This window comes from Metabacillus sediminilitoris (genome assembly GCF_009720625.1).
GTDB classification, from domain to species: Bacteria; Bacillota; Bacilli; order Bacillales; family Bacillaceae; genus Metabacillus; species Metabacillus sediminilitoris.
Genome location: NZ_CP046266.1, coordinates 5,487,918 through 5,545,588, shown reverse-complemented (window position 1 = coordinate 5,545,588; position 57,671 = coordinate 5,487,918). Strand labels below are relative to the sequence as shown.

Sequence of the window (57,671 nt, the reverse complement as noted above, 5' to 3'; positions counted from 1 at the left end):
AGGTGTGAAATAATATGATTTCTAAGGAGTCTGAACAGTTTTTGATTGAACTTCGTCTATATTTATTCTCCAAAGGAAAAAATGATAAAGAATAATGAGATAACGGAGGAGCTTGAAGTCCAATTAGCAGAAGCTGAGAGTGAGGGGAAGGATGTCACAAAAATTATTGGGGAAAGTCCTAGCAATATATGAAGAGTATCAGTGAATCAAGAAAACTGATTATCGTCAAATTACAGGCTTAGTACCTATAATGATTCTACTTTTGGCTGCTTATTTTAGCATCGGACCCGCAATTGCAGGGGAATTTTCCTTATCAAAAGGTATGATCTGGATTGCATTCATAGCAGGATTCCTTGGAATGTTGATATATAGTTTGCTGTTATTCAAAGTATTACCTAAATTTCTTCAATGAAAATGGGTATCTTTTTACGTTCGGAACAAGTTTTTTCGTTACTGGATTAGGTATTGTTCCTTTACTTTGGTATAAAGAACAAGGTTTTGAGTCTATTTATGTAGCAAACCTTTTCAAAATAACCTGATTGTCGTATTTTGTATAGTTATTTTTATTGCTTCTGCCATTTACACCAAAACATGGAATACAATTTTAATACCATTGTTTATCTCACTAGGACCTCTTGCAAGTAGTTTTATTCCTGAGGATATTAATAAAAATCCAACATATATTTTTTATACTTTGCTACTATTATTAGTGGTTGCAGCATTTATTATTTTCATGGTTATTAAAAAAAGAAAAAAGTAGCTTTTTAAAGGAACTAGGGTTTCCAAAGTAGATTCTTTTCGGAAACCCTGTTTTTTATTTTTTTACGTAATCGTTCTCTTTTTTCTACTAACTTAAAAGGGACATACATAACTAATTAACCTAATCTTTTTACGATGTTTTCTAATTCATTTGTTAAAGTACCATTTTTGTATTTTTTAATAAAACGACTATACATAGATTGTATGAGATCATTTACATTGAATGTTATTTCTGGATATATGTTGGCTAAATCACTTAGTATGATTTCAAGCCTTAGTGCCTTTTTCCTCTTGATTGTACAGACGATCTCCTTTTTTCTTTGTATCCCATTATTCATTTGTACTATTTCATGGTCTCCACTGTAATGGAAGATTTCGATAGGTTGTGGAATCTCTGCCTGTAATTCTCTATATAAGTCATCAAGGTATTTTCTATGCTTAGCTTGATAGAGAAAATCATCTAAAAGAATACTGATTAAATTTGTTTGTGTAAATGGTTTCTCAATCACTTCAGAAACATCCTCACAAAAAAGTTCTCCCCGGAGAAAATCGGAAACAGGGACTGCAATTGTATATTTAAGGTCAATGGTTGGAGAAAACTTTCGAGAAATATGATGAAGTATTCTGTCAATAAGTCCTGTAGGATGATAGGTTAGGTCATTAAGTTCTTCTTCATATATGGTATAAAAATTTTGATTACTATAGGTTTTACTCACAATATATCCCTCTTTCTAAACTATCAATTTGTTATATTGCTAGTCTATTCGAGAGAGAGAAGTGGTAGAACGTTTAAAACAGTAAGTTTTTGTATAAACTAATAGGAATAAAAGACCAAGCAGGATAGGAGAGAGAACAGATGAATGCTAAAAAGAAAGAAAAGAAAAATAGTCTTGAGGGAATCGATAGAAAATTGATAAAAAAATTTGCAAATGCAGCTAAAAAATCCAAAACAGTTACTTCTTTTAAAGCAAGATAGATATGATCTGATATAAAGAATAAAAAGGTGTGAATGGTAAAGAGAATGTAGGAAGAATTATAATCTTAATTGTAGAAGAGAATTATGTTATAAACTCTTTGAGAATTAGAATGGTCTCAAATGTTAAGGAATTAAACTTCGAGGTTTTGCTTACTAATAATATATTTTTATACATATTACACCCATCGTCTTTTACAAATTTCTGGAGATGGGGGACTACTACTTTTGCATTTGGATTTGTAACAATACATGGAATTAATAGAGTAAGAGCGATTAATAATTTAGCTAACCTGACTATAAATGATCGTCTGTTTGGAGATCGTTTTTAGTGGGTTATTTTCTTTTGAGTAGGATTATTGTAATTGTGGTCCAAACAAAGAAGAAGGATAGAGCGTATTGATTAAACGAAAAAAACGTGGTAGATTAAAATAGATCATATGTAATTTCGTCATTAAGGTCATAATAATCCCTATTATAATTTTATAACATAATCACTCTTCAGTCAACCCTCATTTTCAATTTTTTAAAGGAGTGCATGATATGGACAAAGGACTTCGTCAGGAGCAAGAACATTTAGACAGCATTTTGGAAACAATTACAGAACAGATCAGTAAGTTGGAAGGAGAAACTGACCAGCATCGGAAAGAAGTGGTCAATATCCGCAAAAACTTTTGGGATGAGGTCAAGGTTAATACAGATAGTTTCGATGATTATCTCGAGACGATTATAAGCTTGAGACAACAGGCCCAAGAATTGTCTGTAAGCCAAAGTAGTCATAAGCAAGCCTCCAAACGGCTGTCCACTCTGCAAAGAATGCAGGAAATACCCTATTTCGGCCGAATTGACTTCACTGAGGAAGGAACATCCGAGGTTGAACGTTTTTATATCGGTGTCTCCACCCTAACGGATGCAAGCGGTGAGAACTTCCTAATTTATGACTGGCGAGCACCAATTTCAAGCGTCTATTATGATTATCCGCCAGGTCCGGCTGAGTACGATACACCAGGAGGAGTAGTTGGCGGTGTGTTGGATCGAAAGTGGCAATATATTATCCGTGATGGAGTCATTGAATCGATGTTTGATACAAGTATTACAATTGGAGACGAGATTTTACAGCATGTGCTCGGAAAAGGGACAGACAAACATTTACACAGTATCGTGTCTAGCATACAACAGGAGCAAAACCAAATTATCAGGTATGACAAAGGACGTCTACTTATTGTTCAAGGCGCCGCTGGCAGTGGAAAGACATCGGCAGCCCTGCAGAGGATCGCTTACTTGCTCTATAAGTATCGAGAATGGCTAAAAGCCGATCAAATTATTCTTTTTTCGCCTAACGCTATGTTTAACAGCTATGTATCTAGAGTGTTGCCAGAGCTTGGCGAAGAAAATATGCAGCAGGTGACATTTCAGGAATATTTGAGTCATCGGTTAGGCGATTCATTTCAACTTGAGGATACTTATGGACAATTGGAATATGTTTTGACTGCAAAGGATGAACCTTCTTATCAGACTAGGACGGCAAATATCCGTTTCAAGGCATCGCTCCGCTATTTTGAGATAATTAAGGCGTACAGACAGTCTCTGGAATCATCTGGGATGATATTTAAAGGAATGAAATTCAGAGGGAAACCGATTGTTACCGCCAAACAAATAACGGAGAGATTTTATAGCAGCAATTCTTCACTTCGCTTTTACAACAGGTTAGAAAAGCTGACAGAGTGGCTAAATGAGCGTATTGATGAAACGGAAAAGGTTGAACTGACAAAGCCATGGGTACAGGAAGAAATCGAGTTGCTTAGTAAAGATGATTATCAAAAGGCCTATACGTATTTACAGAAAAAACACGGCTATACAGAAGAATCATTTGATGATTATGAGAGAGAGAGCAAATTGCTAAGCAGAATGCTCGTTCGGAAAAAGTTGAAGCCGCTTCGCGAATCAATCAAAATGCTTCGTTTCATAGACATGAAAGGGATATACAAGCAACTGTTTGCTAATCCACTACAGATCAATATGTGGATAGATGGTAACAGACCCAAGAAGTGGGAAGATATTTGTCTGTTAACGGTAAAAATGCTTGATGAAGGCAAACTATTTTACGAAGATGCTACACCGTTTTTACTTTTGAAAGAGTTGATTCAGGGATTTCAGACGAATGTTTCAATTAAACACGTTCTTGTAGACGAAGCACAAGATTATTCTCCGTTTCAATTCGAGTTTTTGAAACGCTTGTTTCCTTCAGCAAGGATGACGGTGCTCGGTGACTTTAACCAGGCAATATTCGCTCATGCCAGTGAAATGGCTGATTTTCATACACTTAAAGGATTATACGGAGCAGATGAAACACATACGATAAACTTAACCCGCAGCTACAGATCAACTAAACCAATTGTAGATTTTACACGTGGACTCGTCAGTGGTGGTGAACAGATAACTGCTTTTGAGCGTGATGGTGTGGTGCCTGTATTAACGCAAGTATCTAATCGTGACGAACTGCATCACTGTATAACTTCTAAAATCGCCGAACTAAAGGGGCGTCAGTATAATACGATTGCAGTTATCTGCAAATCCGCTGCGGAAAGCTCAATTGCATATGACGCTTTGAGAGGCATTGATGAAATGAAACTCGTGAAGAGCGGTTCAATTGAATACGAGCAAGGCGTTGTCATCATACCGGCATATCTAGCCAAAGGGATTGAATTCGATGCAGTTATTATTTATGACGCATCAGTTGAAGTATATGGAAATGAGAGTCTGCGCCGATTGTTCTATACAGCCTGCACGCGGGCTATGCACCACCTGCAGCTTTACAGTATTGGTAAACCGAGCTCTTTTTTACTCAATGCTGCAACAGGAAGCTTTATTCAAAACTAGATTTTGTATCTTGAACAACAAATCTACTTTTTTCATCTGCTAGACGGAAGGCTAGTTCCCAAGCTGGTGGGCACGGCCTTCCGTTTTCATAGCTATCAATAGCTTTAAAGTAAAAGCCAGCGAAACTGACTAAAACACGTTCCATCCAAACAGGATCCCGGAAAAAATCTGAAGATAGACGTGCTGCATCTCCTTCGTCATCAAGAGGTAGTCTCGTTGAAATACTGCTCTATGATCCCCAGACTTCAGAAGAACTTGAAGCCGTTTCTCCATGAAATCAATCACTTGTTTCATTGAATGGAATTGATCCAATTGTTTATATTCAAATCCCATCATATACCTCTAACACCTGTTCTTTAATTGGGTATGAGTATTGTACTGTACTAATCTTATTCCAGGATGGAACCTTTTTGTTGATGTTGGAAAAAATATCCATTAAAAAAAGCACTAAAATCATTTTGATTTTAGTGCTTTTTTCTACATGTCAAATGGTGACAAAATGGGTGATTTTATCAATTTTATCCATTATTATTGCAACGTTAGCTAAGTTCTTAATAACAGCCACTTACCGATTTCATGACAAAATTCTAATTCATAGCAAAATTATATGTTAATATAAGTAAAGGCAAATTAAACCATATTATTATTTCTTATTTGGTTTTGAAATCAAATAAAAGGAGTATGTATGAAGGGATTTTATACTCAATTAGATAATAAAATATATTATAGTACAGTACTAATTGTCATAGTTATTATGATTATTGGTTTGTTGATGGATAATCCGAATATTGGTGAAGATAGGATAGGTAATATCTTACACAGTTCACTTATTTTCATTCTATCTGTGTGTTTATTGCTTTATCCAAAGTATGTAACTCGTGTTTTTAGAATGATCATTATTATCGTAGCGTCATTCTACTTTTATACCCTTTTTTTATTATATCCAGAAACATGGTCTACCTTTATTTTTCTATGTTTTATTCCGGCCATTTCTATTTTGTTTTTTGATTCAAAACTCTTTTATTTTTCATTACTATTAAACAGTGTATCTATCATTGGTTTATTCGGCTATATTGTATTCAGTGGCAAAGGATATCTCTACCCTTATATTCAACAGGATCTAATCGGAAATGTTATTAACTTTATTGGTAGTCAAGTAATTATCTATTTTATATTTTATTTGTCGTCAGGACGAATAAAAAAACAGCAATTATATTATGAGCAAATTCAGCAGACAGAGCGTTTGAAGACTACTGGACAACTTGCAGCTGCTGTTGCACATGAAATTAGAAATCCATTGACAGTTGTAAAAGGATTTTTGCAGTTATACGAAAAGGACACTTCGTTTAGTGATGAAACAAAAAGACATTTTACGTTGATGGTGGATGAATTGAATACAGCTGAGCAGGTGATTTCTCAATTTTTGTCGATTGCAAAGCCAAATAAAGAGACAGAAACAGAAACAGTTAATGTAAAGGAAGTTCTTCAGAGTGTAACAGATTTACTCCATTCATATGGACTTTTACATGATAATAAAATTGAATTAAATGTAGTAGAGGATTGTTATATTGTTGCAAACAATATAGAGTTTAAACAATTATTGATAAACATTATTAAAAACGCAATTGAGGCCTCTAAAATTGGTGATTCTGTCATTGTCACTGCTAGTAGAAAGGGAGAGTTTGTTGAGATTAAAGTAGTTGATTATGGACATGGGATGTCAGAGGCAGAAGTAAAGTCCCTTGGTACTCCATTTTATTCTTTAAAAAGCAAAGGGACTGGATTAGGTATGATGATTTGCTTTAATATAGCTGAGAAATATAAAGGGAAAATTGATATTCAAAGCTCTCAAGGTGAAGGAACGATGATCTCTATTAGCTTTCCAGCAACCATTTCATGAGTGTTGTAAAAGTCTCGGTTACTATATCAAAAGTAAATGTGTTTTTCTTAATTGTTCGTTAATGATTAAAGCAGTCATAATAATAAATTAAACTGTTATGACTGCTTTTTAATACATGGATTTAAATATTTCTTTAGGGAAACCAGAGAATTTCCAAGTTGCAAAAGCTAATATATCAAATGGATTAGTAGCGACTAAAAAGATACCGTTAAATCCAGAATCCATTATGCTGTTCACAATTGTTTTAAAAATCTTCAGTTTTTACTTACAAGATCAAGTCTTGTTTCTCCAGGTTTTTGCTGTACCAGCATAAATCACAACAATAGCAGCATCTTTGTGCAGTCTTCATAAGATATTCCACTAATATGGTAAGTATTAGCTGCTCCGATCTTGTAAAATATCATTAATTAATAAGATAACTTTTGTATTTAAAAGGCATAAATTTTCTAAGCATTGAGTTCATTAAGCCTCTTTTGAAAAAATACTCTAAGCCCCATCCTCCTTCAATTTAAAATTATTAATTTCAAGCCAAAAATATATTATTATTAAAGTAGTAAAATGGATACTTTTAGTATGTTTTTTAAAATAATAAACTGAGGGAATTATCATGATACAGATAAAAGATAGATATATTAATCATTCACATCAGAGATGTTTAATAGAATATAAAATGAGCCCTGATGATATTCCGGTTCCTAAATCATGTTTGACCAAAAGTAGGCTGCAGCAAAAGAAAGAACATTTAGATGATGTTATAAGTGTAGCAAGAAAGTTTATGACAAAATTAATTTCTGACTTGAATGGAATGGCGGTTTTAATTGTCATAACAGATGTTGAAGGCTGCATTTTAGAAATGTACGGAGATGAGATGATAAAAGGGCAAGTACAGTCTTTAGGACTGTCCAGCGGGATCACATTTACGGAATCAGAGTTGGGTACAAATTGTATATCAATGGCTTTGGATTTGGAACAGCCAGTTCAAATGATTGGTACTGATCATTTCCACCGATGTTTATACCAAAGTGCTTGTTTTTCTGCTCCCTTTCAGCATTCGGGGAAAATAAGCGGTACAATTTCAGTCATGATGACCGCTCAAGATGCAAGTTCATTTCATTTAGGATTATTACAATCAGCAGTAGGTTCGATAGAACGTGAAGTAAAAGTTAATAAACAGAATAAAAAATTATTAATTCTAAACCAAGTACTAATTAAAAACAGTCGAAACGGAATCATTATTACAAATGAAGTAGGAAATATAATTGAAGTAAATCCATTCGCAGAGAGAGTTTTGTCCTGTAAAAAAGAAGCGATTATAAACAGCCCAATAAAGAAGATTCCTATCATTGGGGAGTATATGGAAAATGTTTTAAGAGGTCATAAAAAATATGAAGATATCGAAATAACGATTTCCGATAAGATTTTCTTATTTGACTCTTTTCCAATATATAATGAGACCAATCAAGTAAATGGAGCATTTGGTCAATTTAGGGATATTACGGATAGATTAATGTTAGAAAAACAAGTTATGGCAAGTGAAAAATTGTCTGCAATTGGAAAGATAAGCGCTGGTCTTGCCCATGAAATTCGTAACCCGCTTACATCAATCATAGGATTATTACAACTATTAAAAAAACAATTAAAGACAAATGAGCGTAAACAGGTTGAATATTTTAGGATTATTTTTAGCGAGTTAGAAAGAATAAAGAATCTTGTAAATCAATTTGTTCTAATGGCAAAACCTGATCAAAATGAAATTGCAAAATCTTTTATAGAAATGAATGATCTTATTGAAGATATCATTACTTTAATGGAAAGCCAGGTGACAAATAAAGATATAAAGATAGAATATAATGTCTCGCTAACTGAAAAGGTAAATATTGATAGGGATAAAATAAAACAGGTCTTAATAAATATCATCCAAAATTCTTTAGATGCAATCTCACATAATGGAAAAATAAAAATTTCTGTAAATCCTAATTTACATGATGACGGGATTGAAATAATCATTAAAGACAATGGTATGGGGATGGATAAAAGTACATTGAAAAAGGTATCTACACCTTTCTTTACGACAAAAGAAAACGGGTTAGGTCTCGGATTATCGATGAGTTATAATATTATTGAGCTGCACAAAGGCAAAGTGAGAGTAGAAAGTGAGAAGGGAACAGGCACAACTTTCACAATTTGGTTACCAAGATCTTCGAAAAATAGTAATTGAGTTTTTTTGTTTCACACGTCTCTATGAATTCCATTCCCACCTATTTTTTAAAAGATGATATGTATCGGGAAGAATCAGTAAAAACTTATTTGTAAATTAATTTAATTTACTATGTTATAATGATGGTAAGACAGCCAAAATGGAGGACTTCTTCGTGCAACGCGGAACATTTCAATTAATGAAATCTGTTAATAAATCGATTATTCTAAATAAGATTCGAACGTCAGAACCTATCTCAAGGGCACAAATAGCCAAGGAAACAAGTCTTACACCGCCAACAGTCTCAAGCATTGTAAAAGAGTTGATTGAGCAGGGTTTAGTAAGAGAAAGCATGCTAGGTGAGTCAAGTGGCGGGCGAAAACCAACGATGCTGCATATTAACAGCAATGCTTTTTATGTCATTGGTGTTGATGCAGGACCTGAAACAGTGGATTGTGTGCTAACGGACTTAACGGGGGAGATCTTCCACCGGACATCTAGTTTGCTGAACAAACCGTTAACAAATGAACAATTTCTTGCCATTCTAAAGGAAAATATCCATACAATTATCGAGGCTAACTCTATCCATGTAGACAAGATCATAGGAATAGGTATTGCGATGCATGGTGTAGTTGATGTTGAATCGGGAACGTCGCTTGTCGCTCCTAATTTGAACTTACGAAATATTCCTATAAAAGATGTGTTGGAACGGGAATTCAATATCACAATAAAAATTGAAAATGATGCCAGAGCCATGGCGTTAGGTGAATCTTGGTTTGGTGGACACGGTGACGTAGAGAGCATGGTTGCCGTTAATATTGGCCGCGGAGTTGGAGCCGGCGTTGTGATAAACGGTAAATTATATCATGGAGCACAGGGGATTGCCGGGGAATTTGGCCATATGACTCTTGATCTAAATGGGGAAATTTGTGAATGTGGGAATCGCGGCTGCCTGCAAACGTTTGTAAGTGGTGCTGCAATTGCCGGCAGGGCTGAAAAGCAAGTAGAAGAGGCAGGCTCCTTAACTGGGAGAGATGTATTTGAGCTTGCACAACATGGAAATCCAGTCTATATTGACCATCTTCATGAAACCGGAAAGATTATTGGGATTGGTTTAACTAACTTAATTCATCTTATCAACCCTAGTAAAATTGTTTTAGGTGGCGGGGTCATGAAGAGTGAAAAGTTTATGATGCCAGCAATTATGGAAACAATTCAGCAAAGAGCGTTAACAACGGAAGCAAAACAGACCAAGGTGATTGTCACTGAACTTGGGGATGATGCAACCTTATTAGGTGCTGTATCACTGTTATTGATCGAATTATTTGATCCAATTTAATTATAAAAGCTGAACCTTCATAGAGAAAGTTCAGCTTATTTTTATGCTTCTATGCCAAATGTAAACACAGTTTGTTTATGATAATTTTCACCTGGTTTTAAAATCGCATTTGGAAAACCCTCATGATGTAATGATGCTGGCGATTCCTGAGTTTCAAAGCAAACGCCAAGGTATTTCCGTGAGGAACCTTCCGCTAATTCCAAACCTTCATTCAAACTATTTGAGGTATACATCACCATTCCTGGATGATTCGTATTGATTGATAAAACGCGGCCGCTGCCAGGCTCTCGAACGATGGCGTTATACTCCCTGGAATTGTCAAAAATAAAGTAGTGATCATATCCATTCTCAGCTATTTTGTTTTGGATGAACTCATTGTTAAATCCGTCTCCAAGGGTATGCCCAGTACGGAAATCAAAAGAGGTTCCTTCAACATGAAGTAATTTCCCTGTTGGGATAAGATATTCGTCTAGTTCAACAAAAGAACTGCTATCAATTGTGACATGATGATCTTGGACAATATTTTTTGTATTGCCGCTTAAGTTGAAGTAAGTATGGTTTGTTAAGGTAAATGGCGTTGTTTTATCACTCGATGCTTTATAATCAATAATAATCTGATTTTCGTTATTTAGTGTATAGGAAACCACAATCTCAACGTTTCCAGGATAGCCGCTTTCTCCATCAACACTTTTATAAGAAAGATTTAAGCCTATCTCTTTCTTAGCTTGGATAGGGGTAACCTCCCATATTACTTGATGAAATCCATTAGAGCCGCCATGCAGATGGTTTTCCCCGTTATTTGCCTCTAAAGGATATGTCTTATTGTCAATTTCAAAAGAAGCACCTTGAATTCTGCCAGCAACGCGGCCAATGATGGCGCCAAAGTAATGAGGATTTGATTCATACTCATTATAATCCTTATAGCCAAGAACAACATTTTCACTATTTCCATCTCGATCTGGAACAATGATTTTTGTGATGATGCCACCAAAGTTCAGGACACTAACAGCCATACCTCTGTCATTCGTTAACGTATATTCCTTCCACTTTCCCAGAATTTCTCTAGTATCAATCTTCATATCTCTTCCCACCTATTTGTTTAGTGTATAAATGAATCTATGAAATGCTTCCTGCTCTTTCATTACACCTGCATCTTGTAGGACCCTGACAAATTTCTTGCCAAGCTCTGTGTGTAAAATAGATTCTGCCTCTTCTGAATTAGTAAGTGTCCCATACTCATTTCTAATTTGTTCGGCCCAATCCTGATGGTATGCTGCTACTTGACTTGATTGTCCTAGTATGAATCTCTTAATCTCAGTTAATTCATCCTTTAGTCTAGGTGGTAAAACAGCGAGCCCCATCACTTCAATTAATCCAATGTTTTCTTTTTTAATATGATGGACATCAGCATGTGGATGGAAAATTCCAAGTGGATGTTCATCAGTTGTGCGATTATTTCTTAAAACGAGATCAAGCTCATAGATGCCATCTCGATTTCGGGCAATAGGAGTAACCGTGTTGTGCGGCGTATTTTCTGTAAATGCCACTATATTTGCCATTTCATCAGAATAGCCTCTCCATGTCTGTAAAATATGATCTGCTGCATCGACAAGCTGGTCACTATCTGTTCCTCGCAAGCGGATTACTGACATCGGCCATTTTAAAATAGAAGCATTGATTTCTGGATAAGCATGTAACAGAAACGAAAAAGCATCTTCCGCGTTAGTCATGGCAAATTCATATCTACCAGCTTGATAATGATCATGACTTAAAATCGAACCGCCCACAATTGGCAAATCAGCATTTGACCCGATAAAATAATGAGGGAATTTAGCTGTGAAAGTAAGCAATCGATCAAATGCCTTACGGTTAATTTTCATTTCACGATGTTCTTCAGAGAGCAAAATGCTGTGTTCATTATAGTAGACATATGGTGAATATTGTAAATACCAATTTTCATCTAAGAGAGGAACGTTAATAATTCTATGATTTGCACGCGCTGGATACCCAGTTCTTCCTGCATATCCTTCATTTTCTTTGCACAAGAGACATTTTGGATAGTTTCCAGTTTGCTTTATTTCACGTTCTCGCTTAATTTGCTCTGGATCCTTTTCGGGCTTTGATAAATTAATAGTAATATCCATTTGACCATATAGAGTATCAACTTTATAGGATATATTTTTCTGAATTCGGTTCAACTGAATATAATTATTGTTTTTACTTAGGTTATAGAAATAATCAGTAGCTTCTATCGGTGATACTTCATATTTATTATAGAAAGTCGAATTGACAACAGATGGTCTTGGAACAAAGCAATTCATAATATTTGCAGCCAGTATTTCCTTGTCATCAAACACATTACTTATCACGTTATGCTCAACCGCATATGAGATTATTTTTTCAAGGATGTCTGGGATATGATCAATGCTTTTTTGATCTTCTATTTCCGGAAATGAATCTAATCCCAATAAATACATCACTTGATTCTGAACATAAATCGTATCTGCTGGTTCAATTAATTCTACTTCTAACGCTTTATGAATCAGATCAGCTATATATTGATAGATCATGTTCACACTTCCTTTCTATAGCCTTTAGGATGAGTAGAATGCCAATTCCATGCATCTTTAATGATTTTTGTAACGGAAGTTTGGGTTGGATTCCAGCCTAATACTTGTTTTGCCTTTTCAGAGCTGGCAATTAATATGCTCGGATCACCTGCTCTGCGTGCACCTATTTTAGCTGGAATATCTCTGCCAGTTACAAGTTTAGCCTCATCAATCATTTCTTTTACTGAAAAGCCTTTATTGCTTCCAAGGTTGAACACATTGCTTTTACCGCCATTTCGTAGATATTTCAATGCTAGCAAATGTGCGCTGATTAAATCTTCCACATGAACATAGTCGCGGATACATGTACCATCAGGTGTATTGTAATCATCGCCAAAAATGGTAATATGGGAACGCTGCCCAAGAGCTGTCTGTAAAATAATTGGAACAAGATGTGTTTCAGGCTGATGATCTTCACCAATTTCAGCCGTTTCTCTTGCACCTGCCACATTGAAATAACGTAAGGAAACATATTTTATGCCGTGTGCTTGTTCTGTCCATTTCATTAATTTTTCCATGGTAAGTTTTGTTTCCCCATACGTACTAGTTGGGATTGTTGGCATGGTTTCAAGAATGGGTACCGATTCAGGCTCTCCATAGGTTGCTGCTGTTGAAGAGAAAACAATTTTTTTTACATTATGTTCAATCATTGCTTGAAGTAAAACCTGTGTTCCGTAAACATTATTATCAAAGTATTTAAGAGGATTTTCCATCGATTCACCGACAAGTGAATTTGCTGCAAAATGAATTACTGCATCGATCGACTCTTTTTCAAAGATAGAGTTGAGAAAATCGCCATTGCGAATATCGCCCTCATAAAAAGCTGCCTTAGGATGTAGCGCATCTCTGTGGCCTGTTTCAAGATTATCAACGATTACAACCTTTTCACCTTGATCGATTAATTGATAGACTGCATGTGATCCGATATAACCTGCTCCACCTAAAACGAGAACACTCATATTAACACTCCTCAGAAATTTCTTTTGCTCCATCACCAATGGATGCTTGATAAAAAGTGGCATCATATCCAACAACTTCTCGGTAGATAGCGTTTATATTTTCTTCGAATTCTGTTACATTTTCTTTTGCTACAATGGCAATAGCACATCCGCCAAATCCAGCACCAGTCATCCGTGCCCCTAAAACACCCTCAATTTCCCATGCTGTTTTTACGACAGTGTCAAGCTCAAGGCAGCTTACCTCATAATCATCCCTTAATGATAAATGTGATGCATTCATTAATTTTCCAAAGTGTATGAGATCACCCTGCTGCAGCCTTTCCAACGCTTCCAATGTACGAGCATTTTCGTAGACAGCATGCTTGGCGCGTTTTTGATTGATTTCATCAGTGATCAGATGTTTATATTCCTCAAATTGATCTGTTGTTAATTCTCCTAAACTATGAATCGATAGCTCTTTTTGTAACTGTCTTAGTGCCTCTTCGCATTGAGCACGCCTTTCATTGTATTTAGATCCCGCCAATGTCCGTTGTTTATTTGTATTTATAATCATAATTACATAATCGTTCAATGAAAGTGGGGCATACTCGTATTCTAGAGTTTGGCAGTTTAATAGGATCGCATGATCCTTTTTCCCCATACCGATTGCAAACTGGTCCATAATCCCGCTATTCACACCAATGTATTCGTTTTCAACTTTCTGCCCGAGTTGGATCATTTGGATACGGCCAATGTTTAACCCAAATAATCCTTCAAATAAAACTCCTGTAGCCAGCTCAATTGATGCAGAAGAAGAGAGACCGGCGCCATTTGGGATATTTCCATAAAATAAAATATCAGCTCCATGAAGGATCTCATGACCAGATTCTATTAAATAAAGCAATATTCCTTTTGGATAATTCGCCCAGTTGTGTCCTTCTTCAAATGCTAAATCTGATAAATCACATTCTACCATTCCGATTTCAGGGAAATTCAGTGAATAAAAGCGTAATTTTTGATCTTCCCGTTTTAAGCCAAGAGCATATGTTCCAAATGAAAGGGAAGCAGGGAACACATGTCCTCCGTTATAATCAGTATGTTCGCCAATTAAGTTAATTCTCCCAGGTGCGAAAAAGGTCCTAGGTGTTTTATTTGTATCGAAAATCGACCGAAATTTATTTGTTAAATTCTCAATTGTATTCATAATTCCTCCTGTTTTAACTTGTTAACTTATAATAAGAACAACACTTAGTTAATTAATTTAATTAAGTTGAGTTAAGTTTACTATGATTTTTATATGGATGCAATAACTGTTTGTTTGAAATTTAGCGATTTTCAGAAAAAAGAATCGTTTATAAAGGGCAAAATTAGACTATGCATCGAGGAAAACGTCCTTCAACAGAGCGATGAAGCAAATAAATAAAAAAAGCTGGAGTAAGGTGTTATCTTACATCCAGCGCTTCTTATTTAATGAGGAATATTAGGCATATTCCCTTGTATAGGTACCTTTGCATAGCTAGAAAGCATGAGGTTCATATCTTGATCCATCAATTGTGGAACCTGATAATAACCATGCTTGTTTTGATAAAGAAAGATTTCATAGCTTAATTCAATTAAATTCGGTACACTATCTGCAATGACACGGCGTAAGACTGGGTTGGTCATTTCAAGTGCTGCCATCGTTAATAGGGGCGCTAACGATTTAGTGTTTCCTAACATAAAAGTAGAAATGCATTGATCGGAAAGCTCGTTAATTGACTGAACAGGCTTTTTAGGTTGACTTGGTTTTATACCATATACAACATTATTGTTTTGCTCCATTTTATATTGTTGGGTAGGAACAGCAGGATCTTGTCCGGTTTGAAAGCTTTCTACAACTGTGTTGTACATTTGTGTTACAAATGAAGATTGTCGCTGTAAAATAGACTTTAATTCTGGATCCTTAATATATTGGTCATACATTTGATATTGATCTAGCATGCTTATTAGACCAGTTATGACTTCGTGTGCATCAAATACTTCATGACCACCATGGTTTTTCGACATTGTTTGATTAATAGGCATATTTGTTGGTAATTGATTTCCCATTTGGTTTTGGTTCATATTTTGCATGTTGAATTCCCTCCTGTTTAAGTCAAGTACATATCTATATTCTCCTTATTAAAAACATTTATGAGGTGTTTTATTATTTTCCAAATCCCTTTTTGTAAAAGTCTTTACAAGTATTGTTCTCATTATAGTTTGCTCACATATTCCCTTTGTAAATGGTAACGATAAAAAACAGATAGAAAGAGGGAAGGGCTGGGGAACAAATGTTATCATTTCAACCTAATTGTTGGTCTGAGCATGAAGAGCTTGAGGTTGTTATGCTTTGTGCACCAGCTAAGTTAGATGTTCCTGATTTGAAAACAGCTGAGTATGTTCAATGGAGCTCTCCTATAAATCAAGCAATCGCACAAGAAAATTTTTATGAGCTTAGAGAGGCTTTTGAAAATGCAGGAATTAAAGTAATTGATTATTCGAAGGAACTATTAAAGGAAGATCAGATCCTTAGTGACCAGTTGATTAATCGTTTCTTTGTACGTGACCTTGCTTGTGTATTTGGAAATGTGATTTTACCTGGAGAACCAGGAATCTCGATGAGGCGTCCTGAGTATGTACAAGCACATTTATTAATGAAAAAATGGTTTTCTGATACGTTTTTAATAAATGAAAATAATAAGGTAAAAGCATTAGAGTTTGGAGATGTTCTTATCCTTAATAAAGATGTTGTCTTTATAAATAGTGGCATCCGAACAAGTATCGAAAGTATTGAGCAAGTAAAGGGCAAAATATTCAATGCCGGTTTTTCTGAAATAGGAATAATCGATTTACCGCGAAGATCAGATACCCTTCATTTAGATATGAATTGTAATGTAGCAAACAAGGATTTAGTGATATCAAAAAGCTATTTGCGTTATTTTCCTGTAAACGTCATAACGGAGAATACATCTCGGTATGAAATGCCGGAGCAATTTTTAAATCGACATGGATTTGAAGTTTACTGGTTAATGGAATATGATACGGTTCCTGATCTCAACTTTCTTAATCTAGATCCAGAGACATTATTAATCAGCAAGAAAGCACATAAGCAAATGATGAAAGATCATCCTAAATTGAAAAAAAAGAAATTTATCGAAATAGAAGTGACTGAGCTAGAGAAATCAGGTGGTGGGATTCGTTGTATGACACTGCCGTTCCGCCGAAAAACGCTGCAATAAACGATCCCTTGAATATCGATCCTAAAGGCAAAGGAAAACAGACTCAGATAGTTGTGAGCCTGCTCTATATATTCCATATAACCGCTTTTACTTTAGTAAACCAGAAAGTTTGTTTTTCATTCTCATAAAGGGACATTTAGAAGGACTGCTGTTATCATCGCTTAAAAAATATTGTTTCCATTCAAAATTGTCTTCTTGCCCGTACCATTTTAAATCAGGGTGACCTGGAATTCCATCATAATTAACAAGGCGCCTACGTATTACCTTTTTCATTTTGCGTCCATATGCTGTAGAGTCGTTCATTTCTTCAAACACCCAACGTGGCTGAAATGCCATGAATAGGGAGGGGAAATAACGACTTTTACGAATTTTATGAGCAGGCGTAGCACAGAAGATAAAATACGGCTCTCCATTAAAACAAAATTCCCATTTGTTGTTTGAGGGGTCTGTTGGAATATAATCTGGCCATTCCTTTTCATCAAATGTTGTAACCTTATTTAAAACAGACCAAAATAATTCACGATAGTTTTCAACATCATGATCTTTAAGCATATCTTCGGGTGTTTCAAAGAAAACCGCTAAAGAGGAATATTTACCTGTATGACGTGAACATTTTCTATATTCCCTTAAAGCATCAGCAAGTTCCTTTATTGAACTCTCTTCTCGTGGATCGCCGACAAAACTAAACCTCAAATTGTTTGATAAAAACCCATATTTTGCAGGAATACATGGATACATATTTTCATCATCAGCTATCATGGAAGAAAAGGATCTATAGGCTGTTTGTTGCCATAAGGGCAATGTTTCCAACTGTTCGTCAATCCATATCTTTTCTAAAAGTGTTCCCACTCCGATATCCTCCTTCTTTACACAATTACACTATTAATGAAGGTTCGAATGGGTGACTGTCTATTTGTTTATTACTTGAAAATAAGAGCAAATGCACGTTTTTCATTAGGAAATTGATAAGGGGACATTCTTAAGATTAATCGTAGTCCTGTAATAAACTATTTGTGTGATTTCAATTAATAAAGTGGTTAATCCAGCTACTTATAAAATCTAAAAGATAGCTTGTTTATATGATACAACTATGCCAGTATATAAGAAAATATATAAAAGAAGGGGAATAAAATGATGTCTAATTTGCCAAATTGTCCAAAATGTCATTCAGAATATACATATGAAGATGGAAGTCTTTATGTTTGTCCAGAATGTGCCCATGAATGGACGGTAGAGGAATCCGAGAGCAATGAAGATCAAAAGGTTTTCAAGGATGCAAACGGAAATGTGTTAAATGATGGTGATGCTGTTTCAGTAATTAAAGACCTGAAAGTAAAAGGAACTTCCTCTGTTATAAAAGTAGGTACAAAAGTCAAAAATATCCGCTTAGTTGATGGAGATCATGATATTGATTGCAAAATAGATGGTTTTGGTGCTATGAAATTAAAATCTGAATTTGTTAAAAAAATATAAAGCATTTAATAAAAACGGCTGCTAAAAAGTGAACTGAAAATATGTCTTAGAAATAAATCTCTCCTTGCCATACGTATATGGAAATTTGCTTTTTAGTAACCATCAAAAGCCCCCGCTAAAGCGGAGGCTTGCAAATGATAAACAATCTATCAGGTAACCGTTAAATACCTGGGAACCAGCCTGGGGAATGGATAATAGCCTTCCATAATGGATCAGGTACGACCAATTGTTCCTGCTTATCTTTATCAATCTTGGTCACAATTTCGTCTTCTCTTCCTTCTGCTACTTTTTGAACCCAATCTGGGTCAATAATAAGCTCTCTTCCTATTGCAAGTAAAGGGACTCCGGTCGCAAATGCTTTGCGGGCATCCTCAGCCGTGTAAATAGATCCTACGCCTATAAGAGGAACACGATTATTAATTGTTTCAAGTAAGTAGTCGATTCGGGATTTATTTACATCATCTACACCTCTTCTAGGTTTTGAAAAGAACTCAGATAATGAAACATGTAGATAATCCAAGCCTTTATTTGCTAAAGCATCTACTAAAGTTAATGTATCTGCCATCGTAATTCCAGGTGTTTCAGGCTCTTCAGGTGAAAAACGATAACCTACAATAAATGGAGTTTTAGCATGTTCTTTCACGACGCTCATGACTGTATCTACTATTGCTAAAGGGAAAGTCATTCGTTTTTCAATACTGCCTCCAAATCGATCTTCACGGCGATTGGAATGTGGTGAAAAGAATTGTTGGATTAAATATCCGTTTGCACCATGGATTTCAACTCCATCGTAGCCCGCTTCAATCGCACGTCGTGTTGTTTCTCCAAAGGCTTGAATAATCTCTTCAGCCTCTACTTCTGTTAATGCTCTAGGTTTTACATCCTGGTTTTCTGCAGGTATATCACTTGCACTTACAATTTCACCATTTGGTACTAATTCTGGTGGACACATTCTTCCGCCATGAAATATTTGTAGAACTGCTTTAGCTCCTTGGTCCTTAATTCCCTTTGCCAATTGTCTTAAGCTTGGGATCATTTCATCTCGATCTCCAGCAAATTCACCATGGAAACCTTTTCCGTTTGGCGTGACATATGTACAAGCGGTAATTACCATGCTGACACCTTTAGAGCGGCGAGCGTAATAATTTACTTCAGCCTCAGTTACTGTTCCATCAGGATGAGATGAGAAGTTTGTCATTGGTGCCATAACAATTCGATTTTTTAATTGGACTCCATTTGCAAACGTAAATGGAGATAGTAAATTTGCTTCATTATTAATCATGTTGTATTTCCTCCTTTTATCGATATCGTATTAAATTCAGATAAGCTTTGTACACTTTTATGCTTATCAGAGAGGATGAACTTTATTAACAAATTACTGTCGGTAGAAAAAATGGACAATTTACAGAAAGGAATAAACAGGATTATAGTTGAAGAAGACGAAAAAAAGCTCCAATTCTTTTGGAGCTTTTGCTTTATTATAGTGCTTCTTTAATGACTTTTTTATAATACAGAACAGAAAGGAAACCGAATATGGAGTAGAGTGCAGTGTAAAGTACCATAACAATGACCATTGGTGTCCAAACCTCTGTTCCGAATAAAAACCAGCCTGATTGAACGGCAAAATAGCTATGAAGGAGACCGACAACTAATGGAATACCGAAGCTATAGAGCTGTTTTAACTGAATGCCTTTTAGAAGGTCGCCGCGTGTGAAGCCAAGTTTCCTTAAAATTGTATAATTTGCTTTTTCATCTTCGCTCTCATCCATTTGTTTGAAATAGAGAATACATCCCGAAGTGATGAGAAACGTTAGTCCTAAGAATCCAACGATGAACATGATAAGTCCCATATTCATTTTTTGGTTGTTACTCATGTCAAGGCGGGAGTTATGGTTATTGGTGAATTTTCCGTCATGAAAAAGGTCATTTGCTGCAGTTACCTTTTCTTCGTCCTGAATGTTTATCCCAATATAAATAGTAGATCCCTTTTGAATTTCCGGATTAATATCCTTCTTTAAACGGTTAAATATACTTTCGTCAACAATAGCAGTCGGAAGCCCGCCGCTTGTAAAATCATAGGAAATGAGGTGATCTTTTCTTAGACCTAGATAAATCAGCGGAATCACTTCATTTTTGCCTTTTACTTCAATCGTTCCAGAGTCCTTTAAGGTCATAAATTTTTGAAGCAGATCATCGTACCCCGTAAAAACACTCTCATCTTTCGAAAGATCAATGTTTTCAACAGCTTTATCACTAATAACCGGCATCGTCATCATATGAGGATCCACGTTTAACTCATTGAGGTTTGCATCCAATATTTGTTCGACATCAATATCAGCTTGAATGACTTCAATCACTTTCTTCTCATAGTTAATAGAATGATCTTCTAATGTCTTTGTGAATGCTTCTGCATCGCCTGGATTTGTCATCGCAAAATGAGCTGGTACATTATTTTCGGCAGATTTTTCTGCTGAGTAATAGGAGATATAGCTTAACGATAATAAACCAATGGCAAGGGCAGATACGGTTGTAATAATCGTTAATAGCAAGGCATTCGATTTCATACGAAACATAATCGAAGAAAGGGATAATACCTCATTAATCGTTAAATATCCGTCTTTACTTTTTCGAATCATATTTGCTAGAAAACTGACAGATCCCTTGTAAAACAGATATGTCCCAATGATGACAGAGCCAAGAATAAAGATCATGGCAGCGAATAGTTCGGTCATTGAAGTAAAGTCTCCATCAAATAGTTTTGATGAAACATAGTAGCCGGAAATAATGAATATCATTCCAACTATGCCGATTATCATTTGAAAGATCGACATTTTCTTTACATTTCCTTCTGTTGAAGAAGTCACTCGAAACAGCGATAAAATACTCTGTCTTTTAATAAATAGATAATTCATCATCATGATAAAAAGGTAGATGATGAAAAAAACAATAAGTGTTTGGATAAGCGCTTGATTTGAAAACTGCAAGGTCGCAATTGCCTTGACGCCAGTCGTCTTAAATAAGATCATAATGATGATTTTTGACACAGAAAACCCAACAAATATTCCAATCAATAAAGAACCAAAATAGAGAATTAAATTCTCAGCACTTAAGATGCGAAAGATTTTATTTTTTGTCATCCCTATTAATTGAAATAAGCCAATTTCTTTACTGCGTCTTTTAATAAAAATGGTATTTGCATATAAAAGGAAGATCGAAACAATCGCAACTAGTAAAACTGATGCCGTTCGAATGGCAGCAGCTCCTTTTATTGATCCTTCTGCTGCGTCCATTGATGGGTCGTATTGCAATGTGACAAAGGCGAAATATAGGGCAACACTAAAGATTAAGGCAAAGACGTAAAGGTAATAATTTTTTAGATTCTTTTTCAGGTTGCGGATGATGAGCTGGTTAATGTTCATATTGCACGCCGCCTAACACGCCTTGAGTTTTCATAATGTCTTTAAAGAAGTTTTGTCTTTCTTGATCACCTTTATTTAGCTGTGAATAGATTTGCCCATCTTTTATAAAAATGACTCTGCTGCAATAGCTTGCAGCGACAGGATCGTGAGTAACCATAATAATGGTTGCTTTTCGTTTTTCGTTTAAGTCGCTTAATTTATTTAATAGATCGGAAGCCGATTTTGAATCAAGTGCACCAGTTGGTTCGTCAGCAAAAATAATACTTGGCTCATGAATAAATGCTCTCGCAGCGGATGTCCGCTGTTTTTGACCGCCGGAAATTTCATTTGGATACTTATCTTTTAATTCATATATTCCAAGTTCAGTTGCCACTTCCTGAAATTTTTCATTTGCTTCTTTTCTAGGTGTTTTCGTAATGGATAGTGGTAAAAGAATGTTTTCTTTCACTGTTAACGTGTCTAATAAATTATATTCTTGAAAGATAAATCCTAAATGTTCTTTACGGAATTCAGCAAGCTGCTTCTCCTTCATTTTTGTCATTTCATTTTCATTTATTTTAATTGTTCCATGGCTGACCTTATCAATAGATGATAAAACATTGAGAAGCGTTGTTTTACCTGAACCAGATGCTCCCATGATGCTAACAAATTCACCTTTATGAATTCGAATGTCAATTCCTTTTAATACCTCTTGTTTATTGAATTTATTCCCATAGCTTTTATGAATTTTAGTTGCTTCTAATATAAGCATGCAGATAACTCCCTTCATTTGGTAGTTTCATTATAAAAAATCAATGTCATGCTTTCCTTTGATTGTTCGAACAAAAAAGAAAAGCATGTGACATTCATGTCACATGCCGATTATATTCACGAAATCATTTCTTTTTGGAAAGAGCAAAGCAAAGGTTGTACCTTCACCGATTATGGAGTAAACATTTATCGATATTAATAATGGTTTTGCCGCTTTTTTTGATAAATATAAGCCCATACCTGTAGACGCATTGTCATCATGTTTCGTTGTGGATGTAAAGCCTTTTTCAAAAATTCGCGGTAAATCCTTAGAATCAATGCCCCTGCCAAAGTCTTGAATTTCTAAAATCGTTTGATCATCATGCTTATAGCTTCGAATGATGATATCGCCTGAATCACTATATTTTACCGCATTAGATAATAGCTGTCTTATAATAAAAGCCAGCCATTTTGCATCACTAAGTACCTCGGTTACCTCAAGCTGTATATCAAAGCCAACCCCTTTTTGAATACACCATGTTTGTAACGTTTTAAGCTCTTTTGTGATGATGGCTTTAATAGGAAGCATCTCTAAATATAAGTCATTTTCAATAAAGGTAATCCGTTTTTGATGGAGGTGCTGATCTAATAGCAGGTGGATACGCAGCCATTCATAGGTTAGTTGTGATTTTAATGCATAGTCATCTAATCTTTCTATCATTAAATGCATCGCTGTCAAAGGTGTCTTTACCTCATGAATCCAAGATAAAAGTTCATCTTTTTCATGCTCAACAATCATTCGATTTTGTGAAACAATAAGTTTCAATTGTTTTGTTTGGTCAGTGATCCGTTTTTCAATTATCTTTTCAAAGGGACTATCCGATTCATTTAAGCTTGTTAAATCTAGATGATCTTCCCATTCTTCTAATCTTTTATAAAACTTAGTTTCTTTGTTGTAACGGATAAACAAAAAAAGACTAAACACGATCATGCATATGAAAATCAAATAGACTACAGACTGGAATGGGATCGTTGTATCTATATAAGCGATAAAGAGGATAATCAACTGCTGGAATAAAAAGAAAAGAATCCAGCTTCGCCTTTCCATTAAGAATGTTTTAACCATTTGCATCTTCCTCTTCAATTGCAATATAACCCTGTCCAATTTTTGTTTCAATATAACGCCCCAACCCGAGTTCTTCTAGTTTTTTCCGCAATCGATTAACATTGACGGTTAAGGTATTATCACTTACAAACCGTTCGTCATCCCATAAGCTTCTTATTAATTCTTCACGGCTTACGATCTTATTTTTATGTTCGATTAGTATTTTTAATATGAAAACTTCATTTTTTGTTAATTCGATTGAGCCTGCGTCATTAGTTACCACATTTTTTTCATAATCAACCGTTGCCCCGCTCCATGTTTTGAGGGATATAGGTTCAGTGTTGTAATTGTATACTCGCCGAAGAATAGCTTGTATTTTTGCAATGAGTACATCAAAATGGAATGGCTTTTGGATAAAATCATCAGCTCCAAGCTGCATAGACATCACCATATCAGTCGGATGATCACGCGAGGATAAGAAAATAATTGGAACGTTTGAGTGTGTTCGAATCATTCGGCACCAATGAAATCCATCAAATTTCGGCAATTGAATATCTATAATGACTAGATCTGGCTTTATGGCAGTAAACTCTTGAATTACTTTACTAAAATCGTTAATTCCATAAACATCATAAGACCACCCAGTCAATCGATCCTTAATTTCTTGAAATAGTGTTTCATCATCTTCAATTAGCAATAGTTTAAACAATCGATTCACCACACTTTACTTGTATGTCTTATTTAAAGAGTATAGCAAAAAGATTCTATGTTCTATAGGTAATTTTGTAAATATAAGGAAGGTTAGTGACTCTTTATGAAAACCATATACTAAAATTTACCTATTTAAAGCTGTGTTGACAGATTGCATATGTTATTGTAGGATAATAGACATATAATTTAATAGTAACCTCACTTTTTACAGTGAGGTAGAGGCGCGGTATTTAACAGTCTGTAGTGGAGTTTAGAGAAAACGATGATGCTATGGAGAAGGAAATGTCGCCGAAGCGGGTAATATTCTCAGTATTACTAGCTGGGTCTGTAGTTAAGAGCTGCAGGACTGTCTCAATAAACATCCCGGTTTATTGAGTTGTGCTATCTCATTTGGGGAAAGAAGAGGACTTTAAGGTGACTATACATACGGCCTGAGTTTATCTCAGGCCGTTTTTTATTTAGTTAAAACCAGAAAACAGGGGGAGAAGATAATGATGAGAAGAAAATTACCATTTTTTATCGTCACATTACTTTCAGCTATTATCCTATTAGCAGGATGTGGCACAAGCAGCAGTCCAGAATCTTCATCTAAAGACGATAATACATTCAAGGTTGGTCTTGAGGCTGGATATGCACCATTTAACTGGACGCAAACAGGTGATGAAAATGGTGCTGTTAAAATTGATGGCAATGCAGAATATGCTGGCGGTTATGATGTTGAGATCGCTAAAAAAATTGCTGATGGTTTAGGAAAAGAATTAGTGATTGTAAAAACAGAATGGGACGGACTTGTTCCGGCTTTAACTTCAGGTAAAATCGATGCGATTATCGCAGGCATGTCGCCGACAGCTGAACGAAAAGAAACAATCGATTTCTCAGACAACTATTATAAATCAGATTTAGTTATGGTCGTTAAAAAAGGCAGCAAGTATGATGGTGCTACTTCAATCCAAGATTTCAAAGGAGCTAAAGTAACAGCTCAATTAAATACATTCCATTATTCAGTCATTGATCAAATTGAAGGTGTCGCGAAAGAGCCAGCTATGGATAACTTCCCAGCAATGAGGGTGGCTCTTGAATCAGGAGTCATTGATGGTTACGTTTCAGAGCGACCTGAAGCTGTTAGTGCATCAGCTGCTAACGAAAATTTTGCAATGGTTGAATTTACTAAAGGATTTGAAACATCTGATGATGATACAGCAATTGCTGTAGGTGTTGCAAAGGACAGTGAATTGACAGAAAAAATCAATGAAATTTTAGCAGGTATTTCAGAGGAAGAACGTACTAGTATCATGGATGCGGCGATTAAAAATCAACCAGCAGCAGAATAAGGATCAAGTTAAAACCGGCTGTAACTTCTTACAGTCGGTTTTATGATGAAGTAAAGGAGGAGAACCATGACATTTGAGTGGATCATAAAAATTATTACAGAAAACTGGCCGATGTTCCTGCGTGGAGCAGGAGTAACACTTTTAATTGCATTAATAGGTACTATTTTTGGAGCGGTCATCGGATTGCTGGCGGGAGTTATTCGTACGATTCCAATGCCTGAAAAAGGTGCAAAAAAGATTTTATTAAAAGTGATTAATGTCATTCTTTCGATTTATATTGAATTTTTCCGCGGAACACCGATGATTGTGCAAGCGATGGTTATTTTTTATGGCTCAGCTTTAGCGTATGGGATCGATATGGATCCGTTAGCTGCAGCAATCTTTATCGTGTCGATTAATACAGGAGCTTATATGGCTGAGATTGTTCGCGGTGGTGTTGTATCGATTGATAAAGGCCAATTTGAAGCAGCACATGCGTTAGGAATGAATCATCTACAAACAATGATGAATGTCGTATTGCCGCAAGTGGTTCGTAATATTCTTCCGGCAACAGGTAATCAGTTTGTCATTAATATTAAAGATACCTCTGTTCTTAACGTTATTTCGGTAACCGAATTATATTTCCAAACAAAATCAATTGCAGGTAATAACTTTAGATATTTCGAATCATTCTTTGTAGCATGTGTGATTTATTTTATTATGACGTTTGCAGTTACAAGAATATTACGTTATATCGAAAAGAAATTAGATGGTCCTGATAACTACACAATGAATGTACATGATGCTGAAAAATAACAGAAGAAGGAGGAGAGACTATGGAAAAAGTAATTGAAGTACAACATTTAAGTAAATCCTATGGAACTCATGAAGTTTTAAAAGATATTGATTTCACGGTAAATAAAGGAGAAGTAGTCACTATCATCGGTTCCTCTGGATCTGGTAAATCGACTCTTCTTCGTTGTATTAATTTGCTAGAAAAACCAAGCGGCGGTCAAATTATCTATAATGGTGAAAATATTTTAGACGATAAGCATGATATCAACTCATATCGTCAGCATTTAGGGATGGTCTTTCAGCAATTTAACTTATTTAACAATCATAATGTCCTTGGAAATTGTGTTGTAGGTCAAGTAAAAGTGTTGAAGCGTTCTAAGGAAGAGGCCGAGAAAGTGGCAATGAAATATTTGAAAGTCGTTGGGATGGATAAATACATGAACGCCAAACCAAGACAATTATCAGGCGGTCAAAAACAACGTGTAGCAATAGCCCGTGCCCTTTCAATGGAACCTGATGTGATGTTATTTGATGAACCAACTTCAGCACTTGACCCAGAGATGGTTGGCGAAGTTCTTAAAGTTATGAAGGAGCTTGCTAAAACAGGGCTAACGATGTTGATCGTCACACATGAAATGGAATTTGCGAAGGAAGTATCTGATCGTGTTGTCTTTATGGATAAGGGAGTTATTGCGGAAGAAGGAAGTCCTGAGCAAATTTTCAATCATCCTACACAGGAACGTACGAGGGAATTTTTAAAACGAACATTAAAATAATTGTAAAAAGCTTCAGATCATCATTGATCTGGAGCTTTTTTATGTTAAGAATTTGCTCTTTGTGTTCCATTACAAGCCCATTTCTACCTCTAGTAGAAAGAATATTTTTGATGAACCGGAAAATACTAGGGGAAAAAGGAACATAGAAAATGCAGAACACAATAAGATTTATCTCGGTCATGTATGTGATTTTACTTTCTGTCGGTCTATTTGCACATGTCGAAATCATTCCTGGAATATTATCTCTTGTTAAAAGAGATGCGTGGATAAGTATATTATTAAATATACTTATCCTTCCTTTATGGATATTAGTGCTTTATAAGATTATAAAAATGATAAACAGACGGTCGATCATTCACCTTATAAGAAATCAAGGAAACTCTTTGTTTTATTACATACTGCTTTTTCCCATAGTTTTGTATATGCTGATTAATGCCTTTATTACAGCAAAAGATATTATATATTGGTCACAATTAAGCTATATGCAAGGCTTTAACAGTTTCATCTTAGCAATCACCCTGCTTATTTTCTGTTTAATCTGTACGGAAGCGGGATTGTTTTCAATTGGAATTTTAAGCAGTCTTCTTTGTCCATTCGTGATATTTTTAGGATTTTTTATTTCTTTTGCCAATATGAAGAAAAAAAATTATGAACTGCTTTTTCCGCTGTTTTCAGATGGTTTCTTACCAATAGCACAGGGGCTTATCTATACGGCATTACCGATCTTGGAGTTATTTATCATAATTTTTTTGACGCCTGTTTTAAAAAAGGCTGTGACACGAAAGCAATTATACATTGTTGGAATCATTATTATAGGCTTAATGATCGGACCAACAATCGGGGCAATTGTAGAATTTGGTCCTCAACAGGCAGCTACCTATCGCTATCCTGCTTATGAACAATGGCGTTTAATGTCTATTGGCAGATATTTTTCCCATACTGATTTTCTTGCCATTTTTCAATGGCTTTCAGGTGGTGCAATTAGAATCAGCTTGTTTGTTTACATTTCAAGCCGGATTTTAGCAAAAGGAAAACACAGAAAAAAAATAATCAGAATCATTTATATCATTTTGTTTGTTAGCTGTATCATTCCTGTTGATCAAAGCCTTATGACAATCGTGATCTTTGGTTATTTTAGACCGATATCATTTCTGTTAATAATCCTGCAAATAACGATGATAGCTATATACTTATCGAAACATAAACAAAAATGGAATAAAGAGGTGAGTGGTTCGTGAATGAGCAGATTTTTTCCGTTGACATGCTTCAGCAGCTTTTCAACCAATCAACGGATATTAAAGTAAAAACAGAAAATATAAATGATGAAAGATTCTTATTTGTGTATTGCGATTCTTTAACGGATGCTAGTCTGATCCAAGCATTATCCATTCCAGGAACCGATATGAGAACGAACTCACTTTATAATTCCATTCAAATGGAAACTCATCTGAAAGAATCAATGACTTCAGAAAAAATTGAAGAGGCTGTTTTATCTGGGAAGCTAATGGTAGTTCCTTTCGGAGAGCATCTTTATTTTTATAATATTAGTAAATTCCCATCGAGACAGCCGGATGAGTCTGTTGCAGAAGTTTCGATTCGTGGCCCGAAGGATGGATTTGTCGAAGATATTACAACTAATATTGGGTTAATCAGGAGGAGATTACGTACCTCATCATTAGTTATTGAAGATTATACAATTGGGAAAAGAACAAATACTAAAGTATCCCTTCTTTATATTAAAGATATACTTAACGAGAATATCTTAAAAGATATTCAGGGCAGACTTAATCGTTTAGATGTAGATATTTTAACAAGCTCTTCTATGTTAATGGAGTACTTGATCGATAACAAATTTTCGCTTATTCCCTTAATAGACTATTCAGGTAGAGCAGATTTCGTCACACAGTCTATCAACCAGGGGAGATTTGCCATTGTCGTTGATGGAGCACCAACTGTTTTAATTGCACCAGTAGATCTTTCATTATTGTTTAAAACTCCTGAGGATGATAATACAAGCTTTTATTTTGCCTCCTTAGAAAGATCGCTGCGTTTTTTAGGGTTATTTACGACAACATTTCTGCCGGGTTTTTATACAGCTTTAATCACACATAATGTAGGACAGTTACCACTTCCATTTATAGCGACCATTAGTGTTTCCAGATCAGGCCTGCCATTTTCACCATTAATAGAAGGTCTTATTATGCTCGTCATGTTTGAGTTGTTTAAAGAAGGGGGTGCCCGCTTGCCTAAAGGGATTGGTCAAACTGTTGCCGTTCTTGGAGGGTTGATCATAGGTGATGCTGCTATAAGAGGAGGCATTACCTCTCCAACAATGCTTGTCGTGATTGGGATAACAGCCATTTCCAGCTTTACGCTTGTTAACCAATCCTTATCAGGCAACCTTTTCTACGTAAGAGTGTTTGTTCTTTTATTCAGTTATTTCTTAGGGATATATGGATTTTTCTTAAGTCTTCTGTTCGTTTTCCTCTATATATCAAAATTAAAGTCTTTTGGAATTCCTTTATTAGCTGAAATAACTTCCCAAGATGGAAAGGATATTTTGTTTAGTTTCTTCCGTTTCCCTTTTTTATTCTCGAAAAAAAGAAATGCATCTTTGTTCATAAAAGATGGTACGAGATCGGGTGAATAAATGAGAAAGCTAGTTTTCATGACATTTATTAGTATATTCCTTTGTGGTTGTACGAATATTGAAGAAATTCAATATGAAGCTTATGCTGTCGGGCTTGGAATTGACTATAAAGATAATGAATATCACGTCACCTTACAATTCTTAGATTTTTCAAATGTTGCGAAAACAGAACAGGGGAAAAGTGACCAGCCTGGCCAGGTATGGTTAGGAGAGGGAAAAGGAGAAACTGTTGAAGATGCTTTTACAAAGATTTATCAAGGAATACAAATTCCAGTTAACTATGACCAAATCAGTGTATTTGTTTTTGGGAAGTCATTATTAGAAAATAAATTAGATAAAACCTTACAAGGTTTAGATACAAATTTCAACATCCGATTAACAGGTTTAGCTTATGGTACGGAAAAACCAATAAACGAAATTTTTACAACAAAAGTTCCTTTTAATTACCCTTTCACAGTATCTCGAATGAGTCAGCCTGAATATATGCAGGAACAATATTCTTCCATTCCTCCTGTTTCATTACAAGAGCTTATTTATCAATTTAATGAACATACAAAGACGATATTATTACCAAATATTTCGATTAACGAAGAGATCATGAAGAAAGATATGGAAAACATTCCCGTCACCACTTTTAATGGTGCATTTATGATCAAAGATGAAGAAATGAAGGGTCTCTTAACGAATAATGACCTTACCGGTTTTATTCACGTAAATAACGAATCAGATCGAACGACTTTAGTTCTAAATGATAGGAAAGAAGAACATGTTCAAATAGAACTATTAAAACCAAAGCTTAAAAGAATCATGAAAAAAAACGAAAATGATATAGTAATCGGTCTACATATAAAAGTGTCAGCGATTATTAGAGAATCAAGCGAAAATATTCTCTCCAAAAAAATGAAGAAACAGCTTGAAAAAGAGATCAAAAATAAAGCATATGAGGCATATATGAAAAGTAAAGAGATGGGAGGGGACATTTTTCAATTTGAGGACTATATATATCGCTATATGCATAATGATTGGAAAAAACTTCATGAAAATCAGGAGTTTCCAACTCTAGAAAAAGAAGATATTCACGTAAGTGTGAGACCATTAAAAAGTATTAATAAAATCAATTCTGGGATTAATCCCCTTATTAAATAAGGAGCTGGTTCGCATGCCGATGGAATTTTCTGCATGTAAAGGCACCTCTGTTAAGAATGATCAATTAAGAATAATTAAATGATCATTCTTCTTAACTATATCGATTGGACTCTCAGCCAGGTATCCCAATAATCACCCTCTTTACCATCTGCCTCTCCCATTTGCTCAATATGCTTTCTTATGATAAAGCAGATACGAAAGGTTTGATGGATTGAACCATCTTCTTCTACTTCATTATACGTGCCTAATGTATGATAATAGATCATTCTCATTACTATAAACTCCATTTTTCCACGTGGAACAATTTCATGTAATTTCTGAGTGGTAGTTTTTTGGGGATACCATCTTGGTTTATTCAAAATCGGTTTTGATTTTTCTATTATTAATAGAATAGTTTTGTCTGAAGTAAATCAATAGCACGGTTAATCTCCTCTAATTCTCCTTTAGAAGCATTTTGAATTCGACTTAAAAAACGAGACTCTATCCTGTTAAATGCATCATTCATCATGATTTCTCCATGAGTTGAGAGTTGTATATACTGTTTTCGGCGATCTTCGGTATCTCCGATTTTTTCAATTAACTTATTTTCAACTAATTTTTTTAGCTCACGACTTGTATTAGGCATAGACATATGCTGGCAATCGCTAATTTGGCTGGGCGTTACAGGCTGATTAACAGTGATATATTCAAGAATGCTATATTGAACGGGTGTAACCTCCTCAATTTTTACATGTTTTGTTATTTCATGTTTTACACGATGAACAGAAGCTATAAATTCGATTAGATTATGAAATAATTCTTTTTTGTCCACGATCATCACCTCTAAAAGACAAGATAACAAAAAAGTTATCACAAAACAATTATCATTTGACAACTAAAATGATTAGTTTTACAATTTTATTATCAAATGATAAGTAAATGAGGTGAAGGGATGAAAATATTGGTTATTTTTACGCATCCTAATCATAAAAGCTTAAGTTATGCATTTTTACAGAAAGTCGTTAAAGGAGCTTCTGAAAACCCCAATATCAAAGAACTGCAAATAGTAGATTTATATGAAGAAAAATTTAATCCTCTCCTAATATTTAATGAGAATAAACGAAGAAGGAATATGCATCTTGATCCTGATCTGGAAAAGTACCGTAAACAAATTAGTTGGGCAGATAAGCTTGTTTTTGTTTATCCAATTTGGTGGGGAAGGCCTCCAGCAATGCTCTTAGGGTATATAGACCAATTATTTTCTTCAAACTTTGCTTATAAAGAGAATGGCGGACTTTTATCGGAAGGCCTTTTAAAGAATAAGTCTGTTGTTTGTATTTCCACTATGAAAGGTCCTACAAAATATCCGCTTTTTTACTTAAACAACGCTCATAAAATACTCATGAAAAAAGCGCTATTTAAGTATGTAGGTATCAAAAAAGTGAAATTTTTTGAATTTGGTTTCATGGAAAGTCCAAAGGGAAATCATGAAAAAAAGTTAAGTAAAATTTACCAATATTTCAAAAAGATTGATCTATAGTTACTCTATGAAACTACCAATTTAAAATAGAATTCTACCAAAATTCCCGTTTGCTTCTCCTAATTGGCGGGTAGGAAATAAATGTAATGTCTTTACATATAAAGTGCCTATGGGGAGGAGCGTTTCTATGAATAATAAAGGGAAAATGAATGAAAATAGCAAAAATGAGCAATTGGAACAGTTCCGAGTGAGGGATGAAGGGGAAAAATTGACGACAAATCAAGGGCTTAAGGTATCGGAAGATGAGTTTTCTTTAAAAGCAGGAGAACGTGGCCCGACGTTAATGGAGGATTTTCATTTTCGTGAAAAAATGACTCATTTTGACCATGAGCGAATTCCAGAGCGGATCGTCCATGCGCGCGGCTTTGCAGCACACGGTGAATTTGAAGTATATGAATCAATGAAAAAGTATACAAAAGCAAAGTTTTTACAAGATCCATCAGTAAAAACGCCTGTTTTTGTCCGATTTTCTACAGTAGCAGGATCACGCGGATCAGCTGAAACGGTGAGAGATGTACGCGGTTTCGCGACAAAGTTTTATACAGAGGAAGGGAATTATGATTTAGTTGGGAATAACATCCCTGTATTTTTTATTCAGGATGCAATCAAATTCCCCGATTTAATTCATGCTGTCAAACCAGAGCCTCATAATGAGATTCCACAAGCTGCTAGTGCACATGATACGTTCTGGGACTTTGTCGCAAACAATCAAGAATCAGCACATATGGTCATGTGGCATTTGTCTGATCGTGCCATTCCGCGAAGCTTTCGAATGATGGAAGGATTCGGTGTCCATACATTTCGCTTAGTCAACGAAGAAGGGAAAGCCCATTTTGTAAAGTTTCACTGGAAGCCTGTTTTAGGTGTTCATTCTCTCGTGTGGGATGAAGCACAAAAAATTGCTGGAAAGGATCCGGATTTTCACCGCCGCGATTTATGGGAATCAATTGAAGGAGGACTTTTCCCAGAATATGAATTGGGAGTACAGCTGATTGCTGAAGAGGATGAATTTTCATTTGATTTTGATGTGCTTGATCCGACCAAATTATGGCCTGAGGAGGATGTACCTGTAAAAATAATTGGCAAAATGACATTAAATCGTAACGTTGATAATGTGTTTGCAGAAACAGAGCAAGTAGCATTCCATCCGGGTCATGTGGTACCTGGAATTGATTTTACGAATGATCCATTGCTGCAAGGACGGTTATTTTCATATACAGATACACAATTGCTTCGTCTTGGCGGACCGAACTTTCATGAGCTGCCAATAAACCGACCTGTTTGTCCATTCCATAACAATCAGCGTGATGGCTTTGGACGTCAAACAATTAATGTTGGACAGGTAAGCTACCATAAGAATTCACTCGCATCTAATACACCAGCTCCTGTTAGTGAAGATGAAGGCGGATATGTACATTATCAGGAAAAAGTAGAAGGGCGTAAGGTCCAAAGTCGAAGCGAAAGCTTTAAAGATCATTTCTCTCAAGCTGCGATGTTTTGGAATAGTATGAGCGAACCTGAGAAAGAACATATCATTGACGCGTTTAGTTTTGAGCTTGGAAAAGTAAAAAGCAAATCTGTACAGCAGCAAGTAGTTGATATGTTTGCAAATGTTAGTGTAGAGTTAGCGACCGCATTTGCATTAGCAATTGGTGCTATGCCGCCTCAAAAGGGAGGATCACAGGTAACGAAATCTTCTCCGGCGCTAAGCCAGTTAAATACAAAGAAATTACCGAATACTCGTAAAGTTGGAGTCATTATCGGTACCGATTTTAAAGGGGAAGACGTGTTGAATGTTTGCAATGCTTTAATAGCTGAAGGCATTCAAGTTGAAGTTATTAGTGATAAGCTTGGAAATCAAAAAGCTTTTGATGGTACAGAACTAAAAGTTGATCATACATTCTTAACGTGCGATTCGGTGCTTTTTGATGCGATTTATGCTGCAGGTGGAAAAGGTGTAAGTCAAAAATTTAAAGAAGAAGCTGCCTATTTTATTCAGGAAGCATTCTCACATTACAAAGCAATTGGAGCAACTTTTGAAGGTAAAAACTGGCTGCAGGAGGAAGTGATGGCAAACAGTCCTGGAGTTGTCATTGAAGATCAAGACATGAGTGTATTTGCTCAAAATTTTGGACAGGCTATTTCTGCTCATCGTCACTGGAATCGTCAGTTGGTTAAATAAAACGTTTATAAAACATTTAAGTAGAGGGGTCCATAAAGTAAGAGGATTTCTCTACTTTTTCATTTAAAGAAACGGGCAAAAATAAAATGCGATGATTCAGTATATCTACATTTAGTACTGGAAAAATTATGATAGATCTCATGTCTTGACCTTCGTTTATCAACATGTTACTATAAGGTCACACGTAACATGTGACTAAAAAGTAACATGTTATAATTACAGATATCTTTACGAAAGGATCGTTGGTATGGAAGACGAACTTTCTACATTATTTAAAGCATTAGGACACCCAATTCGCAGAAGGATTTTAGATATTCTTAAACAGTCAGCAAAGACGACAGGTGAACTAAATGAATATTTTCCTGAAGTGACAAGATATGCCATTATGAAGCATTTGACGATCTTGGAGGAAGGGAATTTAGTAGTGGTTAGACGTGAAGGAAAGTATAGGCGAAACTTTCTTAACGCGGTTCCACTCCAAGAAATGCATAACCGCTGGGTAGGAAAATACATGCAATCAACTGCCAACACACTGCTTAACTTGCAAGCAGTAGTTGAAAAAAAAGGAGATTTAATGATGACAACAACAGACCAAGAACAAAGCCGTGCTTTCCGTATTGAACAAGAAGTTTTAATCGCTGCTCCGCGCGAACAAGTATTTAAAGCATTAACCGAACAAGCTGGTGATTGGTGGGAATTTCGTTTAGCACCAAAAGGGGTATCCTCACACTTTTCGTTTGAACCCGTTCCAGGCGGACAATTTATTGAAAAATGGGGGGAACATGAAGGAGCGGTGTGGGGCAATGTTTACTATGTGAACGCCCCAGAAGAAATCCGCCTTCATGGACATTTAGGAATGCAGGGAGCAGTTAACAGCTCGTATGTGTATCGTCTTCTGGAGAAGGAAGGGGCAACGTTGCTTCAGCTTTCCCATACAGCATCAGGCGTTATTGAAGAGAACTGGGAACAAGAGCATTCTGAAGGATGGAAGCATCTACTCGGAACATTGCTTAAAAACTACGTAGAACAAGCGAAGTAATAAAAACAGATAACCTAAAGTGAGAGATTAAAATGAAAGAATTAACATGCAATTGCGGTTTTACTGTACAAAATGAAGATCCATCTGTTGTGGAAGCGAAAATGTGGCATCATACTATTAAAGATCACATCGACATGCTGAAGTCCATGACAGATTGCAATTCATTAGCTGGCTAAAGGAAACACATAAGAAAATTGCTTTCCAATCTTAATCTAGTTAGTAAATCAAGAAAGAAGCTGTCCTAATAGGACAGCTTCTGCTATTTTATGCGCAATAAAAAATCTGAGGATACCGAAAATTTCTAAAGGTTTTTAACGGTTTTCCATCCATTCAGGTTTACCGAATCCTTTAAATTCCTCATCGATAATTTTTTCAAACTCTTCTGACTCCACGATTGCTTTTATGTCTTTTGCAAATTGAGCATCTTTATTGTCTGTTTTTACAGCAACAACATTACGGTAATGATCAGCCATATTTTCAAGAGCGATTGCGTCAAGTAAATCCATGTTAGCAGCAATTGCGAAGTTACCAGGAACAGCTGCTAAATCAACACTGTCAACAGAACGAGGGAGCTGTCCAGCTTCGAGCGGCTTAAATTTCAAGTTTTTCTTGTTTTCAATGATATCTTTTTCAGATACTGTTGCAGGGTCTGCATTTTCATCAATTTTAATGAATCCTTCATCTTGCAATGTATTGAAAGCTCTTGCTCCATTTGTTGGATCATTCGGTAGTGAAACAGTTGCTCCATCTTTTACTTCATCAAGAGATTTATATGTGTTTGAGAAGATCCCCATTGGTGCTGTTGGAACAATAATTAAAGGTGTTAAATCCATCTTGTTTGATGTTGAGAAGTTTTCTAGATATGTCGAGTTTTGAAATAGATTTGCTTGAATATCGCCATTGTTCAACGATTTATTAGGCTGAATATAATCACTAAATTCGACTAACCCTACTTTATATCCTTTTTCTTCCAACCCAGGAATAATGGCTTTTGAAACCATATCACTGTAAGGACCAGCAGTAGCTCCGATTTTAATTTCTTTTGACTCTGTGCTCTCTTTGCTATCACTACTTTGTTTACTTTCGGTATTCCCGCATGCTGCAAGAGCTGTTAAGGCGAATAATAGAATAAATGAACTAACCCATTTCTTCATGTGAGTATTCCTTCTTTCTGATGTTTATTTTTTATTAACAGCTTTGGCGATTTTATCACCAATTAGCTGAATTAACTGAACTAATATAATTAAAATAACGACTGTTGCGATCATAATGGTATTATCATAGCGGTAATAACCAAAACGAATGGCCAAATCACCAATTCCGCCGCCGCCGACAACACCAGCCATTGCTGAAAATCCTACTAAACTAATAAGTGTTAATGTAATAGCAGAAATAATTCCAGATCTTGCTTCAAGTAAAAGAACATCTTTAATGATCATCCATGGTGTAGCACCTGCTGCGATTGCTGCTTCAACAACACCTTTATCAATTTCTCGTAATGCCGTTTCGACAATGCGGGCGAAAAATGGGATGGCTGCGACAGAAAGTGAGACACTTGCTGCTGTTGGTCCAATCGTTGTTTTGACGAGGAAATTAGTTAATGGTATTAATGCAACAAGTAAAATAATAAACGGAATTGATCGCACCATATTAACTAAGAAACCGATGATGGAATTGATCCAAGTATTTTGCAGGAATAGGCCCTTGTCTGTGACATATAAAAGGACACCAATCGGTAACCCAATAACAGTTGAGATGACTAAGGAAATTGCAATCATATAAATAGTTTGCAGAAATGCTAGATTTATATCTGGAATCAGTTCAATAAGATGATTCATATCAAATCCCATAACGTAACACCTCCACTAGGGCTGAACGATTTTCAATAAATTGTATGGCTTTGCTGATTTCTTCACTTGTTCCTTTTAATTCCATAAGAAAAATACCAAGCGGCGCCTCCTGTATATAGTCAATTGAACCGTGCAGGAAGTTGCCTTTTACGTTATATAGCTGGAGAGTATCGGAGATGATGCCTTCTCCAGCAATCTCTCCTTTGAATGTTACTTTAATAATTGTTCCTTCGCACTTTTTAAAAATCGCAGCAGGCAAATCATATGAAACAACACTTTCGATAAACTCCTTCGTGAGTTCTTCCTGTGGATTTGCGAAGATATCATATACTGGACCTTCTTCAATCACTCTACCATCTTGCATGATAGCCATGCGATTGCAAATTTCCTTTACAACATCCATTTCATGAGTTATCAAAACGATCGTAATGTTTAATTCTTTGTTAATTTTTTTTAATAGATTTAAAATTGATTTTGTTGTGGTCGGGTCTAAGGCTGAAGTGGCTTCATCACATAAAAGGACACTAGGATTATTGGCAAGTGCACGTGCAATGCCGACGCGCTGTTTTTGCCCTCCACTCAATTGTGAAGGAAATACATCACGTTTATCAGCAAGACCAACCATATCAAGTAAGGCTTCAACACGGTCATTCATGTCTTTGGAAGGTATTTTCGCTGCTTTTAAGGCAAATTCAATGTTCTCAAACACAGTTTTTTGGCTAATTAAATAAAAGTGTTGGAAAATCATGCCGATTTTTAACCGTGCTATCCGTAAATTTTTACTTTTTAATGAGGTGAGATCTGTGCCATTTACGGTGACATTTCCGGAAGTAGGCCGTTCCAAAAGATTGATACAGCGAAGCAGGGAGCTTTTTCCTGCACCGGAATAGCCGACGATTCCAAAAATATCGCCCTTTTGAATTGTCAGTGACACGTTATCCACACCAGTTACCTGACCATTTTTAGTTTTATATACTTTCGAAAGATTGCGAATTTTAATCATGTAATGACCTCCTTTTATGTTTTTCTACATCCAAATTTCACCTAAGGTTAGCAAATCTAGTCTATTTGGAAGGTATGCTTAAATAAAGCGAATTCTGTCCCCGTTCCTAGACACAAAAAAAATACTCCTTCATCTGAAAGGAGCATCGAAACAGAAACTGTATCTTGGCTTATCTTTCAGAATGAAACCATTCTGCAGGAATTGGCACCTTCCCAAATAGGGGGTTGCCGGACGTCATCGGGCCTAGTCCCTCAGTCTCTCTGGATAAGATTAAATTTGTAAATTAATAGTATCTAATATACTAATATAGTTAAGTTCTGTCAATCTATAAAATGATTTTATATCTATTGGACAATAACACCCAATTGGTTAATATCTAGAAAATAAAGGAAATGAAATGTTACCATCATGAACATGTCTCTAGTGTAGACTATTCTGATATAGGGTTTTTATAAAAATGTTTAATTTTGTGAAATAATAAGATTTGTACTAGTTTTTTTGAATTGATTAACAAAATGAGTAGGTAAGTTATGGTCTGTAATCATGTAATCAATCTTATCAAGGGAAGCAATGCCGATTGTAACATCTTTCCCAAATTTAGTACTATCTGCGGCTACGAAAATTTCTTTTGATAACTCGATCATTTTTTTTCTTGTAATGGCTTCCTCTAAATTATAATCAGAAATTCCCTTTTCAATCGTAATACCACTTGCGCAAATAAAGGCTTTTAATATATTCAATTCACTAAAATTAAATAAGTATTCGTAAGTAACGACAGACTTTTCGTTTTTTCTTACTTTCCCGCCAATGATGACTAGTTCCACATCACTATTTAGGAGTTCGTTTACAACAGGAATTGAATTTGTCACGACTGTTAAATTCTTTTTATTTTTAATATATTTGGCAATTTGATAGGTTGTTGACCCGCTATCAATATAAATACAATCGCCATCATTGATAAATTCACTGCATTTTTGTGCGATCATTTCTTTTTCCTTTAAGTGACTAATCATGCGTTCATCTATAGAGGATTCTCCGAATGTTGATTCTACTAGTTTAACCCCGCCATAGATTTTCTCGATTTTCCCTTGTTCTGTAAGAAGGTTTAAATCTCTGCGAAGCGTATCGACAGAAACCTCTAGTTCCTCTGTTAACTCTGTTATCTTAATGACTTTTTTAATCATTAGCAGCTCAAGGATCTTCTTTTGTCTTTCAAGTGGAAACATATAATCACCCATTCAAAGTTATCGTTTTTTGCCTTCATTAATTAATTTAAGTGTACTGATAACTCATAATATATTCAAGATTTTTAAAGTAGTTACAGGTAACATGTTGATAAATTTGAGTTAATATAGTCAAAATTTATGTATAAGTTATTGATAATATATGCAAAATTTACACTTCATTTACATAAATCTTTATTTTTATTTACATTTCCCTTTTATACTAAGGGTGTGTTCAAGGAGGTGAGCCGTTTGCTGAAATTACAGAATATAAGCAAACAATTCGATAGCAAAGTTGTTTTAAATGATATCAGTTTAGAAATTAACACGGGAGAAATCGTTTCACTCCTTGGTCAAAGTGGGAGTGGAAAAACAACCCTATTAAATATAATCTTGGGATTAACAACGATGAATACTGGAAAAATCATTTTTAATGATATCGATATGAGTCAAGTAGAAATGAAGAATAGAGGATTTAATATTGTTTTTCAGGATTATGCGCTTTTTCCAAATTTAAATGCCTACCAAAATATTGTTTATGGTTTAAAAAATAAGAAGGGTTTAGTTACAGAGGAAGAGCTTAATGAGTATATTGAATTTTTGGAGTTAAAACCTCATTTAACAAAGAAAATAGGAGAATTATCCGGCGGCCAGAAACAAAGGGTTGCACTTGCAAGAACATTGGTCATGAAACCGAAAATATTATTATTGGACGAGCCCTTAAGTGCATTGGACGGCGTTATTAAGGAATCGATTAAAGAGCGGATTAAACTAATTGCCAGAGAATATAAGCTTACAACCATTATTGTCACACATGATCCTGAAGAAGCATTAACGTTGTCAGATAAAATATTAATCATTAATCAAGGAGAAATTTCGCAATTTGGAACACCTCAAGAAATTATTAATAAACCAAGTAATGACTTTGTGAAAGAATTTATTCTTAAACAATTACATATTAAGAAACAAAATATTTATAACTTATTTGGTGAAGAAAATGACTAAAGTTAAGCCGGGAATGCGTGTCATTTTTATCCCAATCGTAGTGTTGTTCGCCATCTTTCTCTTATTACCGCTTGTTTCTTTGTTTATTCGTTCGTTCGAAACAAGTGATGGTTACAGTTTCTCAAATTATCTATCAACCCTTTCTAATCGAGAACTGTTAGAGTCAATTGTTAATAGTATTAAAATTTCTAGCATTACCGCTATTATTACGACAATTTTAGCCTTTATTCTTGCTTATTCTATTAATTGCTCGAGAATGTATCGGCCATTAAAAAGTGCAATAAAAATAGGTATTATGATCCCGATGCTGCTCCCGACAATCACGTATGGATTTGCAATTATGTATTCTTTTGGGAATCAAGGATTAATGACAAAGCTAGTTGGGCGAAATCTATTTGAGATCTATGGATTTAACGGATTATTAATAGGTTATGTGATTTATACATTACCTGCAGCGTTTTTACTAATTCATAATTCATTTAAATATATTGATAAAAAATATATTATCGTTTCAAAACTTATGGGTGATTCGACCTTTAGAAGTTTTATGAACACAATCGTTCGTCCATTATGGGGCACATTGGGCGGAGCCTTTGTCCTTGCCTTTATCTTAAGCTTTACTGATTTTGGTATTCCTGCCTCTGTTGGTGGGACATATTATGTTGTTGCAACACATCTCTATCAAGTGATGCTTGGTTCAATACCTGACTTTAATAACGGAGCTGTCATAGCAGTGTTAATGCTATTACCTGCAGTGTTTGGTGTTTTTCTTTTAAACTATCTTGAAAAGTTTAATTTCCATTATGACAAGTTTACAGATACCGAGTTAGTTCAGCATAAACTTAGAGATACGTTCTTAGGAATCATCTCATCTATTATTCTATTAGGAATGTTTTCAGTTTTTGCCGTTATGTTTATCGCACCATTTTTAACGAGTTTTCCATATGATCCATCCTTTACTTTAAAGCATTTTATTGAAGTTTTTCAATCAAGTGATTTAACAGCTGTTTATAAAAACTCGATAGTCGTTGCTATATTAACTGCTGTTATTGGTACGGTAGTCGCCTATTGCTCAGCAATTATAAATGTCCGTACACCTATTAAAGGAAAAGCAACCATCGATAGTATTTCAATGATAACAAATACTGTACCAGGTATGGTATTAGGCTTGTCGTATTTACTGCTTTTTAATGGGAGCAGTTTTAAGGGAACTTTCGCCATTATCGTGCTCTGTAATATCATTCACTTCTTTACTACACCATATTTAATGGCGAAAAACTCCTTATCAAAAATGAACCCAACATGGGAAACGACTGGAGAGTTATTAGGTGACAGCTGGTTCAAGACCATCTTTCGGGTTATTTTACCGAACTCAGCATCAACGGTAATTGAGATGTTTAGCTACTATTTTATCAATGCGATGGTTACGATTAGTGGAATTATCTTTTTAGTTTCAGCGCAAACCTCATTAGTAGCGAGCAAAATTAAAGAGCTGCAGCATTTTGCTAAATTTAATGAAATATTTGTTTTATCTTTACTCATCTTTTTTACAAATTTATTGATTAAGTTACTTTGTGATTATTTGCAAAGAAGAACAACGATGAATACATCATCCATAATGAAGGACAAGAAGCGAGGGAATTTTACGATGAAAAACATGAAGAGAATGTTGCTGACTCTGTTTGCAATAGGATTAACAGTAGTTGCATTGGTAGCGTGTAATACTCAAAAAGTAGATGAAGCAAAAAAGGTTGTAATTGGAACAAATGGTGATGAGGAAGCAATTACAGCAATGGAAACAGCCTTAAAAAATGCCGGATATGAAGGAAAGTATGTTCTTCAATCTTTAGGTACTTCTGAATTAGGCGGAAAGCTTATGGCTGAAGGAGAACAAATTGAGGCTGATTTAGTTACAATGAGTTCTTATTTTATCGATAGTGCTCAACAAAAACATGCTATGTTTAAAGACTTAACTTTTGAAACAAATGCATTTGAACAATATCCATCATACTATACACCAATTTTAGCAATTACAGGGTCTATCTTTGTCAACACAGAAGTAATCAAAGAAAAGGGTTTAGCCATGCCAACATCGCTAAAGGATTTAACAAAACCGGAATACAAAGACCTCGTGTCGATCCCAAATATACTAGATTCTTCGACAGGCTGGTTAATGATTCAAGCAATAATTAGTCAATATGGAGAAGAAGAAGGGAAAACGGTTCTTCATGATTTAATTGCAAATAGCGGCCCGCATTTAGAAAGTTCAGGTTCGGGTCCTATAAAGAAAGTACAAGCTGGGGAAGTAGCTGCAGGCTTTGGTCTCCGACATCAAGCTGTAGCAGCAAAAGAGTCAGGTCAACCAATTGATTTTATCGATCCTGTTGAAGGGAATTTTTCACTCACTGAGTCAATTGCCGTTGTAGATAAAGATGATGAAGCAACGACGAAGCTAGCAATGGAAATGGCAGAGGTCATCATAAACAATGCTAGAAAAGACTTATTAACATACTATCCGGTTGCTCTCTATAATGGTGAAACAGTTTCTTCTATTAACAAACCCGCACATTTCATGAAATTTGATCAGCCATTAACAGTGGAACTATTAGAAAAACATCAACAATTTTTCAACTCAGCAAAATAAAAGGAGGTTAGAAATATGTATAACTATAAACTATTAACGCCAGGTCCATTAACAACAACAAGTACAGTGAAAGAGGAAATGCTATTTGACCGTTGTACATGGGATCAGGACTATAAAAATATCACTCAAAAAATTAGGTCTCAGCTTCTTGAATTAGCCGGTACATCGGAAGAAGAGTATACGGTTGTGCTTATGCAAGGAAGCGGGACGTTCGCTGTTGAATCTGTCATGACAACTGCTATTTCAACAAATGATAAAGCTCTTATAATCACAAATGGTGCTTATGGTGAGCGTGTAGTCAAAATGGCTCAATATATCGGGTTAAATTTTAGAGAATATAGCGTCGCTTATAATGAATATCCAAATGATGCTGAATTAAGCAGTATCCTAAAAGAAGATCAAGAAATTACTCATATTGTTATGGTTCACTGTGAAACAACAACAGGCATTTTAAATCCAATCGACATGATAGCAAAGCTTTCAAAGGAATATGGAAAAACATTAATCATAGATGCAATGAGCAGTTTTGGCGGTATAGAAATTGATATCCCGGGACTGGAAATTGACTATTTAATAAGCAGTGCAAATAAATGCATTCAAGGTGTACCTGGGTTTGGGTTTGTCATTGCTAAACTAGATAAGCTAAAAGCATGTGAAGGAAATGCGCGTAGCTTATCACTAGATTTATTTGATCAATGGAAGGAAATGGACAAGGAAGGAAAATGGCGCTATACCTCACCAACACATGTAGTGGCTGCCTTTTCCAAGGCAATTGATGAATTAGTTGATGAAGGCGGGATATCAGCAAGGTTTGCTCGCTATCAAAGCAATAATCGTCTTTTAAGAGAAAGACTTGGGAAATTAGGGATACATCCGTATATTTCTGCAGAAAAACAATCGCCAATTATAACAACATTTCTTTTTCCAAATAATCATTTTAGCTTTGATGACTTTTATACATTCGTCAAAGAGCGGGGTTATGTCATTTATCCAGGTAAACTGACGGATGTTGATACTTTCCGAATCGGAAATATTGGTGAAATCTATGAACAAGATATACAACAATTATGTGCGATTATTGAAGAATATATAGGAGTGGTGACAAAATGAATAAAATTGAAGGTGTGATATTTGATTGGGCGGGAACAACAGTTGATTTTGGATGCTTTGCACCGGTAAATGTATTTATTGATATTTTTAAAAAAGCAGGGATTGACGTGACAATGGAAGAAGCAAGAGCTCCAATGGGATTGCTGAAAATTGATCATATTCGTGCAATGCTTTCCATGCCAAGGGTATCAGCATTATGGGAAGAAAAATTCGGAAGATCGTTTAATGAGCAAGATGTGGAGAATTTGTATGCAGAATTTGAACCTGCCCTTTTGGCATCATTAACAGAGTATACAGATCCAATTCCAGAGGTTATAGAGACTGTCGAAACCTTGAGGAAACAAGGGCTAAAGATTGGTTCGACAACTGGATACACAAATACGATGATGGATGTCGTCGTTCCTAATGCGTTGAAAAAAGGCTACAGCCCAGATTATTATATTACAGCTGATGATACAAATTCTTTCGGAAGACCTTATCCATACATGATTTACCGAAATATGGAAGCTCTAAGCTTATCAGCCTCATGTAAGGTAGTGAAAGTAGGGGATACTCCTTCAGATATAAAAGAGGGGGTAAACGCAGGAGTTTGGGCTGTTGGTGTCATCATTGGGAGCTCTGAAATGGGATTAAGTTTAGATGAATTTCATGCCCTATCAGAATCTGATCAAGAAAAAGCAATCTTACAAACAGAGAATTCATTTAGACAAAATGGGGCAGACTTTACGATCCGATCAATGAGTGAACTGCCAAAGCTCATAGAGAAAATCAATCAGCATATTTCAGTTGGTAAAAGGCCTAATGCTAGATAAGTAGAATCTAGTAACAATGAAAGAGTAAGTGATCCTGAGAAACGGAGGTAACAAAGGATAAAAAATTTGTCACAGCGAGACATAGCTTGCAATCCATTTGGAGAATTGGTTTAGCGGGTACAGAGCAAAAAAAGCTAGTCATGAAAAGTCTTGTTGATCGTTTTATCACTTGTCTTAATGAAAAAAACTATACCTTGATTCGGTTTGATATCATACAAGATCTTAGAAACTTATTTGATGAATTAAAGGAAGAGGAAATAAAGCAAGCAGCATTAGTTTTAATCGAAAAAGAGGAAGATCTGAAGTATAAAAAGAAATATGCATCAGTATGGAAAAAAAGTTGAAGAAGTAAAAAGGGATTTCATTCAAGAAATCCCTTTTTATCAAATAGAACTAGTCTTCATATTAGCTTTTGCTTCGCGTTCTTTTCTTCCATATAGGAAGAAGTAAAGAATAACAGTTGCAATGCTAAGGATCCCTAATATGACATATAGTGTGCTATAGCCAGTTAATGGAATGATAAATCCAAGGATATAAGGGCCAAATCCAAGCCCTGCATCAAGAAAGATAAAAAAGGTGGATGTTGCTAATCCCATGCGATGCGGAGGAGTCAATTTCACAGCAATTGCCTGTGAGCATGATTGCATATTACCGAAGCCAAGACCAATCAGAGCGCCTGCACTAAGTAATGTAAGGCTGTTTGTCGCTGAACTTAGCAGCAGCAAACCAGCCCCTAAAAGGAAAAACCCCGGGTACATCACATAGTTTGCACCTTTTAGGTCGATTAATCGTCCTGTAAATGGACGTGATATCAAAACAGCTATTGAATATACAATGAAGAAAAGACTTGCTGCTTCCACTAGGTTGACTTCCATCGCATAAAAATTGATAAATGAAAGAACGCTGGAATAATAGAAAGAAATGACTAATGTGATAAGAGCAATAGGCAATGCTTTTGGTTCTACAAAGCTGGAAAGCTTCATTGTTTTTTCTTCAGATTTTGTTGATGTTGTACTTGGTTCCAATGGTGGGACTTTTACTAAGAAACCAGTTATTAAATTTAGTACACCTAAAATAAGGCAAAAGAGGAAAATGATTTGAAAGTTTGTATGCTGGCTCATAAATAGACCAATGAATGGCCCAAAAGCAGTGGCAAGTGTAGTACTCATACTGAAGTAACCAATCCCTTCACCTTTACGTTGAGCTGGAATAATCTGTGCCACAATCGTTCCCGATGCTGTACTCGCTATACCTAGTGAAATACCATGTAAGAAACGAGTAAATAACAGAAAGGTAATACCCAAATCGGCAAAATATAAAAGCGTCGTTAAAGTAAAAAAGATTAATCCAATGATAAGCATCCTTTTGCGCCCAATTGTATCAATCATCCGGCCGATAAATAAGCGCCCAATTAACGTTCCAATAATAAAGATTCCTGTTACAAGCCCTGCTTGACTTGTTGTTGCTGTATATTCATCAACTGCATAAACAGCGATCGTGACCATTAATAAATAAAAGATTAACGTTAAGAAAAAATTGACGGAGGAAACGATGATAAAATCTTTCGTCCATAATTTTGGTTGTGTTTGCTGCACGTTAGATCCCCTCATTCTTTATATTGTTGCGGATTTCTCTCATAATCCGGATTGCTTCAAGCTGTTCTTCTTCTGATATTCCTTTTAAAATGTCCTGTTCAAATGTGTCTATCGTTACACGGACATCCTTATAAACCTTTTGTCCATGTTCAGTAAGCTGCATTCTTTTTTCACGTTTGTCTTTGCTAGGGACTTGTTCAATATACCCTAGTTCTTCTAAACGGTTAATTATTCGAGTAACTGTAGGTTTCTCTACACTTTGATAATCAGAAAGCTCTACAAGTGTTGCCGAACCAAAATTGGCTAAGTAATACAAAACTGTCCATTGTGCTCTTTGGATCTGATGCTCACTAAGAAGATGATTGAGTTTACTTTCAAACGGACGATACAATCGTAAAAATTGATGAAAAAATGTCTGAAACGTTTTAATGAGAAACACTCCTCGGAAAATAGTTAGCATTGCTAACTATTACTATAGCAGAATGCTAAAAATATGTCTAATTCAAACAAACCTTTAAAAATAAGCATAGGTGTTTAAAAATATTGTCGAATTTTTAGGTGCGCTTACAAAAAATGATTGACGAAAAGAATTGCCGGTGATATTCTACATTTACAGTAATTAATTTGTTTACCAAACTAACTACTAAACAATCTCGAGATGTAATAGAAATTTTTTTGGATATCAATGTAAGGGATTTCAAATAATAACGTTTAGATAGGAAAAGGAAAGTCATTTTCTACATGACTCTTTGAAAGTAATGGAGGGGAACATTATGGGGCAAGGTGCAAATGTAAAAGTAACAGATTCAATCACACCAAATACACAAGTTAGAAAATTTGGTATGCGAGATAAGCTTGGTTATATGTTTGGTGATTTTGGAAACGATTTCTTCTTTATTTTAGTTGCGAACTTTTTAATGGTTTATTATACAGATATATATGGAGTAAGTGCAGCATTCGTAGGGGTTCTCTTTTTAGTAGCGCGTTTATGGGATGCTGTAGCAGATGTAACATGGGGACGTTTTATTGATACAAGAAAACCAACTAAAAACGGGAAATTTAAACCTTGGATTTTCAGAATGTCATTTCCGCTAGTCATTTCAGGTGTATTAATGTTTGTTCATATCCCAGGAATGTCAAATGGTTTTTATGAAGCATATGCTTTTGTCACATATATTTTATGGGGAACTTTATATAGTACAGTAAATATTCCTTACGGCTCAATGGCTTCGGTTATTACGAATGATCCTGTTGAACGTACAACACTTTCTACATTTAGAACAATGGGTGCGATGTTAGCTAGTTTAATCATTAGTGCAGGTGGGCCACTTATTATCTTTAAAGATAATAAAGCAGATGCTGATGGATTCTTAATGGCTGCTATCATTTTTGGTATTCTTTCGATTGCATGTTATATGGCTTGTTATAAACTTTCAACTGAACGTATTGTTATGCCTGAACGCCCTAAAACTGAGCAAAAAGGTGGAACAAGTAGAACAATGAAAGGTCTTTTGAAAAATAGACCTCTAATGACAATTCTTATTGCATCACTATTATTTATGATGTGTACAATGCTTGTAGGTGCAGTAAACGTCTATTTATTTAAAGATTACTTTAGTAACACAGCAGCACTAAGTATCGTAGGTATTATTCAAACAGTTACAGTATTTATTGCGATTCCATTAATAAAACCACTTGTAACTAAATTTGGTAAAAAGGAAGTAGCTGCAGTAGGTATGTTACTTGCAGGTATTATGTACATCCTATTATTCATCTTACCAGGGTTAAGTACAAATCTATTTATTGGACTTGTTGCTGTTGGAATGTTTGGATTTGCATTCTTTAACACAGTTGTTTGGGCATTCGTGACAGATGTTATCGATTATCACGAATATTTAACAGATTTACGCGAAGATGGAACCGTTTACTCTATCTATTCATTTGCACGTAAAGTTGGCCAAGCAATTGCTGGGGGTATTGGTGGATTTGCAATCGCAGCAGTTGGCTATGATGCAACTCAAGAGGTCCAATCACAAAGGACTCTAGATGGTATTTATACACTAGCAACACTAGTGCCTGGAATTGTCTACATTGTTATTTTCTTAATTTTAGTATTCTTATATCCATTGACAAAACAACGTCTAAACCAACTTACAACAGATCTAGCTGAAAAAAGGCAAAATAAAAATTAATCTAATAGAAGAAAGAAAAAAAGCAGATAGCTATATGCATTAGTTATCTGCTTTTTGCAATGAAGGAAAGCGAATGTTACCATGAATTAAAAAGAATAAAATACCTCTTGAATTTTTCGATTATTTTTAATATATTCAATACATCCTATTGTTTGAATAAACAGAAGTCATCGAGAAAGTTCGGATATTACGAATGAATGAATCGGTTCAGGTGAAAAATTCACTATTTTTTCATTAAAATCCGTATATTATCTTGAAATTGATTCAAAACCATGTATAATACAACTATCAACGGTTTTGGCAGGTGATTCAAGTGTTTCCGATTGATTCGAATGAAACGAAGAAATTACTTTCACACATGTACAATGATGTATCAAAGGAGTTATTCGGCTTTGGTACAACCTTACTGAAAGTTACCGTTGAGCGGAATGTGATTACATTTCAAGCCAAACACCGACGAGCGCCACGTTCTGTTGCTTTAGAGGGGGAGGTTCCAACCTTAAAGCAAGAGGTAGACTTTCATATGTCACTTCTTTATAAGAAGAAATTAAGACAAAAACTTGATGAACAGACAGATTGGGAAATCGAAGCTGTTCTAAGAGATTATGATGCTGCAACACAGTTGGCATTTACGAATGTTGTTTTAAAGGAACAATAAAACGATTGGATTTCCAACTTGGATTTATCTAAGTGGAACGCCACAATAAACTACATGATTTGAATTTATCTTTGTTTACAAAGTAAAGACAATCTTGGGTAGAATGTTCATTCTATTTAAGATTGTCTTTTTTTATTTTTATTTTTTTAAAAAAGATAGGTAAATACTATCATCATAAAATTTGGAGGTTATAAAAATGAAAAAATTAGTTAATATTCTATCTGTTTTAGCTTTTTTTCTATTAGCTGCATGTTCTTCTCAAGAGGAAAATGCTGCTGACAAAGAGAAGGAGCCAAAAGAATTAGTGATCTCGACATGGGGTTTCGCTGAAGACTTCTTCCGTGAAGAAATTTATAAACCATTTGAAGAGAAACATAATGTAAAAATCGTTTTAGATATTGGGAATAATGCAGACCGATTAAACAAAGTACGTCAAGGTACTGCAGATGTTGATGTCATGTTCTTATCTGATTACTATGCTCAACAAGGTATTGATGAAGATTTATTTGAAAAGATTGACCGCAGTAAGCTTACGAACGTTGACAAAGTTTACGATGTGGCAAAAGCTCCACTAGGTGAAGAGTATGGTCCAGCTTATACGATTGCTCAATTTGGAATTGCTTATAATCCGGATGAAGTAAAACAACCAATCAACTCTTGGAAAGATCTTTGGAATGAGGATTTAAAGGATTCAATTACGATTCCTGGAATCACTTCAACTTCAGGTCCAATGTTTTTAAACGCTGCATCAAAGGTTAGCGGAAGTGAAGAATTTAATGAAGACAATGCTTTTTCTCAAATGAAAAAGATAATGCCTAATGTGGTGAAAGAATATAACCAAACATCTGAGTTTGTGAATATGTTTGCACAAGGAGAAATCGTTGCAGGTCCGATCATGGAAATGTACTTTGCTGATATACAAGAAGCAGTTCCAAATGCTAAGTTTGTCTCCCCTGAAGAAGGCGGTTATGCAGTAATGAATACTGTAAATGTAGTAAAAGGTACTGACCAAAAAGAGGTAGCTGAAGAGTTTATCAATTATATGCTAAGTACTGAAGTTCAAGAAAAATCAGCAAAAGGAAAAATTGATTCGCCAGTAAATACGGAAGTAAAGCTCACTGATGAAGAAGCAAAAGGATTAACTTATGGCGATGTGGTTGTTAAGAGTTTAATTCCTTTAGACATGGAGTTCGTAAATAAAAACTCTAAAGCATGGATCGATCGTTGGAATCGTGAACTTGCACAGTAAAAAGAGGTGTCGTCAATGAAAAGAAAATTGATTCTCGATGTTGATACAGGAATAGATGATGCAATTGGAATCATACTTGCTGTCAAGAGTAAGCAGTTTGACATTTTAGGAATCACAACAGTAAATGGGAATGTTTCCCTCGATACCGCCACAAGAAACACCAGTAAAATACTTGATCTATTAGATGAAAGAGAAATATCAGTCATTAAAGGGGCGAATGCCCCTCTTCTTCGAAATTCCTTTTTTGAGCATCGTATTCATGGGGAAGATGGTCTAGGCGGCGCCCTTATGGATATAAAGGTTAAAAAACAACAAGATGATGGTTTTGCTCCTGATTTTATTATTAATTCCATATTGAATTTTCCAAACGAAGTAACATTAGTCATGACGGGACCCCTTACGAACTTGGCACTCGCAGTGAAAAAGTGTCCTCAGATTATTAACCATGTAAAAGAGGTTATTTTTATGGGCGGTGTTGTACATGGAGGAGGCAATGTGACGCCAACAGCAGAGTATAACATGTATGTTGATCCAGAAGCGGCAAAAATTGTTCTCCATGCCGGGTTTGAATCGATTACACAAGTTGGATTGGATGTCACGAGAAAGGCTTTGTTGACTGAAGAGCATATTGAATTAATTGAAAACCAAAAACTTGCAGATTATATAAGATCTAGTACGACAGATTACCGAAAACGATATTTTGAACGTAATGGCATTTGGGCATGTGCTATGCATGATCCATTAGCTGTGGGAGTCGCCCTGCAACAAGATCTTGTTACAAGAGAAAAATTCTATGTTGATGTAGAAGTGCGAAGTGAACTTTGTGATGGACAGACAGTTTGCGACTTTCAAAACCGGCTGATGAAACCGAAAAATGTAAATGTTTGTTTAGACGTGAATGTTGAGGCGTTTTTTGACATGTTTATCCGCATCATGAATTCATCTTTAGATTAACGGGCGGTAAAAGTTCGTCTACTAATTTATTTCGAACAGGGGTTTAGAGAATGAAAAAACGATTTGTCTACCTGTTGCTGTTGCCGGGTGTTCTTTTTTTAACGATCTTTATGATCATTCCAATTATTTTAACGATTGGAACGACTTTTTATAATGAAAATGGCTTTACCTTTCAAGGATACCTTGCGTTTTTCAAAGATCGATATTTTGTTGATATCCTCCTAACGACTCTTAGAGTGAGTCTGCTCACAACCATTATATGTATTTTGCTTGGATTCCCAGCAGCTTATTATATTTCAAAACTAGGAACAAAAACGAAGGCAATCATGCTTTTATTGACCATTTTTCCACTGCTAACAAGTTCGGTTGTCCGATCATTTAGCTGGATGATCATTATTGGGAAAAATGGTTTGCTTAATAACATCCTGCTATTCACTGGCTTGATTGAAGAGCCACTCGATATTCTTTATACACCAACTGCCATTATTATTGGATTGATTCATTTATTTTTGCCTTTAATTATCGTAACACTTGTTGGCGTTATGGAAAATATTGAAACAGATTTATTGAAAGCAGCTGAAAGCTTAGGTGCATCAAAGCTAGTCGTCTTTTCAAAGGTTGTACTTCCACTATGTGTTCCCGGTTTAGTCATAGGAAGTATCCTTGTTTTTGTCGGAAGCTTTACTGCTTATACAACGCCAGCACTACTAGGTGGCAAGCAACGGGTAATCGCAACATTTCTTTATCAAAATGCGGTGACACTGAATGATTGGCAAGTAGCGTCAGTTGTCGCAACAATCATGATTGTGGTTACAGTCATTATTATTACCATCATGAATAGTATTGCTAAAAAATTAAATCCAAAGGGGTAGAGGTGTATGCAGGAAAAAAATCGAGGACTGGCCCTGTTTACATTCCTGGTGTTTGTCTTTTTACTAGGGCCTTTGCTTATTATATCTGTTACGTCATTTGAAGGAGGCAATATATTAAAATTCCCTCCAGAACAATTTTCTTTCAAATGGTATATAAATATTTTCGATGTACAAATGTTCTTAACTACGTTTAAGACATCCATTATTGTGTCACTAGCAGGAAATTTATTGGCGCTTTTAATTGGAGTGCCTGCTGCCTATGCGTTAAGCCGTTTTGACTTTAAAGGGAAAAATATAGTAGATGCCATTTTCGTCTCACCTATATTAATTCCGGGGATTGTGCTTGGTTTCTCCTTTTTACGTTATATTGTCGGAGTATACCAGCTGCCAATTTATGCAGCATTATTTATAGGACATACGATTATTATGCTGCCGTTTATCATCCGTGTGATCTCCTCAAGCTTATCAAACTTTGACTTCTCTATTGAAGAAGCAAGTGAGAGCTTAGGGGCAAGTAAACTAAGAACGTTCTTTACGATTGTTCTTCCGAATATAAAATCTGGTATTTTAGCTGCTATTATGATTGCTTTTTTAGAATCGTTTAATAATGTAGATATTTCTGTATTTATGACAGGTCCCGGTGTCAGTACATTTCCGATTCAAATGCTGACTTATGTAGAGAACTATTTTGATCCTACAATTGCTGCTATATCCGTGTTGCTCATGATCATTACAGCTTTCTTCATGTTTATGGTAGAGAGGCTCATGGGTCTATCTTATTTCACTAAACGATAAGGGGGTAATAGTGAATGGCTTTATTTACATTACAAGACATTGCTGTTGCTTACAATAAACAAACGATTTTAGAAGACTTTAACCTTGAGATTGAAAAAGGAAAGCTTGTTTCACTTCTTGGTCCAAGCGGATGTGGCAAAACGACCACTTTACGCTTAATTGCCGGATTTATTCAAGCTAATCAAGGGAAGTTTTTATTTAAAGATAAGGATTATACAAAAGTACCAGTAAACAAGCGAAACTTTGGCTTTGTGTTTCAAAATTATGCCTTGTTTCCACATTTATCGATTTTCGATAATATTGCATTTGGCCTGCGCCTTAGAAAGGTATCGAAAAGTGAAATCGAAAAACGTGTGATGAATGTTTTAGAAATAGTAGATTTAAAAGGATTTGAAAAAAGATTTCCTAGTGAGCTGTCAGGGGGTCAGAAGCAGCGTGTTGCGATTGCAAGGGCGCTCGTTATTGAACCTGATATCCTCTTATTCGATGAGCCTTTAAGTAATCTCGATGCGAATTTAAGGGTGAATATGAGAGTGGAAATCCGTCGTATTCAACAAGAGCTTGGTATTACCACAGTTTATGTATCACACGATCAGGAGGAATGCTTCTCCATCTCAGATCAAGTAGCAATTATGAATAAAGGGGTCATTGAGCAGCTTGACGATCCAACCAAAATATACAAATTTCCAGAGACGAAATTTGTTGCCGATTTTATTGGGTTTAAAAACTTTATTGATTTCGACAAACGGACAGATCATGAGGATCGAATTGAACTCATTAAAGCGGGTCAAATATTTAGTATCCAAAAACATCCGCAGATGACGAATACAACCGGGAAAACAGGGGCAATCCGACCAGATAATCTGATCATTCGAGAAAAAGGCAATCTTGAACTCAATTCAGAAAATGGAGTAGCTGGACGAATAAAAATTAGCACATACCTTGGACGTAGTTTTCAATATGTTGTTGAAACATCCATAGGTGATTTTACGGTGAATAAGGAAATGACGACTCCTTACCGTACAGGTCAGGAAGTAATCCTTGAAATTCCGAAAGACCAAATGGTGCTTGTTGATTAGCATAGGGGGAGAAGGAATGAAAATCGATTTACTCATAGTCGATACCTACGTTTATAATAGCTATTTTAAAACATTTGATAAAGGTAATGTTGTCATCAAGGACGGTAAGTTTTTGTATGTTGGTGAACGAGGATTGGAGACATTCAGTCCGGATCAAATTATTGAGGGTAAGGGAAAATATATGATCCCAGGCTTGATTGATATCCATCTGCACATCGAAAGCACAATGGTGACACCATCTACCTTCTCTTATGGATTAATTAAAAATGGCGTAACAACGATTGTACCTGAACCTCATGAAATGGCTAATGTCTTCGGAATTTCGGGGGTAAAGGAAATGATTAAGGCAAGCAAAGATTGTGTTGTCGATATGTTTTATGCGATTCCTAGCTCCGTACCGGCAACATCGATGGAAACAACAGGAGGATCAATTGAAATCAGTGATATTGATGAGTTGATTCAAACAGAAGGCATTAAATGCTTGGGCGAAATCATGAACTACTATGATATTATTTCTGATCCAGACGGAAAAACAAATCAAATATTATCCCATATCCGTTCCAACTATCCGGATTTAATTATTGAAGGCCATGTTCCAAAACTACTTGACTTAGATTTACAAATGGTTGCAGCTGCAGGAGTAAATTCCGATCATACCCACCAAACGGTAGAAGGAATGGAAGCCCGCATCTCTGCAGGAATGTTTCTTGAAATACAAGAAAAATCAATGACAACAGAAGTCATAAATTACTTGATAGAAAAACAAGTGGATGAGCATTTTTGTTTTGTTACAGACGATGTTATGGCAGACTCTTTTCAAAGAAGAGGACATCTTAATGTTCTTTTAAAGAAAGCAATCAAGATGGGGATGAAACCAGAAAAGGCGATCTATGCTTGTACGTATACACCTGCACAGCGAATGAGAATGTATGATCGTGGTGCAATTGCTCCAGGAAAAGTAGCTGACTTTCTACTTGTTTCAAATCTGGAGAGTTTTGATATTGAAATGGTGTTTAAAAGAGGTTTGTTGACGTATGACTCATCAAAGCCATATAAACAATCCATGAAGGAAAAACAATTTCCAGAGTCATTCTATCATAGTGTGAAGCTTAAAGATCTTACTGAAGACGATTTTGATATACATGTACCACATACTGATGATCAATATTTGTGCAGGATTATGAATGTAAAAAACGGCTCAACCTTTACCGAGGAAAAGCATGATCATCTTGAAGTGAGAGATGGCAGGGTTTGTTGGGATGAAAGTCCATATGGGTTGATTGCGACCTTTGAACGGTATGGGAAAAATGGCAACAGGGCACAAGGCTTAATCGGAGGCGATATTTTAAAGCGCGGTGCCATCGCAACTACCTATTCACATGATAACCACAATCTCTTAGTGATTGGTTATAATAAAAAGGACATGCTGATTGCGGCAAATGAAGTGATACGGAATCAGGGAGGCATCTGTTGTGTCGACAATGGTGAAATTTTATCGATGCTAATGCTTCCGGTCGGAGGGATTTTATCTGAAGAGCCATTGGATGTAATCTCTGAAAAAGTAGAACAGTTAACATCTTCGATAAAATCGTTAGGGTACAACCATTACAATGTGATTATGTCCTTAAGCACCCTTTCACTCCCTGTCAGTCCTGCTCTAAAAATAACTGACTATGGTTTGATCGATGTTAATGAAGGGAAAGTAGTACAAGTCGTTGTCGGTGTTTAAGCTAGTATTCATGTAAAAGACTTTACGTGTTCCTGAATGTGAGCATATATGAGTTTTAGAAGTGAATGTTGGGTTGTTGAAATAAGCTTCTTGTCTAATATGGCAGGGAGCTTATTTATGTATAAGATTAAGTGGTAATAAATAGTGATGATTAAGAGGAACTATACTTGACTCTATAACAGTTATCATATTTTAGTATAGTGATCTAATTTAAAAATGAGAGAGGATGGAGATAACCCAAAAATCGACAATAATAGTAATATTATTAAGGATATCCAAAAAATTATTACTAATTTAATAGATTGTAAACAAAAATTTCAGAAATATTACAATAAAACAAAAATTATACTAGACGAAAGACTAAAATTGTTTTACAATACTTTTATTATTCAGAAAATAAAAAGTTAACAACTAGTTTTCAAAAGAATAAACAGTTGTTACGAACTATTTTTTCAGAAAAATCAAAAAAAGATAGAAAAGGGGATTACTATGATAAAAGGAAAATTTACTAAATTTCTTTTAGCATCAACGTTATTTACAGGTATTTTAGCAGGGTGTTCTGCTGGCGGTTCTAGTACTTCTGGCGGGTCATCAGAAGATGTCATTAAAATCGGGGTTAACTTTGAATTATCAGGTCCAGTTGCTTCATATGGACAATCTAATGCTAAGGGTGTTGAGCTGGCTGTTGAAGAAATCAATGAGGCTGGCGGAATCGACGGCAAAAAAATCGAACTTGTTAAGGTAGACAATAAATCAGAAGCGTCTGAGGCAACAAATGCTGCGATTAAATTAACAAGTCAAGATAAAGTAACTGCAATCATCGGGGCCTCAACTAGTGGTAATACAGTAGCACAAGCACAAATTGCAAATGATACAAAAACAGTGCTTTTAACACCATCAGGAACAAGTCCTAACGTAACAGTAAATGAAGATGGGTCAGTGAACGAATTCGTTTTCCGTACTTCATTTATTGATCCATTCCAAGGAACAGTAGCAGCTAACTTTGCTGCAGGCGAATTAAAAGCAAAAAATGCGGCAATATTTGCTGATAATGCTAGTGATTATGCAAAAGGACTTGCAGCTTCTTTTAAAGAAACATTTGAAGCAGCAGGCGGGAAAATTGTAGCTGAAGAATCATATGTAGCGAAAGATACAGACTTCCGTTCAACATTAACACGTATTAAATCAGAAA

Annotated in this window: 51 protein-coding genes, 3 pseudogenes and 2 riboswitches (2 of these 56 cut by a window edge); of the genes and pseudogenes, 32 read left to right on the top strand and 22 right to left on the bottom strand. The window is 35.5% G+C overall.

The annotated features are described in order from the left end of the window. Nucleotides 1–8 carry the final stretch of a PadR family transcriptional regulator gene (locus GMB29_RS26570; RefSeq protein WP_136356253.1) on the top strand. The gene continues 322 nt to the left of window position 1, outside the view, so the window shows 8 of its 330 coding nt (coding positions 323–330); its start codon lies off the left edge, out of view; the stop codon is at nucleotides 6–8. Nucleotides 9–875: 867 nt separating this feature from the next. Here the strand turns inward: GMB29_RS26570 and GMB29_RS26565 are convergent. Next, a complete protein-coding gene (locus GMB29_RS26565) occupies nucleotides 876–1,475 on the bottom strand; it encodes a hypothetical protein (protein ID WP_136356251.1) in 600 nt (199 codons plus the stop codon). 800 nt (nucleotides 1,476–2,275) lie between these two features. Here GMB29_RS26565 and helD point away from each other — a divergent pair. Further along, nucleotides 2,276–4,612, top strand: a complete 2,337-nt coding sequence (gene helD / locus GMB29_RS26560; protein ID WP_136356249.1) for an RNA polymerase recycling motor HelD — start codon at nucleotides 2,276–2,278, stop codon at nucleotides 4,610–4,612. On the opposite strand, the gene GMB29_RS26555 is transcribed toward helD, so the two are convergent. Next, nucleotides 4,599–4,835, bottom strand: a complete 237-nt coding sequence (locus GMB29_RS26555; RefSeq protein ID WP_227551782.1) for a DUF5995 family protein — start codon at nucleotides 4,833–4,835, stop codon at nucleotides 4,599–4,601. The two genes, helD and GMB29_RS26555, sit on opposite strands and share 14 nt — an antisense overlap. A gap of 462 nt (nucleotides 4,836–5,297) precedes the next feature. On the opposite strand from GMB29_RS26555, the gene GMB29_RS26550 reads away from it, so the two are divergent. Beyond that, the gene (locus GMB29_RS26550) at nucleotides 5,298–6,512 is read left to right on the top strand and encodes a sensor histidine kinase (protein WP_136356247.1); all 1,215 of its coding nucleotides are present in this window, start codon (nucleotides 5,298–5,300) and stop codon (nucleotides 6,510–6,512) included. Nucleotides 6,513–6,641: 129 nt separating this feature from the next. Here GMB29_RS26550 and GMB29_RS26545 read toward each other — a convergent pair. Beyond that, a pseudogene (locus GMB29_RS26545) lies at nucleotides 6,642–6,862 on the bottom strand (lactate/malate family dehydrogenase); the annotation flags it as partial. Nucleotides 6,863–7,119: 257 nt separating this feature from the next. Here GMB29_RS26545 and GMB29_RS26540 point away from each other — a divergent pair. Further along, on the top strand, nucleotides 7,120–8,730 hold the full coding sequence (locus GMB29_RS26540) for an ATP-binding protein (protein WP_227551439.1): 1,611 nt from the start codon (nucleotides 7,120–7,122) through the stop codon (nucleotides 8,728–8,730). 154 nt (nucleotides 8,731–8,884) lie between these two features. Next, on the top strand, nucleotides 8,885–10,048 hold the full coding sequence (locus GMB29_RS26535) for an ROK family transcriptional regulator (RefSeq protein ID WP_136356245.1): 1,164 nt from the start codon (nucleotides 8,885–8,887) through the stop codon (nucleotides 10,046–10,048). A gap of 41 nt (nucleotides 10,049–10,089) precedes the next feature. On the opposite strand, the gene GMB29_RS26530 is transcribed toward GMB29_RS26535, so the two are convergent. The 5 genes from GMB29_RS26530 to GMB29_RS26510 all read right to left on the bottom strand — a co-directional run bounded on the left by GMB29_RS26530 (nucleotide 10,090) and on the right by GMB29_RS26510 (nucleotide 15,707). Continuing rightward, entirely contained in the window at nucleotides 10,090–11,127 is a 1,038-nt protein-coding gene (locus tag GMB29_RS26530; protein WP_136356243.1) for an aldose epimerase family protein, read from the bottom strand. Between the two features lie 12 nt (nucleotides 11,128–11,139). Next, nucleotides 11,140–12,618, bottom strand: a complete 1,479-nt coding sequence (galT, locus tag GMB29_RS26525) for a UDP-glucose--hexose-1-phosphate uridylyltransferase (RefSeq protein ID WP_136356241.1) — start codon at nucleotides 12,616–12,618, stop codon at nucleotides 11,140–11,142. A gap of 2 nt (nucleotides 12,619–12,620) precedes the next feature. Next, nucleotides 12,621–13,616: a UDP-glucose 4-epimerase GalE gene (galE, locus tag GMB29_RS26520; RefSeq protein WP_136356239.1), complete on the bottom strand. Its 996-nt coding sequence runs from the start codon at nucleotides 13,614–13,616 to the stop codon at nucleotides 12,621–12,623. A gap of 1 nt (nucleotide 13,617) precedes the next feature. Continuing rightward, complete coding sequence (locus GMB29_RS26515) at nucleotides 13,618–14,799, bottom strand: galactokinase (RefSeq protein WP_136356237.1); 1,182 nt, start codon at nucleotides 14,797–14,799, stop codon at nucleotides 13,618–13,620. Between the two features lie 263 nt (nucleotides 14,800–15,062). After that, entirely contained in the window at nucleotides 15,063–15,707 is a 645-nt protein-coding gene (locus GMB29_RS26510; protein WP_136356235.1) for a spore coat protein, read from the bottom strand. 200 nt (nucleotides 15,708–15,907) lie between these two features. On the opposite strand from GMB29_RS26510, the gene GMB29_RS26505 reads away from it, so the two are divergent. Continuing rightward, nucleotides 15,908–16,855 (top strand): arginine deiminase family protein, encoded by a 948-nt coding sequence (locus GMB29_RS26505; protein ID WP_136356233.1) that lies wholly within the window; start codon nucleotides 15,908–15,910, stop codon nucleotides 16,853–16,855. 87 nt (nucleotides 16,856–16,942) lie between these two features. Here GMB29_RS26505 and GMB29_RS26500 read toward each other — a convergent pair whose 3' ends face one another. Continuing rightward, nucleotides 16,943–17,704 (bottom strand): YqcI/YcgG family protein, encoded by a 762-nt coding sequence (locus GMB29_RS26500; protein ID WP_227551438.1) that lies wholly within the window; start codon nucleotides 17,702–17,704, stop codon nucleotides 16,943–16,945. Between the two features lie 285 nt (nucleotides 17,705–17,989). Here GMB29_RS26500 and GMB29_RS26495 point away from each other — a divergent pair, with 285 nt between their 5' ends. Then, nucleotides 17,990–18,328: a zinc ribbon domain-containing protein YjdM gene (locus GMB29_RS26495; RefSeq protein WP_136356231.1), complete on the top strand. Its 339-nt coding sequence runs from the start codon at nucleotides 17,990–17,992 to the stop codon at nucleotides 18,326–18,328. A gap of 160 nt (nucleotides 18,329–18,488) precedes the next feature. Here GMB29_RS26495 and GMB29_RS26490 read toward each other — a convergent pair whose 3' ends face one another. From GMB29_RS26490 to GMB29_RS26470, 5 genes are all read right to left on the bottom strand, one after another. Beyond that, nucleotides 18,489–19,610, bottom strand: coding sequence for an NADH-dependent flavin oxidoreductase (locus GMB29_RS26490; protein WP_136356229.1), 1,122 nt, complete (start codon nucleotides 19,608–19,610; stop codon nucleotides 18,489–18,491). A 196-nt stretch (nucleotides 19,611–19,806) separates the two neighbouring features. Further along, nucleotides 19,807–21,747, bottom strand: a complete 1,941-nt coding sequence (locus GMB29_RS26485; RefSeq protein ID WP_136356227.1) for an ABC transporter permease — start codon at nucleotides 21,745–21,747, stop codon at nucleotides 19,807–19,809. Continuing rightward, nucleotides 21,737–22,498, bottom strand: a complete 762-nt coding sequence (locus tag GMB29_RS26480; protein ID WP_136356225.1) for an ABC transporter ATP-binding protein — start codon at nucleotides 22,496–22,498, stop codon at nucleotides 21,737–21,739. Before GMB29_RS26480 ends, GMB29_RS26485 begins: the two co-directional genes overlap by 11 nt. A gap of 99 nt (nucleotides 22,499–22,597) precedes the next feature. After that, the gene (locus GMB29_RS26475) at nucleotides 22,598–23,602 is read right to left on the bottom strand and encodes a sensor histidine kinase (protein WP_136356223.1); all 1,005 of its coding nucleotides are present in this window, start codon (nucleotides 23,600–23,602) and stop codon (nucleotides 22,598–22,600) included. Beyond that, the gene (locus tag GMB29_RS26470) at nucleotides 23,595–24,290 is read right to left on the bottom strand and encodes a response regulator transcription factor (RefSeq protein WP_136356358.1); all 696 of its coding nucleotides are present in this window, start codon (nucleotides 24,288–24,290) and stop codon (nucleotides 23,595–23,597) included. The genes GMB29_RS26475 and GMB29_RS26470 overlap by 8 nt, the downstream gene beginning before the upstream one ends. A 210-nt stretch (nucleotides 24,291–24,500) precedes the next feature. Next, a riboswitch (Lysine riboswitch) is annotated at nucleotides 24,501–24,684 on the top strand. Nucleotides 24,685–24,786: 102 nt separating this feature from the next. On the opposite strand from GMB29_RS26470, the gene GMB29_RS26465 reads away from it, so the two are divergent. The 6 genes from GMB29_RS26465 (at nucleotide 24,787) to GMB29_RS26440 (ending at nucleotide 30,969) form a co-directional block, all read left to right on the top strand. Then, on the top strand, nucleotides 24,787–25,623 hold the full coding sequence (locus GMB29_RS26465) for a transporter substrate-binding domain-containing protein (protein ID WP_136356356.1): 837 nt from the start codon (nucleotides 24,787–24,789) through the stop codon (nucleotides 25,621–25,623). 66 nt (nucleotides 25,624–25,689) lie between these two features. Beyond that, nucleotides 25,690–26,418: an amino acid ABC transporter permease gene (locus tag GMB29_RS26460; RefSeq protein ID WP_136356221.1), complete on the top strand. Its 729-nt coding sequence runs from the start codon at nucleotides 25,690–25,692 to the stop codon at nucleotides 26,416–26,418. A 20-nt stretch (nucleotides 26,419–26,438) separates the two neighbouring features. Beyond that, complete coding sequence (locus GMB29_RS26455) at nucleotides 26,439–27,173, top strand: amino acid ABC transporter ATP-binding protein (RefSeq protein ID WP_136356219.1); 735 nt, start codon at nucleotides 26,439–26,441, stop codon at nucleotides 27,171–27,173. Between the two features lie 149 nt (nucleotides 27,174–27,322). Further along, nucleotides 27,323–28,411 (top strand): GerAB/ArcD/ProY family transporter, encoded by a 1,089-nt coding sequence (locus tag GMB29_RS26450; RefSeq protein WP_136356217.1) that lies wholly within the window; start codon nucleotides 27,323–27,325, stop codon nucleotides 28,409–28,411. Further along, the gene (locus tag GMB29_RS26445; protein WP_227551437.1) at nucleotides 28,408–29,823 is read left to right on the top strand and encodes a spore germination protein; all 1,416 of its coding nucleotides are present in this window, start codon (nucleotides 28,408–28,410) and stop codon (nucleotides 29,821–29,823) included. Before GMB29_RS26450 ends, GMB29_RS26445 begins: the two co-directional genes overlap by 4 nt. After that, nucleotides 29,824–30,969, top strand: a complete 1,146-nt coding sequence (locus GMB29_RS26440; protein WP_136356215.1) for a Ger(x)C family spore germination protein — start codon at nucleotides 29,824–29,826, stop codon at nucleotides 30,967–30,969. Between the two features lie 95 nt (nucleotides 30,970–31,064). Here GMB29_RS26440 and GMB29_RS26435 read toward each other — a convergent pair whose 3' ends face one another. Both GMB29_RS26435 and GMB29_RS26430 read right to left on the bottom strand, forming a co-directional pair. Next, nucleotides 31,065–31,241 carry a hypothetical protein gene (locus GMB29_RS26435; protein WP_155443956.1) on the bottom strand — a complete coding sequence of 59 codons (177 nt, stop codon included), beginning with the start codon at nucleotides 31,239–31,241 and terminating at the stop codon, nucleotides 31,065–31,067. Nucleotides 31,242–31,351: 110 nt separating this feature from the next. Beyond that, nucleotides 31,352–31,780 carry a MarR family winged helix-turn-helix transcriptional regulator gene (locus GMB29_RS26430; protein WP_136356213.1) on the bottom strand — a complete coding sequence of 143 codons (429 nt, stop codon included), beginning with the start codon at nucleotides 31,778–31,780 and terminating at the stop codon, nucleotides 31,352–31,354. A 120-nt stretch (nucleotides 31,781–31,900) separates the two neighbouring features. On the opposite strand from GMB29_RS26430, the gene GMB29_RS26425 reads away from it, so the two are divergent. The 4 genes from GMB29_RS26425 to GMB29_RS26410 all read left to right on the top strand — a co-directional run bounded on the left by GMB29_RS26425 (nucleotide 31,901) and on the right by GMB29_RS26410 (nucleotide 35,885). After that, the gene (locus GMB29_RS26425) at nucleotides 31,901–32,488 is read left to right on the top strand and encodes an NAD(P)H-dependent oxidoreductase (protein WP_136356211.1); all 588 of its coding nucleotides are present in this window, start codon (nucleotides 31,901–31,903) and stop codon (nucleotides 32,486–32,488) included. Between the two features lie 127 nt (nucleotides 32,489–32,615). Next, nucleotides 32,616–34,670, top strand: coding sequence for a catalase (locus GMB29_RS26420; RefSeq protein ID WP_136356209.1), 2,055 nt, complete (start codon nucleotides 32,616–32,618; stop codon nucleotides 34,668–34,670). Between the two features lie 247 nt (nucleotides 34,671–34,917). Continuing rightward, entirely contained in the window at nucleotides 34,918–35,709 is a 792-nt protein-coding gene (locus GMB29_RS26415; RefSeq protein WP_136356207.1) for an SRPBCC domain-containing protein, read from the top strand. 32 nt (nucleotides 35,710–35,741) lie between these two features. Then, complete coding sequence (locus GMB29_RS26410; protein WP_155443955.1) at nucleotides 35,742–35,885, top strand: hypothetical protein; 144 nt, start codon at nucleotides 35,742–35,744, stop codon at nucleotides 35,883–35,885. A gap of 135 nt (nucleotides 35,886–36,020) precedes the next feature. On the opposite strand, the gene GMB29_RS26405 is transcribed toward GMB29_RS26410, so the two are convergent. The 4 genes from GMB29_RS26405 to GMB29_RS26390 form a co-directional block, all read right to left on the bottom strand. After that, nucleotides 36,021–36,863 carry a MetQ/NlpA family ABC transporter substrate-binding protein gene (locus GMB29_RS26405; protein WP_136356205.1) on the bottom strand — a complete coding sequence of 281 codons (843 nt, stop codon included), beginning with the start codon at nucleotides 36,861–36,863 and terminating at the stop codon, nucleotides 36,021–36,023. Between the two features lie 24 nt (nucleotides 36,864–36,887). Then, on the bottom strand, nucleotides 36,888–37,559 hold the full coding sequence (locus tag GMB29_RS26400; protein WP_136356203.1) for a methionine ABC transporter permease: 672 nt from the start codon (nucleotides 37,557–37,559) through the stop codon (nucleotides 36,888–36,890). Further along, nucleotides 37,549–38,562, bottom strand: a complete 1,014-nt coding sequence (locus tag GMB29_RS26395) for a methionine ABC transporter ATP-binding protein (RefSeq protein WP_136356201.1) — start codon at nucleotides 38,560–38,562, stop codon at nucleotides 37,549–37,551. Before GMB29_RS26395 ends, GMB29_RS26400 begins: the two co-directional genes overlap by 11 nt. A gap of 166 nt (nucleotides 38,563–38,728) precedes the next feature. Further along, nucleotides 38,729–38,833, bottom strand: a riboswitch (SAM riboswitch). A 190-nt stretch (nucleotides 38,834–39,023) separates the two neighbouring features. Then, nucleotides 39,024–39,788: a DeoR/GlpR family DNA-binding transcription regulator gene (locus GMB29_RS26390; RefSeq protein ID WP_136356199.1), complete on the bottom strand. Its 765-nt coding sequence runs from the start codon at nucleotides 39,786–39,788 to the stop codon at nucleotides 39,024–39,026. A 249-nt stretch (nucleotides 39,789–40,037) separates the two neighbouring features. Between GMB29_RS26390 and GMB29_RS26385 the strand changes: the two genes are divergently transcribed. The 6 genes and pseudogenes from GMB29_RS26385 to GMB29_RS26365 all read left to right on the top strand — a co-directional run. After that, nucleotides 40,038–40,790 (top strand): ABC transporter ATP-binding protein, encoded by a 753-nt coding sequence (locus GMB29_RS26385; RefSeq protein ID WP_136356197.1) that lies wholly within the window; start codon nucleotides 40,038–40,040, stop codon nucleotides 40,788–40,790. Further along, nucleotides 40,783–42,387: pseudogene (locus tag GMB29_RS27565) on the top strand (ABC transporter permease subunit); the annotation flags it as partial. The gene GMB29_RS26385 and the pseudogene GMB29_RS27565, both read left to right, overlap by 8 nt. Before the next feature lie 51 nt (nucleotides 42,388–42,438). Further along, nucleotides 42,439–43,434 (top strand): extracellular solute-binding protein, encoded by a 996-nt coding sequence (locus tag GMB29_RS27560; protein WP_211091264.1) that lies wholly within the window; start codon nucleotides 42,439–42,441, stop codon nucleotides 43,432–43,434. A gap of 15 nt (nucleotides 43,435–43,449) precedes the next feature. Continuing rightward, nucleotides 43,450–44,544 carry a 2-aminoethylphosphonate--pyruvate transaminase gene (gene phnW, locus GMB29_RS26375; RefSeq protein WP_136356193.1) on the top strand — a complete coding sequence of 365 codons (1,095 nt, stop codon included), beginning with the start codon at nucleotides 43,450–43,452 and terminating at the stop codon, nucleotides 44,542–44,544. Then, the gene (gene phnX / locus GMB29_RS26370) at nucleotides 44,541–45,356 is read left to right on the top strand and encodes a phosphonoacetaldehyde hydrolase (protein WP_136356191.1); all 816 of its coding nucleotides are present in this window, start codon (nucleotides 44,541–44,543) and stop codon (nucleotides 45,354–45,356) included. Before phnW ends, phnX begins: the two co-directional genes overlap by 4 nt. A 44-nt stretch (nucleotides 45,357–45,400) precedes the next feature. After that, a pseudogene (locus GMB29_RS26365) lies at nucleotides 45,401–45,700 on the top strand (hypothetical protein); the annotation flags it as partial. Nucleotides 45,701–45,739: 39 nt separating this feature from the next. Here GMB29_RS26365 and GMB29_RS26360 read toward each other — a convergent pair. Beyond that, nucleotides 45,740–46,951: an MFS transporter gene (locus GMB29_RS26360; protein WP_136356189.1), complete on the bottom strand. Its 1,212-nt coding sequence runs from the start codon at nucleotides 46,949–46,951 to the stop codon at nucleotides 45,740–45,742. A 1-nt stretch (nucleotide 46,952) separates the two neighbouring features. Further along, on the bottom strand, nucleotides 46,953–47,411 hold the full coding sequence (locus GMB29_RS26355; RefSeq protein ID WP_136356187.1) for a MarR family winged helix-turn-helix transcriptional regulator: 459 nt from the start codon (nucleotides 47,409–47,411) through the stop codon (nucleotides 46,953–46,955). Nucleotides 47,412–47,724: 313 nt separating this feature from the next. Here GMB29_RS26355 and GMB29_RS26350 point away from each other — a divergent pair, with 313 nt between their 5' ends. The 9 genes from GMB29_RS26350 to GMB29_RS26310 all read left to right on the top strand — a co-directional run. Next, on the top strand, nucleotides 47,725–49,143 hold the full coding sequence (locus GMB29_RS26350) for an MFS transporter (RefSeq protein ID WP_136356185.1): 1,419 nt from the start codon (nucleotides 47,725–47,727) through the stop codon (nucleotides 49,141–49,143). Nucleotides 49,144–49,501: 358 nt separating this feature from the next. Next, entirely contained in the window at nucleotides 49,502–49,801 is a 300-nt protein-coding gene (locus tag GMB29_RS26345) for a DUF2294 domain-containing protein (protein WP_406600361.1), read from the top strand. A gap of 196 nt (nucleotides 49,802–49,997) precedes the next feature. Further along, nucleotides 49,998–51,050 carry an ABC transporter substrate-binding protein gene (locus GMB29_RS26340; RefSeq protein ID WP_136356181.1) on the top strand — a complete coding sequence of 351 codons (1,053 nt, stop codon included), beginning with the start codon at nucleotides 49,998–50,000 and terminating at the stop codon, nucleotides 51,048–51,050. 15 nt (nucleotides 51,051–51,065) lie between these two features. Beyond that, nucleotides 51,066–52,004 (top strand): nucleoside hydrolase, encoded by a 939-nt coding sequence (locus tag GMB29_RS26335; RefSeq protein WP_136356179.1) that lies wholly within the window; start codon nucleotides 51,066–51,068, stop codon nucleotides 52,002–52,004. A gap of 50 nt (nucleotides 52,005–52,054) precedes the next feature. Continuing rightward, nucleotides 52,055–52,876 carry an ABC transporter permease gene (locus GMB29_RS26330; protein WP_136356177.1) on the top strand — a complete coding sequence of 274 codons (822 nt, stop codon included), beginning with the start codon at nucleotides 52,055–52,057 and terminating at the stop codon, nucleotides 52,874–52,876. Nucleotides 52,877–52,882: 6 nt separating this feature from the next. Beyond that, nucleotides 52,883–53,671, top strand: coding sequence for an ABC transporter permease (locus tag GMB29_RS26325; protein ID WP_136356175.1), 789 nt, complete (start codon nucleotides 52,883–52,885; stop codon nucleotides 53,669–53,671). Between the two features lie 14 nt (nucleotides 53,672–53,685). Continuing rightward, nucleotides 53,686–54,750 carry an ABC transporter ATP-binding protein gene (locus GMB29_RS26320; protein WP_136356173.1) on the top strand — a complete coding sequence of 355 codons (1,065 nt, stop codon included), beginning with the start codon at nucleotides 53,686–53,688 and terminating at the stop codon, nucleotides 54,748–54,750. Between the two features lie 16 nt (nucleotides 54,751–54,766). Continuing rightward, complete coding sequence (locus tag GMB29_RS26315) at nucleotides 54,767–56,479, top strand: adenine deaminase C-terminal domain-containing protein (protein WP_136356171.1); 1,713 nt, start codon at nucleotides 54,767–54,769, stop codon at nucleotides 56,477–56,479. Nucleotides 56,480–56,968: 489 nt separating this feature from the next. Then, a protein-coding gene (locus tag GMB29_RS26310) for an ABC transporter substrate-binding protein (RefSeq protein WP_136356169.1) crosses the window boundary here: on the top strand, nucleotides 56,969–57,671 show its 5' portion. 482 nt of this gene lie beyond the right edge of the window; only the first 703 of its 1,185 coding nucleotides appear in the window; its start codon is at nucleotides 56,969–56,971; its stop codon lies off the right edge, out of view.

Coding starts and splice junctions, on each gene's coding strand:
- helD (WP_136356249.1), top strand. CDS start 2,276: ATGGACAAAGGACTTCGTCAGGAGCAAGAACATTTAGACAGCATTTTG.
- GMB29_RS26550 (WP_136356247.1), top strand. CDS start 5,298: ATGAAGGGATTTTATACTCAATTAGATAATAAAATATATTATAGTACA.
- GMB29_RS26540 (WP_227551439.1), top strand. CDS start 7,120: ATGATACAGATAAAAGATAGATATATTAATCATTCACATCAGAGATGT.
- GMB29_RS26530 (WP_136356243.1), bottom strand. CDS start 11,127: ATGAAGATTGATACTAGAGAAATTCTGGGAAAGTGGAAGGAATATACG.
- galT (WP_136356241.1), bottom strand. CDS start 12,618: ATGATCTATCAATATATAGCTGATCTGATTCATAAAGCGTTAGAAGTA.
- galE (WP_136356239.1), bottom strand. CDS start 13,616: ATGAGTGTTCTCGTTTTAGGTGGAGCAGGTTATATCGGATCACATGCA.
- GMB29_RS26515 (WP_136356237.1), bottom strand. CDS start 14,799: ATGAATACAATTGAGAATTTAACAAATAAATTTCGGTCGATTTTCGAT.
- GMB29_RS26510 (WP_136356235.1), bottom strand. CDS start 15,707: ATGCAAAATATGAACCAAAACCAAATGGGAAATCAATTACCAACAAAT.
- GMB29_RS26505 (WP_136356233.1), top strand. CDS start 15,908: ATGTTATCATTTCAACCTAATTGTTGGTCTGAGCATGAAGAGCTTGAG.
- GMB29_RS26495 (WP_136356231.1), top strand. CDS start 17,990: ATGTCTAATTTGCCAAATTGTCCAAAATGTCATTCAGAATATACATAT.
- GMB29_RS26490 (WP_136356229.1), bottom strand. CDS start 19,610: ATGATTAATAATGAAGCAAATTTACTATCTCCATTTACGTTTGCAAAT.
- GMB29_RS26485 (WP_136356227.1), bottom strand. CDS start 21,747: ATGAACATTAACCAGCTCATCATCCGCAACCTGAAAAAGAATCTAAAA.
- GMB29_RS26480 (WP_136356225.1), bottom strand. CDS start 22,498: ATGCTTATATTAGAAGCAACTAAAATTCATAAAAGCTATGGGAATAAA.
- GMB29_RS26475 (WP_136356223.1), bottom strand. CDS start 23,602: ATGGTTAAAACATTCTTAATGGAAAGGCGAAGCTGGATTCTTTTCTTT.
- GMB29_RS26465 (WP_136356356.1), top strand. CDS start 24,787: ATGAGAAGAAAATTACCATTTTTTATCGTCACATTACTTTCAGCTATT.
- GMB29_RS26460 (WP_136356221.1), top strand. CDS start 25,690: ATGACATTTGAGTGGATCATAAAAATTATTACAGAAAACTGGCCGATG.
- GMB29_RS26455 (WP_136356219.1), top strand. CDS start 26,439: ATGGAAAAAGTAATTGAAGTACAACATTTAAGTAAATCCTATGGAACT.
- GMB29_RS26450 (WP_136356217.1), top strand. CDS start 27,323: ATGCAGAACACAATAAGATTTATCTCGGTCATGTATGTGATTTTACTT.
- GMB29_RS26440 (WP_136356215.1), top strand. CDS start 29,824: ATGAGAAAGCTAGTTTTCATGACATTTATTAGTATATTCCTTTGTGGT.
- GMB29_RS26435 (WP_155443956.1), bottom strand. CDS start 31,241: ATGAGAATGATCTATTATCATACATTAGGCACGTATAATGAAGTAGAA.
- GMB29_RS26425 (WP_136356211.1), top strand. CDS start 31,901: ATGAAAATATTGGTTATTTTTACGCATCCTAATCATAAAAGCTTAAGT.
- GMB29_RS26420 (WP_136356209.1), top strand. CDS start 32,616: ATGAATAATAAAGGGAAAATGAATGAAAATAGCAAAAATGAGCAATTG.
- GMB29_RS26415 (WP_136356207.1), top strand. CDS start 34,918: ATGGAAGACGAACTTTCTACATTATTTAAAGCATTAGGACACCCAATT.
- GMB29_RS26410 (WP_155443955.1), top strand. CDS start 35,742: ATGAAAGAATTAACATGCAATTGCGGTTTTACTGTACAAAATGAAGAT.
- GMB29_RS26405 (WP_136356205.1), bottom strand. CDS start 36,863: ATGAAGAAATGGGTTAGTTCATTTATTCTATTATTCGCCTTAACAGCT.
- GMB29_RS26400 (WP_136356203.1), bottom strand. CDS start 37,559: ATGGGATTTGATATGAATCATCTTATTGAACTGATTCCAGATATAAAT.
- GMB29_RS26395 (WP_136356201.1), bottom strand. CDS start 38,562: ATGATTAAAATTCGCAATCTTTCGAAAGTATATAAAACTAAAAATGGT.
- GMB29_RS26390 (WP_136356199.1), bottom strand. CDS start 39,788: ATGTTTCCACTTGAAAGACAAAAGAAGATCCTTGAGCTGCTAATGATT.
- GMB29_RS27560 (WP_211091264.1), top strand. CDS start 42,439: ATGAAAAACATGAAGAGAATGTTGCTGACTCTGTTTGCAATAGGATTA.
- phnW (WP_136356193.1), top strand. CDS start 43,450: ATGTATAACTATAAACTATTAACGCCAGGTCCATTAACAACAACAAGT.
- phnX (WP_136356191.1), top strand. CDS start 44,541: ATGAATAAAATTGAAGGTGTGATATTTGATTGGGCGGGAACAACAGTT.
- GMB29_RS26355 (WP_136356187.1), bottom strand. CDS start 47,411: ATGCTAACTATTTTCCGAGGAGTGTTTCTCATTAAAACGTTTCAGACA.
- GMB29_RS26350 (WP_136356185.1), top strand. CDS start 47,725: ATGGGGCAAGGTGCAAATGTAAAAGTAACAGATTCAATCACACCAAAT.
- GMB29_RS26345 (WP_406600361.1), top strand. CDS start 49,502: ATGTACAATGATGTATCAAAGGAGTTATTCGGCTTTGGTACAACCTTA.
- GMB29_RS26340 (WP_136356181.1), top strand. CDS start 49,998: ATGAAAAAATTAGTTAATATTCTATCTGTTTTAGCTTTTTTTCTATTA.
- GMB29_RS26335 (WP_136356179.1), top strand. CDS start 51,066: ATGAAAAGAAAATTGATTCTCGATGTTGATACAGGAATAGATGATGCA.
- GMB29_RS26330 (WP_136356177.1), top strand. CDS start 52,055: ATGAAAAAACGATTTGTCTACCTGTTGCTGTTGCCGGGTGTTCTTTTT.
- GMB29_RS26325 (WP_136356175.1), top strand. CDS start 52,883: ATGCAGGAAAAAAATCGAGGACTGGCCCTGTTTACATTCCTGGTGTTT.
- GMB29_RS26320 (WP_136356173.1), top strand. CDS start 53,686: ATGGCTTTATTTACATTACAAGACATTGCTGTTGCTTACAATAAACAA.
- GMB29_RS26315 (WP_136356171.1), top strand. CDS start 54,767: ATGAAAATCGATTTACTCATAGTCGATACCTACGTTTATAATAGCTAT.